We start from the raw sequence: 55,790 nt of genomic DNA, 5'->3' as shown, positions 1-55,790 counted from the left end.
AATAATGCCGTAACCGGAGAAATGAATATTAAATATCCGTTCCATATCTCAGAATATGCGCATTCTATGGGTAATGCCTGTGGTAACCTGATTGATTACTGGAATGCCATTGAGTCGACTAACTTCTTTTGTGGTGGCGCTATCTGGGACTGGATTGACCAGGCTGTCTATAATTATCGCGAAGATGGTACACGTTACCTGGCCTACGGTGGCGACTTTGGCGATAAACCCAACAGTGGTCAGTTTGTGATGAATGGTATTTTATTTGCTGAGCGCGATTTGAAGCCACAGTATTATGAGGTGAAGAAAGTTTACCAGCACATCGGTTTTAATGCATTCGATATTAAAGAAGGTGAAATTGAAATTTTCAATAAGTATTATTTCAAATCACTGGCTGATTATAATTTGAGCTGGTCTCTATGGGAAAATGGGACTGAGATTGAAAATGGTCAGCTGGCTTTTGAGCCAATCGCTGCAAGAACCAAAACTACAGTCAATTTGCCTTATGATTTTGACAAATTTAAAGCGGGTTCCGAATACTTTGTCAAACTGCAATTGACCTTGAAAAATAATGAGCCATGGGCCGATAAAGGCTTTGTAGAGGCCGAAGAGCAGTTCTTGTTAAAAGCAAAAACAGAAGTGCCTGCGATGGCTGCAGTAGCTAAAGCTGCAGGAGGTCAAGTAAAATTGACTGATGCGGCTAACAACATCAAAGAGGTAAGCGGTCAAAACTTTATCGCCAAATTCAACATGGCAGACGGTTCGTTATATGGCTTAGCTTACAATGGTCAACTCATCATTGCCGATGGTAACGGTCCAAAGTTGGATGCCTTCCGCGCCTTTGTTAATAACGATACCTGGGGTTACAAAAGTTGGTACGAAAAAGGTTTGCATAATTTGCAACATAAAGCTATTGACTCAAAAATAAGAAGCAATGCGGATGGAACAACTACCCTGGCTTTTACCGTGGTTTCGCAAGCGCCCAATGCAGCCAAACAGCATGGTGGCACAAGTGGTAATGTACTGTCGGTTGAAGAGCTGACTAATGAGAAATTTGGTGAAGATGACTTCCGTTTTGTGACCAACCAGATATGGACGGTATACCCAGATGGATCTGTGGAATTGCAGTCAAGCATTACGACGAATGATGAACAGTTTGTATTACCACGCCTGGGGTATTCCATGACTATTCCAAAGGTTTACGAAAACCTGACCTATTACGGCCGTGGACCAATTGGTAACTACAACGACCGTAAGACGGCTCAGAATATACAGAAATACACAACGACTGTAGCCGAAGAGCTTGTCAACTTCCCGAAACCACAGGATATGGCCAATCACGAGGAGACCCGCTGGTGTGCCTTAACCAATAATAGACATGTCGGAGCTCTATTTGTAGCAGCTGATGAAATGGTGGTTAGTGCCTTGCCTTACACCGCTCAGGACATGGGAACAGCAGCTCATATTTATGAATTGCCAGAACCGGGAGATATCACTCTTCATTTGGATATGAAAGTAACAGGATTGGGAGGAGCCAGCTGTGGACAGGGCGCACCTTTAAAGCACGATAGAGTATATGCCGGTCAAAACGATTTTGGTTTTATCATTCGTCCTGCGGGTGAAGATTTAGATCAAATTGCACATGTGACTCCATCAGGTGTAGTGCCAGTAACAATAACGCGTTCAGCTAATGGTAAAGTTAAAATCTCATCGACCAAAGAGGATGCCCAATACATTTATGCTGTTAATGGAGGAAAAGCAAAAGCTTACAGTGTGCCTTTCTCTATGCGCGAAGCAGGTACCATTAAAGCCTGGTTCAAAGGCAATAAATATTCTGAAGTGTCGATGACCTTCAATAAAATTGAAAAGATTGAAACAAGGGTTGTCTTTGTCAGTAGTGAAGAACCGGGTGCCGGTACCGCAGCCACCAATCTGGTGGATGGAGATCCGTCAACGACCTGGCATACCATGTACTCAGTCACGGTAGCACAATTTCCGCACTGGGTTGATTTTGACTGTGGTGAAGCTAAAACTATCAAAGGCTTCACTTACCAGCCGCGTCAGAGTGGAAGAAATGGTGATATCAAGGACTATACGATTCATGTGAGTATGGATGGTGAAAACTGGGGAGAACCAGTACATGAAGGTCAGTTCTCTAAGGATAAAAAAGAGAAGCGTGTGTTATTTAAAGAGCCCTTAAAGGCCCGTTATATGCGTTTTACTGGTGTTAGTTCACAAAACGGTCAGGACTTTGCCGGAGGTGCTGAATTTGGTATTCTGGCAGAATAAGTATGGATATAGGAAGAGGTATGATAATAGATCATACCTCTAATAATTACTTATTTTTAGGTTCGGTTCCTTTTCTCAACAACTACATTTGCAACTTCAGCACTCACGGTTGCAATTTTTCCGATTGGGATTTAAAAAAGTACTCCTTTGTTTTGAATTGGATAGCTTTGTTCATCCGTATAAAAATAAATCTTCAGTTGAAGTGCTCAGCACCCCATCTGAACTTCATCTCTTATTTTAACTTGAGTGTTGAGCACCTCAGTTGAAATAAGAGATGAAGTTCAATTCAAGTAATACAAAGACAGTATTTTTCAGGTTAGGGCCTCAGGCCTCTAACTAAATTTTCATAGATTCTTTTAACAGTTATAGTGCCGAGTACTACAACTGTAAATAAATGGATTAAATATCCAACTATGCCGCTGAGCGGCATAGTTAAAAACACATAAAGTAACATATATCGCAGTGGAGAAATACATTGAAGATGAACCGTTATTTAATACAAGTCTTTTATTTTCTCCATATTCTTCTTAATCAAAGCTTCGGTTGTTCTGGCATAACGTTGAGTCATTTTCGTACTGGAATGACCAAGCGTCTTTGATACAACTTCCAAGGGCATATTATTCTCTAGGGCAACCGTTGTTGCAAATGTATGCCTAGCGGTATGCGTTGATATGGGTTTATCAATACCACATATAATTCCTATTTCTTTCAAAAAAGCATTCATTTTTTGATTGCTTAAAACAGGAAGCGCCATACCTTTTTCAATGAGTTCCGGTTTGTATTCGTACTTTTCCATTAACTTTTTGGCGGCCTCAATCACAAAGATGGTGCTCATCTGATCCGTTTTCTTGCGTTTTTTATGAATCCATGTAATTCCGTTTGCATCTGTTGTAATGTGCTCACGTTTTAGAGACTTGGCATCAGAGAAGGCCAAGCCTGTAAAGCAGCAGAATACAAAAACATCACGAACCTGCCTTAAGCGTTCTATATCTATTTTTTTATTGATGACTGTATCCAGTTCCTCTTTGGTGAGATAGACGGCATCAACAGGTTTCAGTTTGAACTTAATGGTAGCAAACGGGTCTTTCTTCATCCAACCATTGGCCAAGGCAATGCGAACAATTTTTTTGAAGTTTTTCAAATACTTAATGGCAGTATTGTGCGCGCATTTGCGTTCTGTTTTTAAGTATAACTCATAATTACGTATAAACTGATGGTTTAGATCTTCCAAAGCCATGTCTTCACGTTGATACTGCCATCGAATAAAATCTTTTGTGTGCATATAGCTAGTTTCGTAGCGCTGAACAGTGTCTGGAGCAAAATCAATACCGATTAGCTTCTTGGCGTTGTCATTATGCTCCTGGAATACTCTCAGGATAGTCCGTCTGGTTTCTTTTTTACCAATTAGTTTTTCCTGAATGATTCGAGCTGTTACAGATTGATTATCCAAGATCATAAAATCAATATAGGATAGAATCTTTCGTTGATATTGATCAATGAACTCATTGAGTTCACCTATTTCAAGAGTTCGGCCTTTTGCTCTTTCTTTTTTGTCATCCCAATTTTTAGGGTTAATATGCTTTTTAAGTGAGAACTCTGTTCTTTCCTTGTTAATAGTAATTCTTACGAAGATTGTTGCATCTCCACTTTTGGTAAGTTTTGTTCTTTTAATGAAGAACAGGATTTTGACATTTTCAAGTCCGCTCATAATGATAAATTTTAGTGTTAAAATTATTTATATGAGTTCATTTTCGAACGATCCAAAACCGAGTAATAGAGCGCAATGTAGCGTGATTTAAAACTATCAATCGAGGACTTTTTTAGAGAAAATTAAGTCCTCGATAAGTCCGCTCAAAAACTGCGTTTTTTTGCATCTTTTTGCAAAATATTGCGCATTAAAAAACCCTGTAAGTGTTGACTTACAGGGTTTTGCTTAAAATTGCTTTCGCTATCAGCGGAGAGAGAGGCTTGTGAACCTTCTCTCTAATATCGCTATATATCAATATTTTATAATCTTGTCTTTTGGATGAGTCACGATTTAGCCACTACTTTTTAACTAAGCCAAAAACTCGTCAAGTCCTACAATATTTCAGGTTCGAATTTACATTTTTTTATTGAAATGCCAATATGATATTTTGTTAAGCTAATGGTGAAATGTTTCTTATAGACTTTCGTAATAAGTGTTTGCAAAAGCCATAATGATGGCTTGAAGTTTAACAATACTTATTAATAGAAATGGAGCAAGAAACAGAAAAATTTATTAGAAAGGTGGAACAGAAATTTAAGGGAGGGCAGGTCAGTATTACAGAATTCGAAAGATTAATAAAAGAATGGGGACAACTGATAGCTGTCAGCTGTTATGAGCAGCATAATATGAAACAAACATACCTAAATCTTAATCACTTAAAATTTACCGTGCAATGGTTCAAACAACAAAACGCTGATAAGAGCGGACATTTACAGTACTTCTTAGATAATATGATTCAATACATAGGTGTTGAATTAGAGAGCTTAACCATGTATCCAGAGATTGCCATAGAAACACCAGAGGTTAATGGCACACAATTTAATACAATGCGTTGGACAACCAACAAACGTTCTCTGATAGAACTTATTTGTGCATTGAAAGAAGCCGGATGCATCAATAAAGGAACCATTCCTCTACAAAAGTTAGTTGAGCATTTTGGGGCAATATTTGGTGTTGATTTGAAAAATTACCACCAAGAACTTTATAAAATAGCAGCTCGTAAACCACAGGATAACACCGATGACCGAGCTTATTTCTTGAATGCCTTAGCAGGTAAGTTTAATGAAAAGATGCTCGTTTTATAGTAAAAGTTGCGCCACTTGCTAGGTAAGTAGCCCTTTAAAAACTTTCCTTGTTGTCACATTTGCCCTGAACAAAAACAGTCAGAGCATGAACGTTATAACATTTGAATCCGAAGCCTATCAGGCTCTTGTTGACAAGATAGATTCTCTTTCTCAACTAATAGACATACATCAACAAAAGGTAAATCCAGATGAAGCATGGGTTAACAGTGATGATGTATGTACTTATCTGGGAATTAGTCAACGCACTTTGCAACGCTTACGAACCAATGGCGAAATCACCTATTCTCTTTTAGCAGGTAAAGCTTATTACACAATTTCTGAAGTAAAGCGATTGCTTGAAAACCGAATAGTGAGAAGTACAGCGCAATCGGTAGATGAGCTTTGTGACCAATACAAGAAGCGTATCAATAGTTTTCAAGGCAAAGGGAAATAATAACGCTAGTCCTTAATTTCTAAAACTTTTAATGAATGGTAGTTTACCTCTCCGGAATCAATTACGAAACTAACAAGCAAGAGTTAGAAAGATTAAAAGCCAACTTGTTTGATTTGGGCTGTACAATTATTACTCCAGAAGCCAAAGAACTGGATAAGCTTATCTGGTCTGAAAATGTACGTCTTCGATTGAGTTTTCTACAGAGCAGCAGTACAATTTACATGCTGCCTAATTGGAAAGAAAGCGCAATGGCCAGAATAGAGCTAACGGCAGCGATGAATGAGAAAATGCCACTTTGCTTTTCTCCCAACGATATTCGAGAATTAATAACCACCCTTGATAGATAGTATATGGTTACGGTGGAGTTGAACAAGGGCAGCTCCACCTTTTCTATACTTTTAAAAACGATTTATATGTCAGTAATATCATTACCTTCTAATACAGTCTCCAAGCTTTTTTACTTCGATAACAGAGTAAGAAGCTTTTACGAAAAACACGGTTTCAATTCTATTCCTTTTGATGGACAAAAGGTGCAGGAAATGATTGATGCCTCACAACAAGAGCTAACAGAATTATTTCTCAAAATATGGGGTTCATCTATGGGCTATCACCTTTTGGATAAGTTTTACAGTTACCGGGGTAATATCTATGAGTTCTTTATGTGTTTAGATAGTACGAATAGGGAAATGTTAACAGGTAAAGACTGGTAGATGATGGATGCAAATTATTTAATAGAACAGATTAATGGTGATGTTCATGGCGTTATCTCCAATTTCATTGAGTTGAAAAAAGCCGGAACCAGTTTTACTGCTTGTTGTCCCTTTCATAATGAAAAGACACCATCTTTTAGTGTGAATCCGGCAAAAGGCATCTTCAAATGTTTTGGGTGTGATAAAGGCGGTGATGCTATTGAGTTTATTAAGGAACATGAGGGAGTTGACTTTAAAGAAGCCGTTGAAATTGGTGCTAAGAAACTGAACTTGGATTTTGAATGGAAGAAAAGTTCCAACTTCGACCAAGCTAAATACAGACACATTGAAAGTATGCAGGTAGCTTGCAATTTAGTAGAGCGTTTCTTTACAGAAAACCTATCCAACCCGGAAGCAAAAAAGTACATTGAACAACGTAATCTGGTAACTCCGGACAATGATAGTTTAAGTATGGGTTATGCTCCAAATGGTAATGCACTACTAGCTTATGCCAGAAAGAATGGAGTAAAAACGGAAATACTGGAAGAGGTTGGTGTTTTAAAAAGTAACGACAAGGGTGTCTATGACTTCTTTCGTAATCGGCTGATATTTCCAATCTCCAATTCCAGAGGTCAAACCATCGCTTTTGCCGGACGTGATTTGAGTGAAAACTCAAAAGTAAAATACCTGAATACCCCGGAGAGCTGTATCTATGTAAAAGGAAATGAATTGTATGCTTTAAACGCTGCAAGATTTACCATAAAATCAGAAGGCCGGGCATATATAGTCGAGGGTTATCCGGACGTATTACGAATGCATTCCGTTGGTATTACTAACACAATAGCCACATGCGGAACAGCTCTAACTACAGCACAGGCAAAATTATTAAGGCGTTATACCAATAAAGTAACCCTGATTTATGATGGTGATAGTGCCGGATTACGTGCCACAGACCGGAATGCGGAAATACTGATTAAAAACCAGTTTCATGTATCGGTTATTATTCTACCGGAGAAACAAGACCCGGACACACTTTTTACCTCAAAAGAGATATTTCTTCAATACAACGAGAAGCAAACCGATTATGTCATTTTTAAAACGGCTCAATATGCTAAAAAGTCCACCTCCGACCCGGTATTTAAATCGGAAGCCATTAAACGTATATCGAAGCTCATTGCCAATTACGATAAAAGCAAGCAGGAGGTTTATGTGGAGTTTTGTACCGAACACATTAAACCAAAGAAAGCATGGCAGGATGCGCTCAAGGAACTCACCAAGGATGAACCACAAAACAACCAACGTTACACTATTCCAAAGCACGTTAGCTTAAATGATTTCAATCGTTGGGGCTTTTATGTGGAAGATAATTGTTACGTGTTCCGGAATAAGAAAGGCGATGACTTTGTTACGCATTCCAATTTCGTCATGTCTCCCCTGTTCCATATTGAGAGTATCATTAACGCCAAGCGATTATATGAGATAAAGAATAGACATAACCTGACTAAAATTGTAGAACTTCCGCAAAGGGATTTGGTGAGCATTACGAACTTTAAACTTCAAATTGAATCATTAGGTAATTTCCTATGGACTGGTGGAGAAAGCGAACTTAATAAGCTCAAAGCATGGCTGTATGAAAAGACAAAAAGCTGTAAGGAAATTACTCAATTAGGTTGGCAGCGTGAAGGTTTCTTTTGTTGGGGAAATGGAATTTTCAATGGCGATGAGTTTATAAAAGCAGACCGATACGGCATTGTAAAACACACAGACCGATACTATTACATTCCTGCCTGTTCTGAGATTTATTCTGATGATGATACCCTGTTTGAGTTTGAACGCCATTTTATTCATAACGAAGGTAATGTCACTCTATATGAATACGCTCAAAAATACACAGCTGTATTTGGTGAAAATGGAATAGTGACCTTGGCTTTTTACTTTGCCTGTTTATTTATGGATGTGGTTGCTAAACGCTTTGATAAGTTTCCCATCCTGAATATGTATGGCCAGAAAGGTTCAGGTAAAAATACCTGTGCAGAAAGCATCCTTTATATGTTCGGCAAGAAAGGTAAAGTACCCAACCTACATAACTCCAGTAAACCATCAATTGCTGACCATGTTGCTACAAGTGCCAATGCTGTTTGTGTTCTGGATGAATACAGGAATGACCTTGAAATGGAAAAACGTGAACTACTTAAAGGTTTCTGGGATAAAACCGGACGTACCCGGATGAACATGGACAAGGATAAGAAGAAAGAAACCTCTAAAGTGAATCAGGGTATTATTGTTTGTGGTCAGCAAATTGCTACAGCTGATATTGCTTTATTCAGTCGCTTTGTGGCATTGGGTTTCTCAAAAACAGTGTTCTTGCAGGAAGAAGAACAAGCCTTTCACAATCTGGAGCTTATTAACAAGCAGGGCTTAACGCAAATCACGCATCAATTACTCAAACACCGGGAAGCCTTCTCCAAACATTACAACCAAACGGTAAGTGCCATTAGTGAGAAGTTTCGTGAACTGCTTGGTGATACTTCCATTGAAACCCGGATTTTCAATAATTGGCTCACCATCGCTTCGGCTTATGCTACAGTTGCAAAAATTGTAGAGCTGCCGTTTAATTACGATGAAATCATTCGCTTGTTTGTAAAAATGATGACCACCCAGAATAAAGAGACGGCACGTAACGATGATTTGGGTGTATTCTGGAAAACCGTGCAATACCTTATTAGCTCCAATATGCTTTTTGAAGGTGGGGATTACAAGGTGATGTATATGGATAGAATTAACCGAACCTTTAAGCAAAATGGTGAATGGCAAAAAAGCGAAATTGTACTTCCTGAACCACAGGATATTTTATTATTATCCGTAAGCCGGGTGTTTGGATTATATAAATCACAGGCTTTACGAGAAGGTGATAAACCGCTTCCGGAAGCTACGGTTGAATATTATCTTAAAAACAGTCCATCTTTTATTTGTGATACCAAGAAGGTAAGCTTCAAAAAGATTGATGCTAAAAGCGGAATGCAGGAATACGATGAAAACGGCAACAAGAAATTTACCAGTACCACTGCATTTGTATTCTATCTCGACCAACTAAATCTTAATCTGGAAAGTGCAAAAAGGCAATAACAGTACATTCAATCTTATAGGCAAAACGAGGGTTTCATCTGGAGAAGCTCTCGTTTTTTTGTTGGATAAAAAAGAGAAGCAGTTGGAACATAAACTTAAAACACTAAATCTTCTTACAAATTTAGTTACTTAGGTAACTTATAATACTTAGAATAGGATTATATCTTAAATACTAAAGAGTTATAGCAACTTCATTCTCTTTATCGGTTACTTGAGATTACTTAGGGTTACTTAATGTCCATAACTTGTCCCAATTGGTTACTAAGTAAGTAGTTTGGTACTTGGAGTTTTGCACGACAATAACTCTGATAACAAACTCTTTTATAGCTATTTAAACATTACTAAGTAAGCTGAGTAACAAAAGTTCTTAAAAACTAGATTGATCTCTAAATGCTAACTTGTTTATATCTTTTTGCGACAAATTGATCTATTTTTCGCAAATAAAATTAAATTTGCTAAAATTAGGTCAAATCTATTAAAGGTTATATTATAAAATGACAACATTTGGCAGGTTTATAAAGTCAGAAAGAGAAAAAAAGGAATGGACCCAAACGGAGTTTGGTGCAAAAATAGGAATTAATTCGAGTGCTATAAGTAGAATCGAAAATGGCACACAAAAATTCAGTAAATCAAAATTGTCATTGTTGGCTGAATTATTTGAGGTTAGCCTCCAACATATTACGGATTTATTTTTTGCCGATAAGTTTGCAAATGAAGCATTTAAAAATAAATGCTCTAATGATATTTTTAATGTCGCAAAAGAAAACGTAGAATACCTTAGAAACAAAAACACATCACAAGGAAAACTTGAATTATGAAGAAACCATTAACATATATAAGTCTTTTTAGTAGTGCAGGAATTGGTTGTTATGGCTTTAAGAAAAATGGCTTTAAATGTATTGCTACCAATGAATTGTTGGAAAAAAGAATTAATATCCAAAAGAACAATAATAAATGTGACTATGATAGAGGGTATATTTCAGGAGATATATCAGTCCCAGCAGTCAAGGAAAAACTCTTTAATGAGCTAGACTTTTGGAAACAAAATCATAATGTAAAAGAATTGGATGTATTAGTTGCTACACCTCCTTGTCAAGGAATGTCAGTAGCAAATCATAAAAAGAAAAACGAAATTACAAGAAATTCTTTAGTTGTAGAATCAATTAAAATAACCTTAGAAGTAAAACCAAGATATTTTGTGTTTGAAAATGTAAGAGCTTTTTTAACTACAACATGCACTGATACAGATGGACTAGATAAAAAGATACAAGAAGCAATCGACACTAATTTAGGTGGGCAATATAATATTCTTCATAGAGTAGTTAATTTAAAAGAATATGGTGCAAACTCTAGTAGAACAAGAACACTCGTTATTGGAGTAAGAAAAGATATTTTAAATGTAACACCTTATGACATATTCCCTAATAAAAATAAGCCCAAAACACTTAGGAAATTAATATCTGATTTACCCGCATTGACTTCAATGGGTGAAATATCTGAAGATATTTACCATTCGTACCGGGAATTTGATAAAAGGATGATTCCATGGATTGAAAACTTAAAAGAGGGACAATCAGCATTTGAAAATAATGATAAAAAGAGAATTCCACATAGAGTTATTGATGGTCAAATTGTTTATAATAAAAGTGCTAATGGCGATAAGTATGCTAGGTGGTATTGGGATAAAGAGGGACCTTGTATTCACACAAGAAACGACATATTAGCCAGTCAAAATACTATTCATCCAAGAGATAACAGAGTGTTCTCTATAAGAGAACTTATGAGAATGATGTCAATTCCAAATAGTTTTGAATGGTATCACATAAAAGAAGAAGACCTGAATAAATTATCTCATTTGGAGAAGAAACAGTTCCTTAAAAAGGAAGAACTTAATATTAGACACTGTTTAGGAGAAGCGGTTCCTACTGGAGTATTTGATAGCATCGCAAGAAACATCAAACAAGTTGAGAAGAAAAAGAAACTTACTAACTCAGAAATTAAACAGTTAGTTGAGAATCATAAATTAGAAATCACCGAAAACCTAGTTAGGTTTATTGAAGAAGAAAAGAATAATTATGCAATTGAAAATCTTTTTTTAATTGCAGAATTGTCAAATTCAAAACGACTAGATACAGCTGCTTTTTTCACAAGGCAGGATATTGGTTATTCTGTCATAAAAGATTTACCTGAATTAAAAAAGAAAAAAAGAATAAAAATACTAGAACCATCAGTAGGAGTAGGCAATTTTATTCCTCTTATATTAAATAAGTATCTAGAAAAGGAGTTAGTTGAACTTCATTTGGTTGACATAGATGAAAATTCAATTCAAATACTGAAAGCTCTACTTAAACTTATGGATATTCCCAAGAACTTTTCAATTAGCATTATAAACACAGATTTTCTTCTTTGGTCAAAGAAGAATAGATATGATGTTGTTGTTGGTAATCCGCCCTATATGAAATTGACGAATGATAAAAGTCGACTAGAAAATTATAGAAAAGGGATGTTTAACACAAATACAAATAACTTGTTTTCCTTTTTCATTGAGAAAGCCTTAAAGATTGCTGATTATGTTTCTTTAGTAGTACCTAAAAGCCTTTTAAATGCACCAGAATTTAATAAAACACGTGAGATTCTTACCAAATACAATCTCGAAAAAATATGTGATTATGGAGAAAAGGGTTTTAAAGGAGTTAAAATTGAAACGGTTAGCTTTCTAGTTTCAACAAACTCAAAGGTTAATTCAGAGCAAATATTAATTGAGAGCTATATAAATAACTCCTACCTGTATAAATCTAAAAAGTATATTGTCTCAGAATCATTCCCATATTGGTTAATTTATAGAAATACCGAATTCGATAATGTGGTTGCTAGAATGGATTTGGATATTTTTCAAAGCTTTCGTGATAGGCAAATTACAAAGTCAATAGTACAAGAGAAAGGTAAAGTAAGAGTCCTGAAAGCGAGGAACATTAAAAGTAATATGATTGATGATAAAGACGGGTATGATGCTTTCATTGACAACCCAACAGACTTGGCTGTATATAAATTTATAAATCAGAAAGATGTTGTAATGGTTCCAAATTTGACATACTATCCTAGAGCTGCTTTTCTTCCAAAAAATGCCATAACTGATGGGTCGGTTGCATTACTGACATTAAAAAATGGTAGCAGAAAACCAACAGAACAAGATTTAGCTTATTATGGAACAAAAGAATTTGAAAACTACTATAGGGTTGCAAGAAATCATGGCACTCGTTCATTAAATATTGATAATAATTCTGTATTTTTCTTTGGTCTTTTAAAAGAATTATCAGATGAAAGTTAAAATCACCGAAGAAATGAGAACACAAGCTTCAATTGAAGCAAAAAAAAGAGATGCATTTATTCAACATCACTTCAACGTAAGTCATCTTTCCTATATGGAAAGAGATATCGTAGGCTTTATCGGAGAATTTGCTTGTTGTACGTTGCTAAATATAGATTGGAAAAATAATATTCGTGAAAATTATTACACTATTGATGATTATGATTTTAAAATCAAAGGTTTTAAGACGGATGTTAAAACAGAAACTATACCATATAGATATGCTCAAAAAATATTAAACAAGACTATTAAAGATGATGAATTATATGGAAGACGCCTTATTAACAAGGGGCAATTTAGCATTTTGAGCAAATATGATTTAGTAGTTTTCAGTTTCTTTATTAGAGATAGCTTGGATTACTGGTATCCAATAGGCTATCTTGAAACAAAGGAAATAATCAATAATTATCCACCAACAATTAATAGACCAGATGGAGGGAAATATCCTTTTCCAGGATCTCCTGTGCCAATTTCAATTTTAAAACCAATTGAGGAGCTTTTATGATTAATATAATAAATGAACACTTTTCTAAATTAGATTTTGATGTTAGAAAAACGAAAGATGCTCGTTTTATGGATCAGAAAGTTACACCAGATGTCTTATCAATTATTGCAGACTGTGTACTTAACTATGATGCAGATAGAGATATAGAATTTACAAAAGATGATATTTGGAATGATAGCTATTTCAACACAAATGTTAAAGCTATCTTTAATAAACCAGACGTTCAGAATGAAACGACTCGTCAAGAATATGATAAATTTACGTCACAACCATTGAGGACATTAGCATATGCAGGTATATTAAATATGAACAAAGATGGTAATCGAAACATATATAAAATAAACAATAAAGAGCTACTTGAGTTCATTGGGATGAAAGAGCGAAATGCTTTTATCTTTTTATACCAATATTTAATTAAAGTACTAAATGACAGTAATTTATTAAGGTACTTTGATGAATTTAAGACGAATTGCCTAAATGGTACTATTGACAATGGAAATTTTCAAGAACTAAAAACTAGATTTCAAAGGTTTATTATAGGTAATACTCCAATTAATGGAACTACTGAAGTAAATCGAATTTTCCCCAAAATACTAAACGTATATGCGTGTGAGAACAATATAGAAGGTACAATTAAAGGACGCCTATCTAAGAGGCAGATTTACTATACTGACTTAATGTACAATCGACCAAATTGGAGAGATATTGATAAAAATAAGAATATTTCCAGAACAGAAGCGATTGAAGAACATGAGAATTTAATGATTGAGCAAAATGAAGCATATTCTGATTATCAGGTACAAAAGGCTATGAACATGATTAGAAAAATGTATATTGAAAGTGAAATAAACGACCAGTGGGCGAATGGTGAAGCAACACAAATTCACCATATTTTTCCTAAAGGTGATTTTCCTCAATTAGCTCACTATCTGGAAAACTTAATTAAGTTAACACCTACTCAACACTACACGAAAGCACATCCTAACAATAAAACTCAACAAGTTAATAAAGACTATCAACTGGTTTGTTTATTAGCAAAAACAGATAATATTGAACGGTCTCTATTAAAAGGTGAATTTGTTTACAGGAAAGAATCATTGATTTATGTGATTAACACAGGACTAGATGAGTCACTTGAAATGGAATTAAATTTTAGAGAAATAAAAAGAGAATTAAGTCGAATTTATAATGCAGCATAATGTATAAAAGATTATTTGGAATTAGAAGAAAGATGAGATTTGACTCACCTGAAGAATATTATGAAACACTTGGCTTTTTAGCTAAATCTGATGGGTCAATATCGTTAGTTTGGGAACATAATGAAGAACAAGGGGCTTGGGGCAGTGAAGGTAGGATACATTGTCATTCAAACTTGGATAAATTCACCGCACCTCTTAAGAGAAAGTTCACAAAAGGAAGAGCCAAAAAAGTTAAGCACAGGATTAATTGCAATGAATTTGTTGAAGACATAACCACTAATCATGGTTTCCAAATGGGAGCAGTTCAAAATTCTGGTGTAATACGCAATACAATACCTAATCAATACAAGAGTGATTTTGATAAAGGTTTTAATTTATAAATATTCTATTAATGCCTCTATATAAAATAAATAAAGGAAAAATAGATCAAATAAAAGAAAGACCTTTTAAACTTGAAAGGGACATTCAGAATCTGTTTGAAAGTAACCTTAACACGATAATGGGCTTAGATTTAGTAAAATCTGAATTCTCAATTAAAAACAAAAGAATAGATTCATTAGCTTTTGATTCACAGAGCAAAGCATTTATTATTATTGAATATAAGCGAGAAAAAAACATCAGTGTTATTGACCAAGGATTTACGTATTTAAGCTTAATGCTTGAAAACAAAGCAGACTTCATTGTTGAGTATAATGAATCAATGAAAAATCAACTTAAACGTGATGATGTAGATTGGTCTCAAACTCGTGTGGTGTTTGTCTCTCCAAGTTTTACAGATAACCAAAAACTAGCCACAAACTTTAAGGACATTGCTATTGAACTTTGGGAAGTTAAAAGGTATGAAAATGAATCTATTTCTATTTCCCCTATTAAGAAAACAAAATCGGCTGAAAGTATAAAACCCATAACTCAGCAAAACAAAGGACTAAAAGCTGTTCAAGATGAAATCAAGGTTTATACTGAAGATGACCACCTATCCAGACCTATTGAAGAAATAAAAGAGTTATATGAAAATGTAAGAGATAAAATCCTTGCGTTAGCTGATAATTTAGAGATTCAGCCACAGAAGCTATATATAGCTATTAAAAGCGATAAAAGGAACTTTGTTTATATTCATCTTCAAAAAAAGAATTTAAGACTGTGGCTAAATACAAAATGGGGCGAGCTTAACGAACCTAAAGGTATTGCTCGGGATGTTTCAAATACCGGTCATTACGGATATGGTGATTACGAAATTGATATGAAAGATGATAGCCAGTTGGAATACATCTTGAGTTTGATTAAGGAGATTTTATTAAAAGAAAAATAGAATTACAGAATTATGTTTTATGTATGGAAACTGAAAAGCACAAATTAATAACTAGTCAGGAAGAATATTCTAAGATTTTTACCGAAAATATTCGAAAGGAATCTCTTAAAACGGCACTTGATACTCGAAAGTTTGAAATTGATTTATATTGGAAAAGAGCAACATATTTTTGGGCTTTTATTGCTGCAACTTTCGCAGCTTTTTTTGTTTTGTTAAATTCTGATAAAATTGATAATTATCGGTTTATTACAATTGCTGTTTCTGTAATTGGTTTATTTTTTTCAGTTGGTTGGTATTTTGTAAATCGCGGTTCAAAACATTGGCAAGAAAATTGGGAGGAACATGTTTCTTACCTTGAAAGATCAATACAAGGACCATTGTTTGGATTTGTTAAAACTCCAGTAGATAAGTTTTATCAACTTACCAAAGGTTATCCCTTATCAGTTTCAAAGGTTAATCAAATACTAAGCTTAATGATGATATTATTTTGGCTTGGAGGTTTTGTTTTCTCACTCAATTTCACTTTTAGCAAGATGTGGGAATCTAATAACAAATACGTTTTTTTACTTAGTAAAACAGCTGTTGGAATAGCTGTATCGTTAGTGATAGTTTTTATTTTAATATGGTTGTTTAAATTCTATTCGCATTCTTTTTTAGTGAAAGACAAAAGAAAATATACAAAGGAAGAATTAAACAAAGCCTCATTCATGTCTCGAATTAACGCTAACCAATTTGTAAATAAAACACCTCTTTCAAATGACAATTTTGTCAAAATGGGTAACGATGAGTTTATTCTTTATATCCGGAAAAAAGAAAAAAAATGCAGCTTAACTAATGACCAATTGGGCAAAATGATTTGGTTATGGCTGAAAGATCAAAACCGTAAGGGACAAAAGTTTTATGAAGAACCAGTGCGTTGTATGTGGGGAAGTACAGCAAAAAACATTGGGGAACTTGGATTGCCCAAAACAGCAACCCAATTTGAATTTGATAGAAACCTTTTGCCTGAGCTGTATTGCCATCTTGATGAATTAGCAAAGATGTAGTATCAATTAGGCTATTATTTAAATAAATACACATTATAGTTTAACTGTCTACCCATTATCTATTTCTTAGATATTTGAGCTTTAACCAATTTACTGAATCAAAATGTAAGAGTTAGCATTTTGATTTAGATAAAATTCGCATAAATATTATCTTAACAACACTATCTGTCAAGGGTATAATTGAATAAATTGAGCAAACTATCTATTGTATTCCATGACATTGGCTCGTCTAACACTTTCGAATGAATCGTGTATTTGAGTTACTTTTAAATTACCAGTAAAGAGTATCTCATACATAGTAAGATTAAGCGCTGAAAGCTCACTCCAATATTTTTCAAATTGAAACCATGTAGTATTATAATCCTGACAATGATACTCATCCCTTATTAAGAAAGAATTAGTATTAATAGCGCTTAGCTCGTATATAACTGGGTTACGGTGTCTATTTAAAAGGTTATACCAACGTTCAATATATTTTTTATTGCATAAGAAAATACACTTAAGCCGTGATATGAGTTTGATGTCTAATTCTCTTCGAATCATCTCATACATAATCTCTACTCTAATTGATTCGAAAATATTACCATTTATTTCTGATAGTTTCTGTTTTTTTATTCGCGTATATAAAGCATCAAATTCAGTTCTTGTAATATCTAAATCTTCGTTAATGAAACTAGACAGAAGTAATTTCTCATCTTTAGTTAGGTAAGGTGCTTCTTTTATATTATTGAGTGTCTTAATTCCATGACCACCTAACTCCACTCCTGTTATATATATAGTATCCCCAACTTCGATATTCTTATAATGTACTGATTCAATATGATATAGCTTATCTGGGAGTTCCTGAATAATTTTCTTACCTGGCATAATGTCTATTTAATAATTGTTCCTTCTGATAGGGGATTTATTCCTCAAGAAATATTCCACAATTTAATAAAGCCTGATTTACAAAAGTAAGAAATGAATCTATTCTCAGAATAAGTAGGAATGATATTTATTAGCGTTTATTTCCGCAGTTTTAAAGAATGATTTTCACCTTCTTCATTTACAGGAAAACATTCCTAACAAATTCATGTAAATTTTAAAAGTAAAAAGAACAGTGCTTTAACATAAATGGGACATGGAAGTGTAAGATGCCAGATAATGCATCCAATCAAATTGCTGAATGCGAACTCATTCTACCTGAAAATTTAGTATGAACTTAATCTTTATCAAGCATTTTGGTTATTCTCAAAAATCGTAACTTTTATTTTAAAAGAATACGATTATGGAAGAAGATAAACTTTATTCAGAAATCAAACACTTACGATATCTATTGGCAAAAGTTGTAGGTAGTCAAGATTATCCAAAGCGAGAGCAATTCTCGAAAGAAGCTATAAAAAAAGCTGCTTCTGAGTTTCGTAAGTTACAAACAGAAAGAGGTGAATGGATTCCTGAGTATGATATTTCTAAAATTATTCGCAAGGCAGGTTATCGCGCCGGAAGATTTATCATTGAAAAATTCAATTTCAAGAACTTCTATATCCGTGGGCAACAATACTTTTTTAGTAGAAAAGATTTGATTGAACTTAATAAGGAACTTAAAGCACGAAAAATCAATTTAGGAAAGTATATGGAGCTTGAAGATGACAAGGATAAGTTTCATAAATATCTTAACGATTTAAAACAAGGAAAAAAAAGACGTCCTCGTTATAAGATTCCTGATGAATTAAAGGAAATCAATAGTCAACCATATAATCATCCTCCCAAAGAAAAGATTTTAGCACACATTGATTTACTTATGGAAGAGTTTAACAATGATAAATTAGTTGAATACATTGACATTTTTAATGAAAACTATGCCATGTATAAACAGATTTATTACTTTGACCGTTATGTAGATCCAGATATCAAGAAAAAATGTAATCGATGGTGTTTCGAATTTAACTATGCACAAGATGCTTTGAAAGAAATTAGGAAAATTCGTAGTCAGGTAATTTATTAAGCAAAGACATTTTTTCTATCTTAGCAACACTATCTATCAAGGGTATAATTGAATAAATTATGCCCAATGTTTTTAAATATACCCTTCAAATAAGCCTTCATTATAGGCTTATTGTTGCTTGTACCTGTCACATTCGTCCGATTAGTTCAATAAGCACCCTACAAAATTGGGGATGCTTAAAAAAGTACGTAATATATCCTCGACATATACTTGAATTCAGTTCAATTATTCAAAAAAGCACTAAAAAGGAAGTCAAAGCAGTATTAAAGCGATTAAGCAACCTGCTTTTATCTACTTGGAGAATGTGTTCTGGTATTAATTTCAACCAAATTTCAAGACCATGAAGCTACGCAGAACATACCTAAAGCAAACTGTGGCTTCAAAATTATACCCGGATAGCATCAATGCCAATTCAGCCATGCAAGCCTTACGAAGAGAAATTAGAGCAACACCTCAATTAAATCAGCTATTACAGGCTGCATGCCGTAAAGAGAAGCTTCATTATTATACCAGAAAGCAATTTTTAATCCTTCTTGACCATTTCTGCATAACACAGGAAGAATTTGAGTTACTGTAGAGGTTTAACTTCAATAATGTAGCATAATCAAAATGCAGGTACGTTTACCTTCGTTCATCGACAATCACCCTTCCGGTAAGCCTACAATATGTTTGCTCCCACTATGGAAGCAAGCACGAAAAAAGTACTAGGCACATTAGCAGTTGCAGCAGCCGTTGGCGGTGGTTTTTACCTGATTAAAAAAGGCAAGAAACTCCTGTCCGGTGCAAAAATGAACTTTGCACTCCTTGGTTTTCGTATTCATAAACTGGACTTTCAAGAGGTTCAGTTTGCTGTAAAACTCCGCTGTTACAATCCTACCTTAGCTCCTATCAATATAGCTGTTAACCAAGTTGTAGCCAAATACAAAGGTTCAGCAATCGCTTATTCCACCCCCGATATTAAAGGTCTGACTATTCCGGCAGGCAAATCACAAGAACCGGAAATTTTATTTCAAGTGCCTTACCTGAATCTAATGGGTAAAGGCTTGACTATGGCTGCACTTCAAAATACGCAGCAGCTTAAAGCCGATATGACCTTTGCGCTAACCATCAGCGTGAATGGGGAAACGATTACCACTACGCAAAATTTAATAGACGATAATATGAGCGGATTAGCATTGGGAGAATTGGGTATTGTATCCGGCCCTCGTAATACAAAAGGCGGTCGCAAATACAACCACCTCATAAAAAAAGCATCCGGCAAAGATGTATTTGTAAAGAACGGTAATGTTCTGGAAACCGTTGAAAGTTGTATTGACTTGGTTGCCGAACACTACCTTGAAGTTGAAGACTTGGCTAAAATGTTGCAAGGCGATTCGCTAAAAAGTACCTGCCGGAACATCTTTGATTTTTCCTACTCCTACCTGCAATACCACAAAGATGAAAATGGAACAGAACAACTCCGTACTCCTGCCCGAAGCTGGCTCGATGGACAAATTAAGTTCAAACAACAGGGTAAAACATCATCCGGTATTGATTGCGATGATTACAGCATTTTTGTGGGTTCCATCCTTAAATGTTTGGGTATTCCATTTAAATTCAGAATTACCAAATACGATGGTAAAAGGAACTTTCAGCATATCTATGTTTTTGTTCCTGCCATTGGCGATAGTGAAGATGAGATTATCATAGACCCGGTACTTTCCAAATTCGATTACCAGAAACCATACAGCTTTGAAAAGTCTGACTTTAACATGTCACCACTCCAGATGGTTGCAGGTGTTCATGGTATTGATGGATTGACTGGTTCTACTTCATTGGGTTTACCCATCTATGCTTTATCGGGAATAGATTATGCCGGGGGAAGCATGGCAAATGATAATGATGCAGACCTAATGGCCGTTGTTTTCGGTATTGATTTTGAAGATACGGTCAACGGACTTGGTGACCCGGATGCAGCCACATTAAATTACCTGAAACGAACCAGAAACTTCTTGCTTAAAAACAAGGAGAATAAAGGTAAGATGGCTCACATACAAAACCCTGACCAGTTCATTAGTATGCTTGACCAAGCCATTAAGTTCTGGCACACTCCTCAGCGAGAAAAAGTACTGGATAAACTGGCTGAAATTGAAGAAGCTCTCGCAGAAAAAGGACTGATTAAATATGATATTGATGCCATTGAAGGGCTACTGGAGTTTGACGATTTAGAAAATGAAATGGATGGTTTGGGCAGAAGAAAGCGCAGAGGTCGCTTTTGGAGAGCCATTAAACGTGTAGGCAAGAAAATCGGTAAAGTAGCCAAGAAAGTGGTTAAAGCAGTTGTTCGTTTTAATCCTCTTTCAATAGCCATTCGTAATGGATTATTGGCAGCCTTACGCCTGAATATGTTTGGCATTGCCAAAAAACTACAATACGCCTATTTATCGAATAACCTTGCAGCTAAACACAATATTGATGCAAAGAAATTAAAGGATTTAAAGAAACGACACAATCGAGTTCGCAAGCTCTTTAAAGGATTACAGGGAAAGGAAAAGAACCTGAGAAAAGCCATTCTTAAAGGTGCAAAACAAAAGAGTTCCGACTTCTCATTAAAAGGCATGGATGGATTATTAGCCGATTTGCAAGGTCTGGAATCCATTGGTGAATTAGCAGAACTGGGACAAATGGGAGCAGTTGCTACCGCAGCATCGGTTGGTGCAGCTACCGGAGTTCTGGCAAAAATCAAAAGTTGGCTCAAACCAGTAAAGAACATCTTTACCAAAATCAAAAACAAGGTTGCTCCAAACAGACAAGCAGCTCCACAAACTACGGATACGCAATCATACAACACACAGGATATGGTGCAGCCATTGACACCAATGACACCCATCAGTCCTACGAATATTAGTGTTCCGCAAGTAACTACTCCAATTACCCCGGTTGTGCCAATGCAGAAATCAGCAAGTGTACCTGCCACAGTTAATCCGAAAAAAGGCATGAGCAAAGGGGCAAAAATTGGAATCGGTCTTGGTGTGGCAGCATTAATCGGAACCGGAGCTTATTTCATGTTCCGCAAGGATGATGAGCCAAAGAGTAAGTCAACTCCTAAGAAATCCACAGAGAAGAAATTATTGGGAAGCATCTCGCTTCAATAACAAATGCAATTCAATAAATAAAAATTAGAAACATGGCAGTTAAAAAAACTACGAGTCAAACTCGTGCAAGAACAAGGTCAACCGCCACAAAGATTGACTTTATGAAAGCCACCAACAACATAGGCAAGCCTATTGCTGCCGTAGCAGGGTTTGCTGTTGGTAAGTATGCACTTAAAAAGCTTGAAAAGAGTCCAACGGTAAGCGGACTACTAGGTTCGGACATGAAAACCTACATCGTTCCGGCAGCGGTTACTATGGGTAGTTTGGTTGTTACACAGTTCACCAAAAATGAATACATCAAAATTGGTCTGGTAGGTGCAGCAGGTGCAGGTGTGGAATCCATCGTGAAAAAAGCGACTGGTAAAACCATCCTTCAAGGACTGGAAGGTTTAATGGGTGACGAATACACCGATTACGAGGAAGTCGATGGACTACAAGCATTGAATCCGGTAACTCAAGCTCTTCCGGCAGCAGATATTGACATCGAAAGAGAAATCCAAGCTTCGGTTTCTGGTGCAGCAAGTGATTTTAGCATGAGCGATGAACCTATGGGTAGCGCAGCTAAAGACTTCTCCATGTCAGATGAGCCAATTGGTTCGGATGATGACGAGGAAGAAGCAGTTGGCAAAATTACCAACCTTGACCCGGACAGCATGGACTATGACATCTTTTCGGGCGATATGATGGAATCCTAGTTCCGTCAGCGTTTGATACAATTTGAATTAATCAATTTTTAATAACACAAAAGAGAGTAAAATCATGGCAGAAATTAATGAGCAAAATGATTTGTATCCTTCAATGGAAGAGGTTGAAGGTTTAGAAGAAGCGGTTCTTGACAAAGAAGAGGACGCATTAGAAAAAGAGGAAGACCAAGACGATGCCGTTGATGGTATTGGTGATTTAGGTCGTTCTCGCAGACGCAGCCGTAGAAGGGCTCGCAGAAGTCGAAGACGTAGCAGCCGAAGACGTTCTGTTCGCAGGTCGTACAATGCAGGTGCAAGAAGTACAGCCGTTAAAACCGGACTTACAAAGAACCTGACTTCTAAAGGTCAGTTTGAGCTTCGCAGACAACAATTGCCACCTGAGATTCAGAAGGCATTGAAAGATGCACGAATGCAAACTGTTGATGCAGCTATCTACACGGTAAAGAGCATCAAGGACAAGTCCGATATTGATTTGATGGAGGCATCAGACGATAAGAAATCAGGACGTACCAACCTGAATCGTGCGCAGTTGGATAGTGGTAAATACTTCCTTTTAACCGATGTGGTTCTGGAGTACGCTCACGGAGCTTCTGAGGAAGATATTGACCCGGCAGATTTTGCTTTTGGTCAGTTTGCGTTACCACCGCAAATCCTGAACGGTACGTTTGAAATGACCTTGGGAACTAAGGTAATCATGCCTGAAATCTCATGTGCAGTATTCGATGATACCGATACGACCAAGCGTAAGTTCCAGTACAAACTGGCGAATCCAAAATGGTTAAAACCATCAATGGACATCACGCCAAAGCTGAACATGCCTAAAGCAATCAATAACGGAGATAAGGTGTTTAATCCTGCCGTTAAGGTAACACTACTGGGTACTATCACAGAGAAAGCATAGTAACTGAGTTTGTTCATAATCGAAAAGGGGGCGGTATTACTGCCGTTCCCTTTCTTTCCTAATTAATTACGAATGGAAGCACAAGAGAATATTAAGAAACTACAAGTTGTAAAGTTTGAGGTCAAGAAAGGTCAGACTTTCGAGTTTAACGGCAATACCAAAACAGAGCATGACCGTATCAAGGGTATCTTTCTTCGTTTGTCGAACCAACAAGCTCTGCCGGGTTCAACTTTAAGGGTTTGGATTGATGATACGGAAATCATCCCGGATGATACCGAAGTGGCACTATTACACCACAACGATGATATGAGCATTCAGGATGTTGCCTTTCCGGTGGATGAGAAAGCCAAGAACAGCCCTGTACGAATTATCTACAAAGACAACAGCGAAAACCTTGCAGTTAGCGATAGCTATGATGTTCGTGTGTACCTGTTAACCGAAGTAAACAAGTAAAATTTATCACCCCCATCGAGATGAAACGATACTTTGTTATATCCCACCAATCGAAAGACAATAGTCACATTAACGTTCAGGACTTGCTACCTGCATCTTGTAAGTTAATTACCGGAATTGCTGTAAACGCTACGGCAAAGCAGGATGGTCAGTTAGAGGATGTAATCGAGTTGTTGTCATTCCCAAAGCACCTGATAACCGATTTACTGGAACAGGATAGCATTGTTGACCTGTTTTATTCCTACTTACGCACACGTTCAAGTGAGGAAGATAGCCGGGCTTATTTTGTTAGTGATATGCTACCTGAAATCACCCGGATATTAAGTCATAATATCAAGTACACTTGCTTGAAAGATTTAGAACAGGAAGAACTGGAGCAAAACATTACCGATACATTCAATAACGAATTTACAGATTACCTCTATGGTGAAGTTGGTCTTTATGAGAAGGGCAAATACTTAAACAATCTGGAATTCGCCGATTTGATTGCCCAACATACATTGATGTTTGCCTATAAAAAACGTGAAGATGTGTTTTTGCATATCAAACAGGAATACAAGCGTCCGGAACCTTATGAATGTGGCAATATCAGTCTGCTTGTAAACGGCAACAGCTTCTTACTTCGTGATTACATGGTGACAGCCAATCGCAAGGTACGTCACATGATAAAAGAGATTATCCCTTTCCATGAGCCATTGGAAGTGAATAGCAATATCCATACGGTTTTCAAGAGCAATAAGAACAGTGATAACAACACTTTAACCCTTAGAATTTACATTGAATATGAACACGAGTGAGTTATTACATACAATTGCTAAAGACCGTATTGCCGGAATGCGAACCATTGACAGTTACCAGTTAAAACCAACGGTCATTCGTGTTACAGAAGCCAACCAGACATTGGATTTAAAGAATGATATGTGGATTCTGAACACCAAAGGATTGCCCGGAAGCATCGAAGAAATGGAACTGGTAAGCTCCGACAATGTATTCACAGCAACACCTGAAGAATACGAGTTCATGGACGAATACCGCTATCAGGTTTTTACCGATTACATCGACATAAAAACCAATACAGAGAGCTTTAAGCCTTACCGCTTGGAGTTTGTAAAGATTATCCCACACCGAAATTAATAATGATATGTTGGACTTTAGAGAGCAAATACAAAGCATATACGATTTTATCAAGCGTTCAGAGGAACAGCAAAAATACCCTTACGCTTACGAGATTTACCTTTTAACCGGAGTTGATGAAACGGCATTGACATCAAGAACCTCCGGCACTTCATCCTTTAATCAGGATATTGAAAATGCCGTTGAGAAAGCAAAACAAGCACACGGCACATTGAAAGTTTATGTATTTGGTGGCAAAAGCCCCAATGCAAGAAGATTAAACACCTACACAGTTAACGTAAGTGGCTTAATGAACCCACCAAAACCACCCATTGAAAAAGCAGACATACAGATTCTTGTCAAAGAAGAAGTAAAGAAGATGAATGAGGAGAACAGTACTCCAAGCATAGGACTTGGCGGTTTATTGGGACTGGTAAAAGATGAAAATGCCAGAAATGATATTGAAGGTTTGTTTGGTTTGTTCAATGCATTATCCGGCAATAACAAGGAAGTTGAGCGAATAGGCTACCAAAAGCAGTTGGATGACTTCAAGTTTGAGACACGTTACAATATGCTTCAGGAGAAGTATGAGAAGCTAAGTAATGAGAATACCGAGCTTCGTGTTGAACGTGACCAATTCAATAATGAGAACCAAGAGTTGAAACGTGAGAAAACAGACTTGGAACAAAGACTGGCAGGTTATGCTCCCAACGAACTGATGAAACGTGTTGCCATAGGCGTGGTATCTGGTATCGGTACAAAAATATTAAGCAATAGTCCTAAAACAGCAGAGCTATTTGGCTTATCACCGGAGGAACTTAAAGGAGCTTTAGGTCTGGTAGAAGACCATTCAGAAGAACCACAATCCATCCCAGAAACCAATGTTGAGATTAGCGAAGTAGGCTCTCCACAAACACCGGAAGAAAAGCAAAAGGCAACCATCATTAAGAACCTTTCAGATGCCCTGTCAACTTGGGAACTGGAAGATGTAGCCAAGATTGCCAATATCGTTGGATTATGTCTTGACCGGGCTGAACTCATCAACAAAACACTCATGTTCCTGAATCAATCCATGCAAGGCGTTCAGGAAGAATCAACCGAATTAGACTCTCAGCGAGAGTAGCAATAGGATTTACATCATTAAAAAGCATACGATTATGAGACAATTTAAAATAGGAATCACCATCGAGGCTGAAAAGCCGGAGAAAGTAAAGGAAGTGGGCAACCTGATTCAAAATGCAGTCAACAAGGTTGAGCAGGAAGATATTATCAAGCTTCTGACCAAAGTAGCAAAGAACCCAAGCATAGTTAAAAAGGCACTAAGGTTTATCTAATGAATTTAAGTGCAACAAATAAAGCAGCATTAATCAGTTCGGGAATACGAATCGGCATTCCGGTATTGGCAATTGGTGTGGGTATTTACGCCATCCGCAAGATGTTTAAGCGTAACCCTGATGGAACATCATCAACGGTTGCCCCATCTTTAAAGGATATGGTACTCCAAAAGGAGAACCTGACCATCTCACCATCCGATGCTGCTTTATTTGCCAATACACTCTATGGTGCAATGCTTGATTTTGGTACGGATGAAAAGACTATTTACAGCACCATTGATAAAATCCAGACCAAGGATGATATGCTACTGGTGATAAAAGCCTTTGGTATGAAGATGTACCTCTGGGGTACTCGTGCAGCCTTCCTTGGTCAGAACTACAACCTGATTGGTTGGTTACGCTTTGAATTAGACGATAAAGAGATTGCTAAAATCAAGCCCAAATTCGATAGTTGGGGCATTCCTCTCTAAACACCAATACAACTATGGATAAGAAGCAAAAGAAGATATTATTTATTTCGGGAGGGGTGTTAACCACCGGGGCAATAGTTACAACCGTTTTACTAGTTCGCAGAAGAAACAGGCGTAAGCGTGATCTATTGCCCCCAAGTGGTTCTGATACACGTCCGGCAAATATTTTGACTACAAACAACAATACTTTGCCTCCGAACTTTCAAAACTGGAATGGGGGAAACACCTATCTGTCCAATGCACCAAGGGGAATCAGAAATAACAATCCGGGCAACCTGATTTACACCAAAATCAAGTGGAACGGAAAACTACCGAAAGAGCAGAATAAGGACAGGCGTTTTGAAATGTTTATTGCTCCGGTTTATGGTGTTCGTGCCATGATAAAAGACCTCAAGCATGATATTGAAAAGGGCAAGAACACGGTTCCGGCTCTTATCGAGGAGTATGCACCCAAATTCGAGAACAATACAGCAGCTTACATCAATACGGTTTGTAAGGATTTAAAGGTGAGCAAAACAGCTAAGCTTTTGCCAACTAAGAATACACTTCGCCTTCTGGTGTTATCCATCGCTAGGGTTGAAAACGGAGGTAATTACGTCAGCAACGAACTGTTTGACAGGGCTTATTCAATGATATAACCCTCAAGGAGGGAGCTAATAAAGATTTACAAAACAAGAAACGACTTTAAATATGGGAACAATCAAGATGTTTAGGGGAACAACCCCACCGTTATTGAAAAAGGGAGAATGGGCTTCGGATGGTCATTATGCTTATCTAGGAATGGAACACGGACAATATAAAGTGTTTCAGGGTGTATTTGACATGAGCAAAGACCAGGAGATTACCGGGTTTGAATACGACCTGGATGAAAAAGCAATTGTCATTCCTTCAGGTACTCCTTTCTCAAAGCTTCAACGCTTATTCGATACGCTACCAAAGGCTTTAAAATACCACACAAACGAGAAAGCAAGTATCGACATCATGTTTGAAGATGGTACTTTCATCAACGACTTAGGAACGTTCCTGGTACTTCGTGATTTCTCCTACCAAATAAACATTAAGTCACTTAGCAATAAAGTGGATGGTGTAGTTGGAACGTATGTAAAACCCGTCATTTTTCAAAGTGATAGAGCTATCGAAATATACAATAGTGCGGTAAACTTCTCTGATATTCGTTTTGAATATTCAGATGCTTCAAACGGTGCAATTGCTTACCTGAACAGTACTACCAACATTGATGATTGTTGTTTTGATGCCAAGGTCAACCAGTCATGCGTATTTGACCGGGGCTATAATAAGATTGTATTTTCCGATACTTATTTCAAGATGAACCGGGATGTGGAGGATTCCATTCTGGATAAAGCATCGGTTGGTTCGTTTATTAATATTGCAAGAAGTAAATCTGCACCGGATTTCAGACCCAAAACAATTGTAAGTTCATTAAGTGGTGGGATGATTATTGCTGGGAATGTTGAAGACTTACTTATCTCAGAGAAAAGTCCGGTTTATATGCCTAATGGAGGTGTAGAGATTCATGGTGGTTTTGTTACCCGACCTGATGGAAACATTGACATAGCCGTTCCAACCAAGTTTTCACAGTTGGAAAACGACATGAACCTGACTAGCGATTTTGAGCAGTTGGAGAACAAACCAACGACTATTACTCAGGAACAAGTAACAGCTATTGAAGCCAATAACCGCAAAAACTCTTATCCACAGGAAGATGCAGAGAAGTTAGCAGGTATTGAGGAAAACGCCACAGTTGGAGCGGACTGGGAATCGAATGTACAAAACAAGCCTGTTACCATTACACAGGAACAATCGGCAGCTATTGAAGCAAACAGTCTAAAAAGAAGCTATCCGCAAACCGATGAAGATAAACTGACAGGTATTGAGGAAAATGCTACTGTTGGTGCTGATTGGGAAAGCAATGTGCAGAATAAACCTGTAACTATTTCTCCGCAACAAGCAGCCGATATTGAAGCCAACAACAATAAACGCAGTTACCCACAGGTAGATGAAGATAAGCTTTCCGGAATTGAAGAAAATGCCACCGTTGGAGCTGATTGGGAAACAAATTTACAGAACAAGCCTGTAACGATTTCACCGGAACAGGCAGCAGCTATCGAAGCCAATACCCAAAAAGTAAGCTACCCACAAGTGGATGCCGATAAGTTAGCAAGTATAGAAGAAAATGCCACGGTTGGCGCAGACTGGGAAACGAATGTACAGAACAAACCTGTAACCATTTCTCCTGAACAAGCCGAAGCAATTGAAGCTAATACACAAAAGCGTAGCTATCCACAGGTAGATGAAGATAAGCTTACAGGGATTGAAGAAAACGCAACGGTTGGAGCAGATTGGGAAACCAATATTCAAAATAAGCCTGTAACGATTTCACCGGATCAAGCAGCAGCAATTGAAGCTAATACTCAAAAAGTAAGCTACCCACAAGCTGATGCCGATAAGTTAGCAGGGATTGAAGAGAATGCTACTGTTGGCGCAGACTGGGAAACGAACGTACAAAATAAACCTGTTACTATTTCACCGGAACAGGCAGCAGCTATTGAAACCAATAGCCAAAAGAATACCTACCCACAAGTGGATGCTGATAAGTTAGCAGGTATCGAGGAAAACGCCACAGTTGGTGCAGACTGGGAGACTAATTTACAGAACAAACCTGTAACCATTACCCCAGAACAATCGGCAGCCATTGAAGCTAATACTCAAAAGGTAAGCTATCCACAAGCCGATTCTGATAAGTTGGCAGGGATTGAGGAAAACGCAACGGTTGGCGCAGACTGGGAAACGAATGTGCAGAATAAACCAGTTACCATTTCACAGGAACAGACAGCAGCTATTGAAGCGAATACTCAAAAACGCAGCTATCCGCAGGTTGATGAAGATAAACTGGCAGGTATTGAAGAAAATGCCACCGTTGGTGCTGACTGGGATACAAACCTTCAAAACATACCGGACTTCCTTAAACAGTTCTTACAGGTATATGCTGATTCTGGGATTTTCTCTGGCGAGGATTGGGAAGCAAAACTGGCTGAGATACTGAACTTCCAAATCAACTTCATGAAAAACTTTGTGGATGCAGATGTGGAAAGCCTTTCGGTTGATGTGGCCGGGAATAACCTGAAGTTGAGATTTACAGATGAAACTGATAAAACCATTACACTCCAATAATTATGAAAGCATTAGTATTAGGAAGTTTATTCACGGCTTTTATTTCATTAGTGGTATATCTCACTTCAATAATCGCTGTTCACGGCATACGAAAGTCAATTTCTGACAGTAATTACTTTTTGCAAAAGCCCTACAAGCTTGTATTTGAAATAGTAATGTGGATATGTGGGCTAGCCATAATCATTACCGGAATCTTCATTAAGGAGAACCCTGATTGGATGGTAATTGCCGGAGGTTCTGGAATATTTATGGTTGGTGTATTTTCAGATTTTAAGCGAAGCATGATAATCCGATTAGCACACTACTTCTTTGCCATTGGCGGCTTTACGCTTCTTGGATTAAGTTACCATTTCAGTTTCGGGTATATCAACTATACTATCTTGATAGGCATATCTGCCCTTTTTGCAAGTGCCTTTGCGGATAAGCGTATTTGGTGCTTAGAACTCACTTTATCGTCAGAGATATTTATTGGTCTTTTCTATTTAGCTCATTCAATCATGTAAAAAATTAATGGATAAGAAAGGCTACATATCAAGGATTCGTGAGGATTTGCTAAATGGTCGTAAGCACTCTAAAACCACTATAGAAAGTATTGCTAAAGGCTTCGGCATAACCAATAAAAACTTGGTTAAGGAATACACCGAACTGGCAATAGTCCTGAATGCACGAGAGATAGCGCACGACCATTTGCTGACCACTTATGAGAAATACCTTGATATTGTAGCCCTTTACCAGTCTCAGGTTAATTTGTCCATGCGTACAAGTATGAGCGTATTGATGCAGCAGTATTCTACACCTGCACCCATATCGTTTTTAGCATCGAGTTATGTAAGAAATGCCAATCCAGATTCCTTGTATTTAGAGCCATCGGCAGGTAACGGATTATTGACCATCGCTTTGCCGTATCATCAAACTTACGTTAATGAACTGGATGATGTCAGGCTAGACAACCTTAAAGAGCAACCCTTTGCCAAAGTTAGCAGTTGGAATGCGGTAAAACCACCTTTTGCTTATGATAGAAAATTCGATGGTGTAATAACCAATCCTCCTTTCGGTTCACTTTCTCAACCTGAATTATTTGGAAAGTTTAAAATCAAGCGATTGGAACATGCAATGGCTTTAAATGCCTTGCGTTGCATGAAGGATGATGGAAAGGCAGCCATTATCATTGGTGGTCATACCTCATGGGATAAACATGACCGGGTATCAGCCGGACAAAACAGAATTTTCCTGAACTACCTGTATCACTTTTACAATGTGGAAGATATAATCCCCATCAATGGAAAGAAGCTTTATTCTCGTCAGGGTACATCATTCAACACCCGGTTAATACTGATTGATGGAGCAAAATTCAAACCGGAAGGTGCAGCTCCACTAAAGAATAAACTCCACAGCACAATGGTAAATAGCCATGAAGAACTCTGGGACAGAGTTTGGTTGGAGAACCCCCAAAACAATACGAATAATAAACAATTGAGCTTAGTTAAGTTGAGAGCTAAAGCCATCCTTCTAAAACAAAAGCAGCATGAAGTCCGAAATTAAATTCCAGAAAAAAAGCATAACAATAAAATTTTGTCGAAAACCACAGGAACATATTGTCTCCCGGTTAATCGAATTGGGCTTTTCAACCAAGGATAACAAGTGTTTTGTCCGCACTCAAAAACTGGCTCAAAACGAACATGAGTACCTGCAAGGAATGTTGGGTACGAAAGGTCTGGGAATGGCTTATATCCCGGCAGCCGAAAAAGGTTTTATTCTCGATACAACCGTTCCGGATTCTATGGGGCATGAAATGCACATTGCCATTCGCAAGGTCAAAAAAAGTATTGGAATGCCCTTGTTTGATTATGTTGCCGAAAAGCTCGATTACCAAAACGATGAATTGGTAAAAGCTTTATCAGCTGAACAGGTGGATGCGGTATCATTAGCCATCTACAACATTGAAAAACGTGGTCAGGGAATCATTGTTGGTGACCAGACTGGAATAGGAAAAGGACGAACGGCAGCCGCTTTAATCCGCTATGGTGTAAAACAAGGGATGCAACCTGTATTCCTGTCCGAGAAGCCCAACCTGTTTACAGACTTATACCGGGATTTATCAGATATTGGAAGCTCCGCACTTGTGCCGTTTATCGTAAACACCAAGGAGAGCAAAACACATATTAAGGATAAAAGTGGTGAGATTGTTTATACGGCTCCTGAAAAACCAACTCAGGAACGAATAATCAAAAGCCAACAAGTACCGGGTGATTACAACTTTGTTTGTGCTACCTATTCCCAATTCAATCAGCCAAAGAAACCTGCAAAACAATTATTTCTTAGTACTTCCAGTAATGGTAACATCATCATTATGGATGAAGCGCACAATGCTTCCGGTAGTTCCAATACCGGGGAGTTTATGCAAGGTGTACTTCGCCAAACCAAAGGTGTTTGTTTCTTGTCGGCAACATTTGCTAAGCGACCAGATAACATGCCCATCTATGCTCAAAAGACATCCATGAGTGATGCCAATATGAGCAAAGAAGATTTGGTAGAAGCCATTTCTAAAGGTGGTGTGGCATTGCAAGAGATTTTAGCAGCTCAATTGGTTTCCGAAGGGCAAATGATTAGGCGTGAACGTTCTTTTGAAGGTGTGGAAGTCAACTACATTGAGCTAAAAGAAAAAGCCAAAGAACAGGCTGATATTGCCGATAAGGTCACAGCCATTATCCGGGATATAATCGGCTTTCAGGAAAAGTACATCAACAAACAAGTTGAGCAACTTGATAAGGTAGCAGCAGCAGAAAGCAAAGAAGTTGAAACCCGGAAAGGAACAGAGAAAGCCGGGGTTGATAATATTCCTTACTTCTCCAAAGTTTTCAATGTCATTAACCAATTGCTCTTTAGTATTAATGCTTCTGATGTAGCTGAACATGCCATCCAGAGATTAAAGGATGGTAAGAAGCCAATCATTGCTTTTGCATCCACAATGGGAAGCTTTCTGGAAGGAATGGCAAAACCGGACGATGTAATTAATGCGGACTTCTCTACTGTTCTGGAGAGAGGTCTGGATTCAGTTCTTCGCTATACCGAAAAAGATATTGACGGACAATCGGAAGGGAAAGCTTTCAATATTGCAGATTTATCGGAAGAGGCTCAATTTGCTTATCGTGATATTATCAGACGAATTGAAAAGGCTTCCACCGGAATCACCATTAGCCCTTTGGATTTAATTATCCAGAAAATTAAAGAAGCAGGTTATACCGTTGGTGAAGTAACCGGACGTAAGCTTTGCGTTCAATACAACTCAACCAATGCCAAGAATACCACCGCTTTGGTGATGAGTAGAAAGAAGGAAAACACGGCAGACCTGTTTCGCAGATTCAACGACAATGAAATTGATTGCTTACTAATTAACCAGAGTGGTTCTACCGGAGCTTCGGCTCATGCGATTGTCACCGATAAAGTACCTGCCGAACAGGTAAAGCAGCGTGTGATGGTGATACTGCAACCAGAACTGAATATCAATACTGAAATTCAGAAGCGTGGTCGTATCAACCGTACCGGGCAAATAATGAAACCAATTTACGATTACATTATTTCGTCTATTCCGGCACAAAAGCGTTTTATGATGATGCTTAAAAAGAAGCTGAAATCATTGGATGCCAATACCACTTCCAACCAGAAAAGCAGCAAATCACAATTAGAATCGGATGACTTCCTGAATAAATACGGTGATAAAGTGGTTCGCCAGTACATGTTAGAGAATCCGGAACTAAACAAAGCTTTGGATAATCCTCTCAAATTTGAAGGCAAAGAAAGCGATGAAACACCATCGGAAGGTGATGCATCTAAAGTAACCGGACGTGTAGCAGTCTTGTCGGTTAAGGAACAGGAGAAGTTCTACAACGAGGTAATTGAGCGATACAACGATTACGTGGAATACCTGAAACAAGCCGATGAATACGACCTTGAAGTGGAAGTACTGAACCTGAAAGCAGAAACTCTGGATAAGCGAGTAGTGATTGCCGGGAAAGGTGGACGTTCTGTTTTTGGTAACGATACCTTCTTGGAAAAATGCGAATGCAATGTTTTGAAGAAACCCTACGGCAAATCGGAACTGGAGAAGCTGATTAAAAAGCACCTAAACGGTAAACACCCGGACAGTATTTCTGAAGATATTATTACAGCGCATGAAAAGCATGTGCAAAGCAAACTGGTAGACGATTTAAAGGAGGTTGAAACCAAATACAAAGAGCTGATTGCTGATATTCCAAACGAAAAAGCATTCCAGAAAATTCCGGTATTTGACAAGGCAGCTCAAAATGAGTACATGGCTGAACGAACCGAGGAACTGGAAGATGCCAAACAGGAAAAGATTACGCAGGTTAAAACCCAAAGTCAGAACAGAAAGAACTACCTAAATGCTTTTTTCAAGTTCTTTAAAATTGGGCATGGATATTTCTATCCGGCATTGAGTTTTGAGAATGAGAGCAGCGATAATTCATACTGTATCTTTCTTGGTTTTGATATTAATCCAAAACGAAACAATCCTTATGCGCCATCTGCTGTAAAGCTTCGTTTTGCCATTTCTGATAGTCGTAAGTATATCGTACTACCTGCATCAGGAGATACAGCCAAAGAAATTGAGCGTATTCAGGCACGTAGTTTTCAGTTAAGCACACCGCAAAAGGAAAGCCTGATTGGTAAGTGGGATGAAGCCATTAAAAACTTTACTCAGGACAGACAAGTCCGATACATAGTTACCGGAAATATCCTGCAAGGTTCAGCTGACTTCTCCGGTAAACTGGTAAGCTATACTACCAAAGGAAGAGGTGTTCAGAAAGGAATCCTTATGTCGGAAGCATGGTCACCGGATGAAGCAGAAAAGAACTCCAACAGCTATGTAGTTGCACCAATAGCCAAGCTGCAAAAGCACATCATGAGCTTACGTAGTGGAGCTACCATCAGTACAGAAAACAAGATTAGCATTGTTCGCCATTACGATGACACCTTTAAAGTTATCATGCCTAAAACCAAAAGCCATATTCCAATTTACACGGATAAGGAAGTGGTGAAACTATTGGAAAATAGCCGGGATGGTTTTGAAATGGTATCGGGTAATATGAAAGCTTCGGTATCGGAAAAGAAGATGCCCAAGTTATTGAATTTGCTTGGTGAGCGTTTCAGCTTATCAGTAAAAGTACCCCGGAATTATTTTGAAGAATATCTGGAGAAAGGGTCAAAACCGAATGATAACGCTGATAGTCTGACCAAAGAAGCGATGGAGATGTTTGAGCAGGATAAAAAACAGTTTCCTCAAAGGTTAGCGAAGCAGAAAAAGGCTACTACCAAAGCTAAGAACATTAATATCGACCATGGCAAAAAACTAAAACTGGTGAAGCTCCGGGCAAAAGCCATCCTGATAAAGCAGAAACAACTAAAAGCTGTAGCAGGTCTGTAAATCTATTCGACAACAATAAAATACAAATGATATGAAGCTTACAATAAAAAACTACAAGGAAGCAACCAAGGATATTGATTTTTCACAATTACCGGAAGCAGCCCGTGAAGCACACAAGGAGTTTGATGCTTTTGCTGACTTTTACAGTGATGATAAGGATATAAAAGAAATGCTTGATAATCATTTTAAGATTGTTGAGCCGTACATCAACGTAAAGCGTTTTCCTGAATTACCGTTCGACCATCCATTAAATATTCTGGATAAGGAATCCGGCCAATACAAGGAAGCTTTAAAGGAATACAGGGACAGCAAGAAAAAGCCAAAGGCAACTACTAAATCTAGTAACAAGAAACCAGTAGCAAAGCGGACTTCTTCTCCAAAGAAAGCGACCTCAAAAACGGTAAAACGAAAGCCCAATGAAGTGCCTTTAATGCCTTTGGAGGTAAAGATAATCAAGCGTTATCTGAATATGCATGGTAAGAAAGTAACCGAACGTCAAGTTTCCTTGCTCTATAAAGTGATTCAGAAAGCAGCCACAGAAAAGACCATTCGCCAATCCAGTAAGTATGCCGAAGAAATCAAAAAGATTGGTAACGACCTTGCCCGGACTTATAAGGAAATGGGTAGCTCATGTACCTTTGAAGTGCCGAATTCCATGTATTTCAAGCTGAAAAATATTGTAGATAGCTATGGTGTAACTCCTGCTGTATCCTTAATAAAACGTTTCATCAACCTATACGGTAATATCACCATTGATAAAGCAAAACGACTGCTTACAAGCATTAAGAACGCCAAAAAGAATGGTAAAGTTACCAGTTCAGACAGAGCTTACGACCGTATTAACCAAGTACAAAAGCATCTGGAAGATTATCTCGACAGTGATAAACTTCTTGTTACCAACATCCAATTAAACGGATTGAAAGGTGTTGCCGGATTGGGAAAGTAAATGCCACTACCTCAATGCCCAAAAGTAGTGGCTCTAAACCAAGGGCAACAAGAACTGTAAACGTAGCACCCAATCAGGTAGTGTCAGCTAACCAGTTGGCCAAAATGAAGTTTTCTACACTTTCTCTATCTGGGAAGTTCGGTAAACTGCTTGGTAAACCATACAAACCATTTTACCTGATGATTTACGGACAAAGGTTTCATGGCAAAAGCTCTGTTGCTTTATTGTTCGCTGATTTACTGGTCAAATGTGGCATGAATGTATTGTATGTTTCCAATGAGGAAGGTGTAAAAGGTTCTTTACAGGAAAAGCTCTTACGTTTAAGAATCGGTAATCCTATTGACTTCGTGGAGAATTACGATACAAACCAGTTTAAAGGCTATGATGCTGTGTTTTTAGACAGTACCCAAACCGTAGGCATGAAGCCTGATGAGTTTAAAGCTCTGAAAAAGCGATTCCCGAATACATCATTTATTCTGGTTTTTAAAGCTAACCGTGATGGAACATCCAAAGGTGGAACTGACTGGGAACATGATGTGGATGCCATTATGCACATAGAGAATCAGAGTGCCACAATGGAGAAAAACCGCTTTCCGGGTGGCAGTACTGAAACCATTAAAATCTTTTAGACATGGAGGAAATGACAATAAAATTCTATTGGGTAGTGATTGCCGGGTTAAGCTCATTAATGGTTGGAGTGGTTTCGTTTATCATCCGCAATGCTATTTCAAAGAATGCGACAAAGGAAACGGTGGAAGCCAAAACAGATTTACTGGAGAAAGACATTATGCACCTGACAAAAGAACTGGAAGGAGCTGAAAATAAGTTTGCCATACTGCATAAACGTGTTTCTGATTTAAGAGATAGCTCAAAGGAGATATATGTAAGTAAGGAACTGTTTCACCAGACTATCAAACAACTCAACGATAAGCTTGATACCATCTTAAAATTTGTGGAGCGATGAGAAAGATATTTGGAAAACTAACCAATGCCGGAGTAGCTGAAACGTTGAAGGCTGGCACAAAACTCATTGATGAGATATTCACTACACAGGAAGAAAAGCTTCAAGGCAAAATGGAGCTTTTTAAAATGGCTGTTGCAGACCGGGATTCTGCTCGTGACATGTATGCACAGGACAGTTGGCTGCAAAAAGTTTTTGCACTTTTCTTCTTACTGGCATGGTGTGCCTTAACTGTTTTAATGCTTAACTACTTCGTATTTCAGACCATTGAATTACAAGACTGGCAAATAGCATTTGTTAGCAGCATTAATGGCGGTATCTCTACCAAACTCAGTACCATTATCGACTTCCTTTTTGGTGGTGCAATTTCCGGGGTAAACAATGTAAAACTTAAAACCAAACGTAAGAATGAAGACATTTGACGACCTCTTTGATGGAGTAATAAAGCACGAAGGCTACTACGCCAATGTAAGCGGAGATAAAGGCGGTGAAACTTATATGGGTGTAGCCAGAAACCTGCATCCAAATTGGGAAGGTTGGCAAATTATTGATGGCTACAAACTGACATTTGGGGAGCTAAAACGAAACGCCAAGATTGATATTCCGCACCTAACCACAATGGTTAAAGAGTTCTACAAACAAACTTTCTACAATAAATACAAAATCGGAAGCATTAACTCCGGCTCGTTACAAGAAATCATTTTTGACTGGTGTGTAAATAGTGGCTATTGGGGTAGCTGTGGTGTACAAAAAGTATTAAATCGCTTCTTTGATAGTGACCTTAAACTCGATGGAATTATTGGAAAAAACACTATCAAGGCAATTAACTCCTGTCCGCCAGAGTTGCTGTTTAACGCCATTAAAACTGCCCGGATTCATTATTACAATACGATTGCTCAACGTGGCCAGAATCATAAATTCTTAAAAGGGTGGTTGAGAAGAATTGAAGGTATTAGGTATTGATTTTTACAAATTATTTTCTCTGGCATGGGATTTACCATTTTTCCATTTTTCTGTATGGCATTTTTAACTCTTTGTAAGCATTATTATAAGTGCCATATGATTCTCTAGCCCATTTTTTGAATTTTGATTTGAAGTCTTCTTCAATTTTCTGCCATGATTTTCCTTTTTCAAATTCAAAAATATTAGAAGTATCAGATTTCTGTGTTGGAAAGTGTGTAAAACTTTCAAAATCATTTTTGACCTTATAAAAAATTTTGCTTTCAATTTCAGCCTTAATTTTATTACCTAATCCATCATATTCAATTATTCTATATTGATGCCATAGGATTGCAATTTTATCCAAGTCTCTAAAATTTCCTGCAAAATTCTGGCAATTATCCTGTAACCACAATTTTAGATCAATTTGATTAGGTAGAGCATTATGATTTTTGAATTCAAACTTATTCCATACTAAGGTAAAATCCTCAAAAATAGTTGATATAGTATCTTTAAAGGAAGGAATTTTCACTACTAACTGTGATATTCTATCCCAAAACATATCAAGTAAATATTCTTTTTCATCTCTAAGGTGTTCAATACTAAAGGACGATGTGAAAATTATTCTTCGAAATTCTCTGCTTTCTCCAAAACCTATTTTACCATCTGCTGTAGATAGAAATCTAAAAATTTTTCTCTGTTGTCCTTCTGTTAATTGTTCAACATTTTTTATGATAATATATTCTGAATTAAAAATTGAAGATATGGTATCATCAGTATCACCAATTTCATCAGGATAAAAAATGCTTATGTCATTATCTTCCAAAATCTCTTTAAGAATAAATTCTTTACCTACTCCATTATCCCCAAGTACTAATATTGAAAAATAGCCAGGGTTCTTTAAAAAGTAGTTAAGTTTCCTTTTAGCATCTTCTCTTAAATTATCTGTGATAAAATGTACCATTTAACTGCATTATTAGTGTGTAAAAATAAGCATATTACAAATATACAGTGTAATATCATGCATTTTTATTCTTTAGGATTATTTTTACAATAATTACTTTGATGCATTAAGGGAGTAAAGTCTGAACTTGCCGAAAAACGACTATAAATAGAAGTAGGATTTTTTAAAAAAGATAAAGTTATGAGTAAGAAAAAGATAAAAAATCACGAAGCAGACATTAAAAACTCTAATCCGGGAACATCAGGTACAAACATAACCTACGACAAAAATCAGGGAGACAGAGGAAAACTATTGAATCCAAACCAAAAAAAGAAATAATCATGGGCAAAACAGGACAAAAAGGACAAGGGAATGCAGGTGGTTGGCCTGCAACAACAGGAAATAAATCTGGTGGTGGTAGAAGTAATAATACAACTGGAGGAGGAAAATCCTCTGGAAGTTCTAAAGGAGGGAAAAAGTAATTTGTTAATTGGAGTACTCTTGATTCAGTCAATAAAGAGTACTCCATTGTTTATATATTTATTCAATGCACATATTAAAAATAATTCACGGATACCCACCAAATTACAATGCGGGTTCAGAGGTATATAGCCAATCCATAGTAGATGAACTAAAGAAGACTAATAAGATTACTGTTTTAACCAGAGAGGAAAATGAGTACATACCTGACTTTAACTTTAGAAAAGAGTCAGGGGATGGTGCTGATTTTGTTTTTGTCAATATGGCTAGAGGGAAAGATGGTTATAATCATGCAGCAATCAATAAAAGGTTTGCAGAGCTAATTAAAGAAATAAAACCGGACGTAGCTCATATCGGTCATTTGAATCATTTGTCAACCGGAATAGTTGATGAATTGAATAAACAGAACATTCCTATTTTGTTCACTCTTCATGACTTTTGGCTTATGTGTCCAAGAGGACAATTTTTGCAAAGGAATTTTGATGGTGAAAATTTATACAAGCTATGTGACCGTCAAGAGGATTCTAAATGTGCTGAGTCTTGCTACAGAATGTATCAATCCGGTATTGAGTCCAGCAATGATAGTAAGCATTGGGCAGAATGGGTGAATCAAAGGATGAAAATTACAAAGGAAGTCATTGACAAAGTTGATTGTTTTCATGCTCCTTCTAAATACCTTATGAATCGTTTTATTGATGACTTTAATGTGCCAAAAGAGAAGATTTTCTATCTTGACTATGGTTTTCCTACTCATTACCTTAAGCCTGAAATACATTCCGAATCTGACACATTTACATTTGGTTATATTGGAACCCATATTGCTGCCAAAGGAGTAAATTTATTAATTGAAGCATTTAAAGGAATAAAAGGAAAAGCAAAGCTCAAGATATTTGGTAGAGAACTCGGCCAAAGTACAAAGGCATTAAAAAAACTTGCAGCGGAATGCTCAAATCCGGTTGAATTTTGTGGCGAATATATCAACCATAATTTGGCAAAAGATGTATTCAGTAAGGTTCACGCAATTGTAGTGCCATCAATATGGGGCGAAAATTCACCATTGGTCATACATGAGGCACAATCATGTCACATACCTGTAATTACAGCTGATTTTGGGGGTATGAAAGAATATGTGCAGAACAATGTAAACGGCTTACTCTTTCAACATCGGAATGTTAATTCATTACGAGAAAAGCTTCAGTTTGCCGTCAATCATCCAGCAAAAATGAAATTACTAGGAGAAAAAGGATATTTGCACTCTGAGAATGGTGAGATACCGAATATCATTGAGCATTGCCAAGAGCTATATCAAAAGTATAATTACTTACTAGAATCAAAGAATGCAAAGCCTATTTAGATTAACATTAGATACAAATCCTGAAGATTGCAATCTTAAATGTATAATGTGTGAGGAACACAGTAGATATAGCAATTTCAAAAATGAATTATTTGCTTCTACTGGAGTTAAAGCCAGAAGGATGTCTTCTACATGGATAGATAAAATATTTCAAGAAGCGAATGAACTTGGGGTTAAAGAGATTATTCCTTCGACAATGGGTGAGCCTCTATTATATAAAGATATTGATACGTTCTTTCAACTCGCTAGTAAATATGATATTAAAATAAACCTCACGACAAATGGTACTTTTCCCAAAAGAGAAGTTAAGGAATGGGCTAAATTGATTATTCCGGTAACTAGTGACACAAAAATATCTCTAAATGGAGTTACGAAAGATATAGCCGAAAGTATCATGCATGGGCTTTCATTTGAAGAGCATGTATCGAATCTAAAAACCTTTATCGAATATAGGAACTTACACCATAAGAAATCAGGTTTTTATAGCAGAGTAACTTTGCAATTGACTTTCATGCAAAATAATATGCATCAACTACCTGAAATAATAAAGTTTGGGGCAAGCATGGGAGTTGACCGGATAAAGGGACATCATTTATGGACGCATTTTGCTGAAATTAGAGACCTTTCCTTTAAAAAGAATCAGGAATCAATCGCAGAATGGAACTTAATAGTTGACAAGGCTAATGATGCAGTTGATGCTTTTAGGAAACCAAGTGGTGAAAAGATTTTACTGGAACAAATAGACTATTTAAATGAAAAGGAAACGTCCTTAATTCCCGAAAGTTATACATGCCCATTTTTAGGTAAGGAATTGTGGGTTTCCGCAACTGGAAAAATATCCCCATGCTGTGCTCCAGATAAAGAAAGAGATTCGTTGGGTGACTTTGGAAACTACCAAAATAAAACATTTACAGAGGTGTTGAATAGCGAAGTTTATAAAGATTTGATTACTAATTACAAACAAAAGCCTTTATGTCAAACATGTGTAATGAGAAAGCCATTGTAGATAGTGCAAATTGCCCGAATATTTATTTAGAACAACCTATAATTCTCAATTTTAGGGATGCTTCAAAATGCGTATCAACAATAAAACCCAAATTCATATTTAGGACATCATCATTAACCAAATATCAGAATGACAATTCAGCTTTAAGTATTTTAAGAAATAATAAAATCAAAACTGTTATTGATTTAAGAGCGGAAAGGGAAGTAAATACAGATTCATATTCAGAACCATTTGTGCATGAGTTTCATTGCATAAATTTTCCTCTTGACCCATGGAATCAACCGGAATGGTTTGTTGAAGAGACAAAAACTACCTATTCAGACTTATCAAATGCTGAAAAGGCATATTACTTTTTTATTAAGTGTTGTCAGCAACAAATTAGAGCTGTTCTTGAAACTATTTCTGTATCTGAATATCCGGTTGCAATTCATTGCGTTGCAGGAAAAGACAGAACCGGATTGATTGCCATTTTAATTGGAATGCTATTAGGTTCTGGCTATGAGGAATTATTGGTTGATTATTTACAAAGCGAACAGGATACGGATGAGTGCAAATTCAGGATTTTCTATGATTATATTATGGGTGTCGGAGGAATAGAGGAGTATCTATCTCATTGTGGTATGAATAAAGATGATATCACGACTTTAAAACTAAAGTTACGAAAATGATTGAGCACAGAAATGAGCTAAAAGGATTATTTACTCAATACTGGGATTACTTAGCTGTTTATGCTGCATGTAAACAGAATATTTTTGATTGTATTCAGAATACTGCTGTGTCAATTAATTCCCTTGCTGATAATGAAGGATTTGATTTAGAAGTTTTAAAAGAATTAGTTTCAGTTCTTAAACAGCAAAAGCTAATTCATGCAGATGGTGAGACGCTAAAGTTGACAATCAAAGGAGAACTCTTAACAGAATCTCATCCTTACTCTTTAAAATATGCATGTTTAAATTGGGGTGCAGAGCATTTAACAGCATGGCAAAATTTAGATTATACATTAAAATCAGGCAAACAGGCTTTTAATCATCTATATGGAAAGCCATTTTTCGAATATATATCAAATGACAAGGAAAAGTTATTGAGTTACCATAGGGCAATGTATGAATATGCTCGTGATGACTATGAGAATATCTATCAAGTTCATGACTTTTCAAAACACCATTCTATAATAGATGTAGGTGGAGGCTTGGGCGCATTAATTAATACTATTAAAGCCCATAATCCACAAGTTAACAGTTATTTATTTGATAAGCCTGAAGTGATTGACTTGTATAAAGGAGATATTCCTGTAATAGGTGGAGATTTCTTTCAATCCATTCCTAAAGTTGCAGATGTGGTTATAATGAGTAGAGTTTTGCATGACTGGAGTGATGATAAATCAACATTAATTCTTAATAATGCCTTTGAATCTTTACCAAAAGGTGGGGTTTTATATTTAGTAGAGAACTTAACAGATAAAATTGATGATGGGGCAGCAATTCTATCTTTAAATATGCATGCTTTAACAGGAGGTTTTGAAAGAAGCTTACCTGAATACAAAAAACTCATAAAATCAACAGGGTTTAAATATATAGAGAGTAAGAAAGTAAATGACCTTCAATCCTTAATTATAGCAGAAAAATGAATTGGAAAGATATAGAAGTTTCAGAATGCTCTACATTCTTTAAATACAATGGTCAAAAAATTTTTAATAAAAACTTCAAAGAAGTCTTGAAGTTTCATTCAGAAGGATTAGCTCCTGTATGTGATGAAACAGGATGGTATCATATTGACATTTATGGCAAGCCACTTTATGAAGATAGATATGATAGAGTGTTTGGATATTACTTCTCTAAAGCAGCAGTTATTCTTGATGGGGTCTGGTTTCATATTGATGTCAAAGGGAACAGGTGCTACCATGAAAAATATGCTTGGGTAGGTAATTTTCAAGAAAATGTTTGTACTGTCCGAAGTTCTAATAAAGAATACTTTCATATTGATGCAAATGGTAAAACATTGTATTCGGATAGATACAGGTACTCAGGTGATTTTAAGGATGGTTTTGCAGTTGTGAAGCTTCAAAACGGTTTATGTAAGCATATAAATAAATCTGGAGATGATTTAAATGGAAAGTTATTTTTAAATCTAGGGGTATATCATAAGTCATTTGCAACAGCCAAAGATGAAAATGGATGGTTTCACATTGATAAAAATGGAAATCAACTTTATACCGAAAGGTATCTTGCAATAGAACCATTTTATAATGGCTTTTCTTTGGTCGAAACTATTGATAATAATCAAATCGTTATTAATGAGAAAGGTGAGGTTGTCGTTAATATTTGATTCAATATATAGCTTAAAATTAAAACTCCCGGCTGAAACATTATCAACCAGGAGTTTTTTGAGTCTGTGATGCCTAAGCCGATAACGTTTTTGCATCCAATCCACATTCCTTTAGTTTTTCTGACAACACTCGCATATCCGAACTAACTTTCTCATTCGTAATTCTGGCATAGATTTGTGTGGTTTTAATATTCGTATGGCCAAGCATTTTGCTCACCGTCTCAATAGGTACGCCATTGGAGAGGGTTATGGTAGTGGCGAAAGTGTGCCGGGCAAGGTGAAACGTCAGGTTTTTATTTATGCCACACAGGTCACCAATTTCCTTGAGATACGCATTGGTTTTTTGGTTCGTTGGTACTGGCAACAATACATCCTTGGGCAGCCCTTTATATTTTTCCAGTATCTCTTGAGCAACATCCAACAAAGGAACTACGGTTTGCACATCGGTTTTTTGCCTTTTGGTCATTATCCAAGGATTGCCATCAAAACCTTGGATAATGTGTTCTTTCTTTAGATTTTTAATGTCGATATATGCTAACCCGGTGTAGCAGGAGAAAACAAAAATATCACGTATGCGCTCCAGTCGTTCATTTTTAATTTCTTTGTCCATTATTTTATTTAGCTCGTCTTTGGTCAGATAGCCCCGGTCAACCTTCTTTAAAGATATTTTGTAGTTGGCAAAGGGGTCATTATGGAGTTGACCGTTTTTCTGAGCTGTAATAATGATGCTCTTAAATTTCTGAATGAATTTAGCTGTTGTATTGTAATTGCATTTGCAATGAGTATTAAGGTAGGTTTCAAAGCCAACAATAAAGGAGTGGTTGATTTCTCTTAAATCAATATCGGATAGCTTATATTCCTCTTTTATGTATTCGGATACATGCCGTTTGCAAACTTCGGCTTTTTGGTAGGTTGCTTTTGATTTGGTGATACCAACCTGTTTTTTCAAAATGCTGTTGCATTCCTCAAATAACTCAATCAACAAGAATTTTTCCTGACCAATACCTAAGAATGTATTCTTGACTTTTTCGGCAGTTACAATTATTTCTTTTCGGGTAAGGTCATTATAAGCGTTCCGGAGACATGATTTAATTTCATCCAATACGCTATTCATTTTTTTGGCTTCTGCACTTCTGCCTTTAACCCGGTTTAACTCTACGTTCCAGTCATTTTTGTTTACGAACTGTTTGGTGTTGAACTGGCTACTTTTTCCATTAATGGTAATTCTGGCCACGATAGGTGCTGTTCCATCCTTCTTTTCTGCATTCTTTTTTAGGAAAAAAAGAACATTAAATGTACTTCTCATAATCATCATTTTTCAATTTGTAAAATTACATTATCAATCTCAAAATGAAATGATTATAGGACTGCCAAGCTTGGACAAAGCACTGCCAATTTTGGACAAATCGTGACCTTTTTTTGCCTGAAAATTTTTGGTCACGATTTAGTCACGATTTCGTGTCTTTTACAGGCATTTTAAGTAAGTCAGACAAAACATGAAGACATAAAAAAAGTCCTACAACTTATTGAAAGTGTAGGACTTGTCTTTTTTCTGTCTTCTATTGACATTTTATTCAGCGGAGAGAGAGGGATTCGAACCCCCGGTACCTCGCGGTACAATGGTTTTCAAGACCACCGCATTCGACCACTCTGCCATCTCTCCAATACTCTGTAAAGCCTATGGTCATTGGCTTTATTAATGTCAACACTTATTGTTAACGGATGCAAAAGTAGGGTTTATTTTTAAACTGCAAAATAAATTTCACCTAAATATTACGACCGATTTAAAGTGCGTATTCTATCTTTTTAATTACTAGAATTATAAGGTGGGCATTATTTTCTGTTTTTTATTCTTATTAAGTACATATCAAATCCAAGCTAATATGAAGATGTGCAGAACAGGCTTTAACTATTGCCAGAAATAGATCATAGTTCTCAATAAAAATGCTCACAGGATTTTGTAGATAATTTGTACGACAAAATATTAACACTTGTAGGTAGCATCCTTTAAAAGCAAAAATGGGACTCACCAAATTGGAGAATCCCATTTCCATATAATCTACTGATATGTTAGTTTTCTACTTGTCCTATCTTCAATAATTCTACTTCAAAAATAAGTGCAGCATATGGTGGAATAACTTGTCCAGCTCCACGTTCGCCATAAGCCAACTCATAAGGGATATAAAATATTGTTTTTCCACCTTCTTTCATTAATTGCAGACCTTCAGTCCAACCCGGAATAACTCTGTTTAATGGAAAAGAAATAGGTTGACCGCCCTGAGAGCTATCAAATACCTCTCCATTGATTAAAGTACCTTTGTAATGAACGGTTACTTCATCAGTCGCAACAGGCGAGTTCCCAGTTCCTTCTTCAATAACTTTATATTGCAAACCACTTGCTGTTATCTGCACACCTTCTTTTTTTGCATTTTCAGCTAAAAACTCAATTCCCACTCGTGCTTTTCCTAAGGAAATACTTGCGCTTGCTTCTTCAAGTGAAATCTGTGCTGTTTCAGTCATTGCTTCTCTTATACCAGCAGCAACAAGCTCTGCATTTAAACCATTTTCATTAGCTAATTCACGTGCCATCATTACCCCATAGCTGTAACTTAAGCTATCAGTTTGTGTTGTAAGAGTGGCCGGAGAGTTGGAATTAGTGCAAGATTGAGCTGATATAAGTAGTGCGGCAACGAAGCTCACACTAAGCATTTTTTTAAATAAATTTTTCATTCAGTTTCTAACTTTATTATTATACGTTTTGTATTTAATCTCTTAAAGATATCCAAATCCTTGAATAATCAAGTTTTTCGCCTTATCCCAGTATAAGAAAAATGGCAGGTCGCTTGTTAATATCTGGCATTTGCTTTTTCCATTGTGCTACAGTTTTAGTTTGAATAAACTCTGTTTCAAGCGTTATATCACATGCTATGCACAATTGAGTTTGAGGTCGACAGGCCAAAAGTAGTTCTTGTAATAATTTAATGTTTCTATAGGGAGCCTCAATAAATAATTGTGTTTGGTTTTCCCGTATTGAACGTTCTTCAAGGTGCTTAATGTGTTTTCCAACTTCGCCTTTTTTCAGAGGTAAATAGCCATTAAAGGCAAAGCTTTGACCATTCAGTCCCGATGCCATAACAGATAATAGGATAGAAGAGGGGCCAATAAGTGGCACAATCTGTATCTTTTTCTGATGAGCTAGCTTAACAACATCAGCTCCAGGATCAGCTACTCCCGGGCAACCTGCTTCTGATAACAAACCCATGTTAATACCATTTAATAATGGATTTAGATACCCTGGAATATCATTTGGATTCGTGTGTTTATCCAATACATAAAACGTGAGATCATCAATATCAATTGTTTTATCAACCTTTTTTAAAAACCGTCGTGCTGAACGAATATTCTCAACCACAAAGTGTTTGATCGATTTCGTTATATCAATGGTGTCTTTCGGTAGATTTCGCTCAATAGGACTCTCACCTAATGTATTGGGTATTAAATATAGTTGACCTTTCATTGTATGGTATTGAATTATATGCGATTCAATTATAACCTAATTGATTGGGTGCAAAAGTAATGAAATGCTCTATGCTTTACCAAGTGGGATATATCATGTTTTTAATGTAGACCGATTCTAAATAAAAATTGTAAGTTTGCTGCATCACTGATTTAATGGTATATACAAATAGTTAGAATGGGATATTTAATTGCATTGGTTCGAAATCGTAATTTTGTTTTGATTTTGGCCGTTGTTTTGGGTTTGGTTTTTGGCGACTATGCTGCTAATATAAAGGATTATACAATTTATGTGTTAGCCATGGTCATGACTTTTTCGATGACCAATATTCGTTCATCAAGCTTTTATCCAGTAAAATCGTTAGTAAAACCTATGTTGGTGGGTATGTTTTTGAATTACCTTGTGTATGCGTTTGTAATGATAGGTCTGGCTTACGTATTTATCGATGATAAGGATCTGTTTTATGGTTTTGTTGTTATTGCAACAACGCCACCAGGTGTTGCCATTATACCATTTTCATATATTTTAAAAGGGGATGTAGAATATGCCATAAAAGGAGTGCTTGGGGCATTCTTATGCACTGTATTTGTTACTCCTTTTGCAGTTGGTTGGTTAACAGGTAACGATGGCGTTAATTCATTAGATCTGTTTGTGCTTATGCTTAAAACAATTGTTCTACCATTGGCGATATCGCGTGTTTTACTTTTCTCAAAAGTATCTCCCATGGTCAATGTAGTAAGAGGAAAAATTGTGGATTGGGGTTTTGCTTTATTGATTTTTATCGCAGTAGGTTTAAATCGTCAAGTGTTTTTTAGTGAGCCTCTAATATTACTGCAAATTGCAGTTGTTTTGTTTGTTAGTCATTTTGTATTAGGCTTAGTGTTTGAAAAAGTTGCTAAGGTTTTTAAGCGGGATAAGGTAAAGATGATGTCGGAAAATTTGCTACTAACCATTAAGAGTTCTGGTTTTGCCGTAGTAACAGCAATTACTTTGTTCGGACAAAAGGCGGCTATTCCAACTGCTGGACTGGCCATATTTGTACTTTTATATTTGTTGTTTTTATCGTTTAGGAAAGATTTGACTGATAAAAAATCAAACACTTAGTTTAATGAAAATATAACCCATGTTTCATACCCAGACTTGCATATAGGTTGTGAAACAAACACACATGGCTTTGTTAATGTTTAGGATCAAATTCATGCCAAAAAATACTGCTATTAACTTATTAAGCTAACCTTATCGTGAGTTGATAAGTATTTTAAACTTATTGTAACAGAAATGTAACAGTTTCTTAACACTCACGTAATAAAACAACTTTAGGTTTGCACCCGGAAAATAATAACAAATCACCAGGAAATATTGGGGAATGATTTTTCTGGAAATTTAAGAATTCTACACAGGAATAACATGAAACGTTTTTTACTATTGAGTGCGTTAATGGTGCTGGTATGCACTGTGAGTATTAAAGCACAGACGATTAAGGATTTATCTGCACAGGTTGGAAAAGGTATTCAATTTAAAACTGAAGACGATCTTTTTTACCTAAAGTTCAGGACCAGAATACAGACTAGGTGGGACTTTGAAAATACTTTAAGTAATTCATTAGGTCCTGCTGAATTTGAGAATAAGGCATGGGTTAAACGTGCACGCTTAAAGTTCGATGGTTATTTTATTAATAAAAGCCTGGTTTATAAAATCGAATATGATTTGGCAGGTGGATATGTAAGAGATGCCATATTTAAATACAAGAAAAACAATATTGAATTGTGGTTTGGTCAAGGTAAATTGCCTGGTAACCGCGAGCGTGTTGTGTCATCGGGAAACCTACAATTGGTCGATCGATCAATATTTAATAAGAACTATACCTTAGACAGGGATGCAGGTATTCAATTTCACCATAAATTTAATATTGGCAAAGCTGTAATTTACGACCGTTGGGCTGTTACGTCGGGTAACGGAATTAAGGATAATTCAATGGCGCCAGGAATGAGTTTTACAGGTAAGTTTGAAATGATGCCCTTAGGTGAATTTAGTTCGAAAGGAGCCTATAAATCGGCCGATTTAACACGTGAAGAGAAGCCCAAGATTGCAGTTGCTGCTTACGCAAACTTTAATAAAGACGCCTATAAAGAAAGAGGTCAAATTGGTGATGTAATTGGTGGAGAGGCCGACCTTTTAAACATAGGCGGTGACCTCTTGCTAAAATATCGAGGATACTCATTAATGGTTGAAGCGGCCAATAGATCGGTCACTGATGACAATGAATTTGTATACGACGAAAATGGTGATATTGAAACGGCCTATTATACAGGGTATGGTGCTAATGTTCAAACGGGTTATCTTTTTAAAAGTAACTGGGAGTTATCTGGACGATATGCTTTTACCAAACCTAATGAAGCAGCTTTCCACACTGAGATTACCGACTATACGATTTGTGTAAGTAAATACATCATTGGGCATAAGTTTAAGTTCCAGGGCGATGTAACTTTCCGCGATAAAGTATCAAAGCAAGATCAAATCATTACGAGGTTTCAGATGGAATTCCAATTCTAAGCCATTGTAACAGAAATATTTAAAACCTAAGTTTCAAACGGAGCTTAGGTTTTTTTGTGTTTAATTAGGTAGACAGTCTATTTCATGTCAATTGTCATTATATTTTGATTGCTCCTAGGTTGAAGCATCTTGATAAGATCTGTTCATGCCCAATTGAAGCGATATATCGCACTAAATAGACTATTTGCTTAATTACCTATGGAATTTGCCTTATTTTAGTAAAAACTACAATTTACATGGGCGAGGATATTAAAAGGATTTTAATTGTTGATGACGAAGAAGACCTTTGTGAAATATTACAATTTAATCTTGAGAGCGAAGGTTATCAAACAGAAGTCGCTTACTCTGCAGAAGAGGCATTACAAAAAGATTTAAGGAGATTTAATTTATTGCTGTTAGATGTAATGATGGGAGGAATGTCCGGTTTCAAACTGATTGACATTATTAGAAATGATCGTAAGGTTGATGTACCTGTTATATTTCTGACTGCTAAGAGTGCTGAAGATGACCTGTTAACTGGGTTTGACCTGGGTGCCGACGATTACATTACAAAACCTTATTCGCTTAAAGAACTAATTGCCCGTGTAAAAGTTGCCCTTAAGCGTTCTATTGCTGTATCAAATAATGATCAAAACGAATTGCAGTTTAAACAGATGATTTTAAATCTTGAAACTAAGCGCTTGGTAATTGATGGACAAATGGTAGAATTGACTCTAAAAGAGTTTCAAATTTTGCGTTTACTTTTTGAAAACAAAAATAAAATTTACTCTAGAGATGAGATTTTAGAGATTATTTGGGGAGATAGTGTTGTTGTTACGAACCGCACTGTAGATGTGAATATTACGCGACTAAGAAAAAAGTTAAAGCAATATGGAGAGTGCCTGAAAAACCGTGCTGGCATTGGTTATTATTTTGAAACATTACAATAAAAATTGGGTTTTATGGCCTTTAATATAAACTTTAAACGAAAGCTGTTTTTTTATTACTTCTCTATTTTTTTTATTGTAACGATCGCTTTTATAGCCTTCCAATATAATAGAGAACGACAATTCAAAATAGCACAGCTTGAGAACTCCTTAAATTCCATAACTGAACTAAGCAATAACTTTATAAGTAGTAATGATTTAATTGCTAAAAACAAGATCCATTTGTTGGATTCTTTGCTGCAAATTATGCCCACTGGTGATACAAGGCTTACTCTTATAGATGTCGAAGGTGTTGTGTTATTCGATAATTTTGTTGACGATTACACCCAAATGGAAAACCATCTGAATCGTCCAGAAATAAACAAGGCCAAATTAGCGGATAATCGTGCAGGTTCTTTTATTAGGGAATCGCTTACTACAGGGCAGGCATTTTATTATTACGCCCATTATTACAACGACTATTATATAAGGGCAGCCGTAGTATATGACATTGAAGTGAAGAAGTTTTTGAAAGCTGAGAAGCTATTTTTCGTTTTCATTGCTTTTTGGTTTGTGATAACCTGGTTAATTCTTTCTTACGTCACTGGAAAAATGAGTGAGAGTATTACTAAACTTAAGGATTTTGCTGTGCAATTACGTCAAAATAAACCCCTTGTTGAGGATTATCAATTCCCGAAGAATGAACTAGGGGTAATCGGAAAGCAAATTGTTTCGATGTACAAAAAAATGATGGAAACAAAAGATGCCTTGAGCTTAGAAAAGGAAAAGTTGATTAGGCATTTGTATGTGTTAAACGAAGGTATTGGGTTCTTTTCAAGTGAAAAAGACACCTTATTGACCAATACACATTTTGTGCAGTACCTTAATTTGATAGGCGAAAAATCATCACTAAACCCACAACAGGTATTCGAAATAAAAGAATTTAAGACTTTACATGAGTTTCTTCATAAATATTTAGCTCAAAACAATTTTCCCCACCAAAATTCGGACCTTCCTCAAATTGAGTTTACCATTAAAAAGAGTAGTTATTATTTTGAAATTAAGTGTATTTTATTCCAAGATAAGAGCTTTGAGATATACATAAACGATACGACAAAGTTAGAGAAGCGAAAACTACTAAAGCAGCAAATGACTTCGAATATTGCTCATGAATTAAAAACACCTGTTACTTCTGTTAGTGGTTATCTTGAAACCATACTTAATAACAAAGATATTGAGGAGGAGAAAAAAGATTACTTTATAAAAAAAGCAACCAAACAATGTAATCGGCTTAGCGCATTAATTGAAGACATTGTTCTACTCAACAGAATTGAAGAAGCAGGCGATTATTACGAACGGAGTACCTTGGCGATTGCTCCCTTAGTTCAGGAGTTTATAGAGGATCGTGAGAAAATAATTAAACAACAACACGCAACAATTACTCTTAAAGTAGATGATACAGTTCAAGTAAAGGGCAATAAATCATTGCTTAGTTCTGTTTTTCAAAATTTACTAGATAATGCTCTGGCCTATGCAGGCGAAAATGTAAAGGTAACCGTGGAAATGTACCATGAGGATGATGCGTATTATTATTTTTCTGTAAGAGATAATGGTCTTGGAATTCCTAAAGAACACATGTCACGCGTGTTTGAACGGTTTTATAGAGTTGATGCAGGTCGTTCACGAAAAATGGGGGGGACCGGCCTAGGCTTAGCCATAGTTAAACATGCGGTTAATATGCATAGAGGAGAAGTATCTGTGAAAAATGGAGTTGACGGTGGTGCAGAATTTTATTTCAATTTACCCAAATAAGTGGTAGTCATTTTGTGTATTTGTAGTGCTTAATGGGAGTCTAAAAGTCCGATAGCTTCATTTGTATAATCAGCATAGTATGTGTGCCTAAAAGCATCGAATGTAACACCGACAGACGCGTATGTAAGCTCGAAAGTATTGTATGCTTGAACGACAGTGTGGAATGTAAGACCGACATCTCTGTATGTAAGCCTGACAGTACAATATGAAAGGTGGTTAGCATCGAATGATTGAATGTCAGGATGGAGTGCAGCATCAACAGATCGTTATGTAGAACTCACAGCATTGAATGCAACATCGACAGGAACGTTTGTAACACTGCCAGCGTCGTATGTAAGCCCGAAAGTATTGTATGCTTGAACGGCAGTATGGAATGTAAGAGCGACATCTCGGTACGTAAGCCTGACAGTCCTATATGAATGGTTAGCATCGTTTGATTGACTGGCAACTTTGAATGCAATACAAACAGCTTAATGTGTTAGCTTAACAGCCTTGTATGTTATAGCAATAACAACGAAATATTCACTTATAATTCACCAACAGGAGTACATAAAAAAGCCGCAAGAATAATAACTCCTGCGGCTTTACTTATTTATAAAATGCTCTTATTTTGATTGAAAATCAATAAAATCACGTTGTGCTTTTACTAGGTTAACCAAGTGAAGCATCAAGTTTTGAGTTTCGTGCAACACATTTAAGTAAAGAAGACTAACCTTAGTGCCAGCTTTTTCGTTTTTAATACGTTTAAGCTGCTTTTTGCGGTTATCTCGCATAACACTAAAAATGCTTTGCTGTTGCTCAATTAACTCATCTAAGGCTGCATAATCGCCTTGCGTGATAATTCGAATTGCTTTGGCCATAAAGTCCTGAACATCATTACGCGTTTGAACCAATTCTTCAAATTGCTCAGCTGTAAACACCTTGTGATTATTATCAATGTGTTCAAAAGTTGGCTCAGTAACATACGATAGACAATGAGCTACTTCACGTAAGTAGTCAACAACTTGAATGTAGTATAAGCTTGAATCAATTGATTGCTCCTGAAGTTTTTTAACTGTAGGGTAAACATTGCCCTTAAGCTTTTTAGCTTTCTTGTTAATCAGCTTAACTTCTTTATTTATCTCTTTTAAGCTTCTTCGATCTTCAGCTTCAAAGTCATTAATGGCCTGAGCATATAATTGTGATACTTTCTTTAAAATGTCAGTAACACTATACTTACATTTTTCAAGTACTTTCTCTACCAAAATTTCACCATTAACTTCTTCAATTTCAAACTCATCTATTTCATCTTCAGTCTTAGTGTTTTTCTTATGGATGATGTGAGTTCTGAAAACGACATAAACAGCTAGTGCAACTAATACAGCTACAAACCAAAGTCCTATCGTACTAATAAGCATTGCCATGATAAAGGCAACTGTAAAGGCTGATAAGGCAGTGAAAAACCAACCGCCAATAACTGATAGTACACCAGTGATACGGTAAACGGCACTTTCTCGACCCCATGCTCTATCCGCCAATGAACTACCCATTGCAACCATAAACGTAACATAAGTGGTCGATAAAGGTAATTTCATGTTGGTGGCAATCGAAATTAGAATACTCGCTACAACCAGGTTTACCGAGGCACGCAACATATCAAATACTGGCGCTTCAGCTCCCAATTCTTTTCGTCTTTCATCGTAATTACTCGAGTCAAACTGACGATTGATAGCATTTGTAACTGAAGTTGGCAATGCCGATGAAACTGTTTTGGAAGCGTTGATTGAAACGCGTACAAGAGAACGAGCAAAGTAAGATGAACCAAATCGTTCGTCGCCTTCGTGCTGACGACTAAGGTCTAAGGATGTTTTTACAACCGCTTTTGCCTTTTTAGAGGTCCAAAGGGTAATAACCATTATGGCACCAGCAATAATCAGCATATAGGTTGGCGTGCTTACTTTTCCAGCAAGAGCCTCCATGCTTGTATTGATACTTCCCGATTGAGCAAATATTTTAAATGACTCAAATCCAGCTAAGGGTACACCAATGAAGTTAACCAAGTCATTTCCTGCAAAGGCCATGGCTAATGAAAATGTACCAGCCAAAACAATAATCTTCAAAATATCAACCTTAAATACCAATTTAAGTATTTGCAATAGTATCGTCCAGCCAACTAAGCTGATAGCTATAATTGTTAAGCCATTGTTTTTTATCCAGTCTTTGGTCGACGCATCCATAAATGAAGCCCCTTTTGCACCTTTAACCAAAATAAAGTATGTAATGGCTGTAATTGCTATACCACCCCAAATTGCACCAAAGTAATTCAGGCGTTTATCGTAATCAAATGAGAATATTAATCTGGTAATGTATTGAACCAAAGCACCAACACTAAACGATATCACAACCGACAGCAATATACCTGAGATAATGGCCAAAGCTTTAGCTGTATTGATGTACTCGCTAATGCCCATTTCTGGGTTGTTTGATACTTTAATAATGGCTACAGCAACAGCTGCTCCCAATACTTCAAATACAATCGACACCGTT

At 36.7% G+C, this 55,790-nt stretch carries 52 protein-coding genes and 1 tRNA gene (1 of these 53 only partly in view); 45 read left to right on the top strand and 8 right to left on the bottom strand.

All coding sequences use genetic code 11. The features are described 5' to 3' along the window. Positions 1–2,289 (top strand): discoidin domain-containing protein (locus FNN09_RS10690; protein ID WP_143302304.1); only part of this gene is annotated, 2,289 nt, incomplete at its 5' end. A gap of 493 nt (positions 2,290–2,782) precedes the next feature. Here the strand turns inward: FNN09_RS10690 and FNN09_RS10685 are convergent. Next, positions 2,783–3,997 (bottom strand): site-specific integrase, encoded by a 1,215-nt coding sequence (locus FNN09_RS10685; protein ID WP_143302302.1) that lies wholly within the window; start codon positions 3,995–3,997, stop codon positions 2,783–2,785. A gap of 527 nt (positions 3,998–4,524) precedes the next feature. Here FNN09_RS10685 and FNN09_RS10680 point away from each other — a divergent pair. The 12 genes from FNN09_RS10680 to FNN09_RS10625 all read left to right on the top strand — a co-directional run bounded on the left by FNN09_RS10680 (position 4,525) and on the right by FNN09_RS10625 (position 16,795). Beyond that, entirely contained in the window at positions 4,525–5,121 is a 597-nt protein-coding gene (locus FNN09_RS10680) for an RteC domain-containing protein (RefSeq protein ID WP_143302300.1), read from the top strand. Positions 5,122–5,206: 85 nt separating this feature from the next. Further along, a complete protein-coding gene (locus FNN09_RS10675) occupies positions 5,207–5,554 on the top strand; it encodes a helix-turn-helix domain-containing protein (protein WP_143302298.1) in 348 nt (115 codons plus the stop codon). Positions 5,555–5,589: 35 nt separating this feature from the next. Continuing rightward, positions 5,590–5,901: a DUF4406 domain-containing protein gene (locus FNN09_RS10670; RefSeq protein WP_143302296.1), complete on the top strand. Its 312-nt coding sequence runs from the start codon at positions 5,590–5,592 to the stop codon at positions 5,899–5,901. A gap of 66 nt (positions 5,902–5,967) precedes the next feature. Then, positions 5,968–6,264, top strand: a complete 297-nt coding sequence (locus tag FNN09_RS10665) for a hypothetical protein (RefSeq protein WP_143302294.1) — start codon at positions 5,968–5,970, stop codon at positions 6,262–6,264. After that, positions 6,265–9,369, top strand: coding sequence for a DNA primase (gene dnaG, locus FNN09_RS10660; protein ID WP_143302292.1), 3,105 nt, complete (start codon positions 6,265–6,267; stop codon positions 9,367–9,369). Positions 9,370–9,863: 494 nt separating this feature from the next. Then, complete coding sequence (locus FNN09_RS10655; protein ID WP_143302290.1) at positions 9,864–10,187, top strand: helix-turn-helix transcriptional regulator; 324 nt, start codon at positions 9,864–9,866, stop codon at positions 10,185–10,187. After that, positions 10,184–12,697, top strand: a complete 2,514-nt coding sequence (locus FNN09_RS10650; protein WP_143302288.1) for a DNA cytosine methyltransferase — start codon at positions 10,184–10,186, stop codon at positions 12,695–12,697. The genes FNN09_RS10655 and FNN09_RS10650 overlap by 4 nt, the downstream gene beginning before the upstream one ends. Continuing rightward, complete coding sequence (locus tag FNN09_RS10645; protein WP_143302286.1) at positions 12,687–13,241, top strand: hypothetical protein; 555 nt, start codon at positions 12,687–12,689, stop codon at positions 13,239–13,241. Before FNN09_RS10650 ends, FNN09_RS10645 begins: the two co-directional genes overlap by 11 nt. After that, the gene (locus FNN09_RS10640; RefSeq protein WP_143302284.1) at positions 13,238–14,440 is read left to right on the top strand and encodes a hypothetical protein; all 1,203 of its coding nucleotides are present in this window, start codon (positions 13,238–13,240) and stop codon (positions 14,438–14,440) included. Before FNN09_RS10645 ends, FNN09_RS10640 begins: the two co-directional genes overlap by 4 nt. Continuing rightward, positions 14,440–14,820: a hypothetical protein gene (locus FNN09_RS10635; RefSeq protein WP_143302283.1), complete on the top strand. Its 381-nt coding sequence runs from the start codon at positions 14,440–14,442 to the stop codon at positions 14,818–14,820. Before FNN09_RS10640 ends, FNN09_RS10635 begins: the two co-directional genes overlap by 1 nt. 11 nt (positions 14,821–14,831) lie before the next feature. After that, the gene (locus FNN09_RS10630) at positions 14,832–15,749 is read left to right on the top strand and encodes a DUF5655 domain-containing protein (RefSeq protein ID WP_143302281.1); all 918 of its coding nucleotides are present in this window, start codon (positions 14,832–14,834) and stop codon (positions 15,747–15,749) included. Positions 15,750–15,772: 23 nt separating this feature from the next. Then, a complete protein-coding gene (locus tag FNN09_RS10625) occupies positions 15,773–16,795 on the top strand; it encodes a hypothetical protein (protein WP_143302279.1) in 1,023 nt (340 codons plus the stop codon). Between the two features lie 198 nt (positions 16,796–16,993). Here the strand turns inward: FNN09_RS10625 and FNN09_RS10620 are convergent, their stop codons facing one another. Beyond that, the gene (locus FNN09_RS10620; protein WP_143302277.1) at positions 16,994–17,662 is read right to left on the bottom strand and encodes a hypothetical protein; all 669 of its coding nucleotides are present in this window, start codon (positions 17,660–17,662) and stop codon (positions 16,994–16,996) included. A gap of 400 nt (positions 17,663–18,062) precedes the next feature. Between FNN09_RS10620 and FNN09_RS10615 the strand changes: the two genes are divergently transcribed. The 21 genes from FNN09_RS10615 to FNN09_RS10520 all read left to right on the top strand — a co-directional run bounded on the left by FNN09_RS10615 (position 18,063) and on the right by FNN09_RS10520 (position 38,393). Then, on the top strand, positions 18,063–18,779 hold the full coding sequence (locus FNN09_RS10615) for a hypothetical protein (protein WP_143302275.1): 717 nt from the start codon (positions 18,063–18,065) through the stop codon (positions 18,777–18,779). Positions 18,780–19,119: 340 nt separating this feature from the next. After that, complete coding sequence (locus FNN09_RS10610; protein ID WP_143302273.1) at positions 19,120–19,356, top strand: DUF4248 domain-containing protein; 237 nt, start codon at positions 19,120–19,122, stop codon at positions 19,354–19,356. A 103-nt stretch (positions 19,357–19,459) separates the two neighbouring features. Next, positions 19,460–21,913, top strand: a complete 2,454-nt coding sequence (locus FNN09_RS10605) for a hypothetical protein (RefSeq protein ID WP_143302271.1) — start codon at positions 19,460–19,462, stop codon at positions 21,911–21,913. Positions 21,914–21,945: 32 nt separating this feature from the next. Further along, positions 21,946–22,608, top strand: a complete 663-nt coding sequence (locus FNN09_RS10600; protein ID WP_143302269.1) for a hypothetical protein — start codon at positions 21,946–21,948, stop codon at positions 22,606–22,608. Between the two features lie 64 nt (positions 22,609–22,672). After that, positions 22,673–23,518, top strand: coding sequence for a hypothetical protein (locus tag FNN09_RS10595; protein WP_143302267.1), 846 nt, complete (start codon positions 22,673–22,675; stop codon positions 23,516–23,518). Between the two features lie 72 nt (positions 23,519–23,590). Beyond that, entirely contained in the window at positions 23,591–23,971 is a 381-nt protein-coding gene (locus tag FNN09_RS10590) for a hypothetical protein (RefSeq protein WP_143302265.1), read from the top strand. 20 nt (positions 23,972–23,991) lie between these two features. Continuing rightward, the gene (locus FNN09_RS10585) at positions 23,992–24,768 is read left to right on the top strand and encodes a hypothetical protein (RefSeq protein WP_143302263.1); all 777 of its coding nucleotides are present in this window, start codon (positions 23,992–23,994) and stop codon (positions 24,766–24,768) included. Continuing rightward, positions 24,755–25,105 (top strand): hypothetical protein, encoded by a 351-nt coding sequence (locus tag FNN09_RS10580; protein ID WP_143302261.1) that lies wholly within the window; start codon positions 24,755–24,757, stop codon positions 25,103–25,105. Before FNN09_RS10585 ends, FNN09_RS10580 begins: the two co-directional genes overlap by 14 nt. Positions 25,106–25,112: 7 nt before the next feature. Continuing rightward, a complete protein-coding gene (locus FNN09_RS10575) occupies positions 25,113–26,207 on the top strand; it encodes a hypothetical protein (RefSeq protein ID WP_143302260.1) in 1,095 nt (364 codons plus the stop codon). Positions 26,208–26,241: 34 nt separating this feature from the next. After that, a complete protein-coding gene (locus FNN09_RS21140) occupies positions 26,242–26,418 on the top strand; it encodes a hypothetical protein (protein ID WP_185968963.1) in 177 nt (58 codons plus the stop codon). Continuing rightward, the gene (locus FNN09_RS10570) at positions 26,418–26,888 is read left to right on the top strand and encodes a hypothetical protein (protein WP_143302258.1); all 471 of its coding nucleotides are present in this window, start codon (positions 26,418–26,420) and stop codon (positions 26,886–26,888) included. Before FNN09_RS21140 ends, FNN09_RS10570 begins: the two co-directional genes overlap by 1 nt. 14 nt (positions 26,889–26,902) lie before the next feature. Beyond that, a complete protein-coding gene (locus tag FNN09_RS10565; RefSeq protein WP_143302256.1) occupies positions 26,903–27,526 on the top strand; it encodes a hypothetical protein in 624 nt (207 codons plus the stop codon). Between the two features lie 52 nt (positions 27,527–27,578). Continuing rightward, positions 27,579–30,080, top strand: coding sequence for a hypothetical protein (locus FNN09_RS10560; RefSeq protein ID WP_143302254.1), 2,502 nt, complete (start codon positions 27,579–27,581; stop codon positions 30,078–30,080). A 2-nt stretch (positions 30,081–30,082) separates the two neighbouring features. After that, entirely contained in the window at positions 30,083–30,583 is a 501-nt protein-coding gene (locus FNN09_RS10555) for a hypothetical protein (protein ID WP_143302252.1), read from the top strand. A 7-nt stretch (positions 30,584–30,590) separates the two neighbouring features. Further along, positions 30,591–31,622 (top strand): hypothetical protein, encoded by a 1,032-nt coding sequence (locus FNN09_RS10550; protein WP_143302250.1) that lies wholly within the window; start codon positions 30,591–30,593, stop codon positions 31,620–31,622. Beyond that, positions 31,606–35,523, top strand: a complete 3,918-nt coding sequence (locus FNN09_RS10545) for a strawberry notch-like NTP hydrolase domain-containing protein (protein WP_143302249.1) — start codon at positions 31,606–31,608, stop codon at positions 35,521–35,523. Before FNN09_RS10550 ends, FNN09_RS10545 begins: the two co-directional genes overlap by 17 nt. 31 nt (positions 35,524–35,554) lie before the next feature. Then, positions 35,555–36,469: a hypothetical protein gene (locus tag FNN09_RS10540; protein ID WP_143302247.1), complete on the top strand. Its 915-nt coding sequence runs from the start codon at positions 35,555–35,557 to the stop codon at positions 36,467–36,469. 14 nt (positions 36,470–36,483) lie between these two features. Then, on the top strand, positions 36,484–37,098 hold the full coding sequence (locus FNN09_RS10535; RefSeq protein WP_143302245.1) for a hypothetical protein: 615 nt from the start codon (positions 36,484–36,486) through the stop codon (positions 37,096–37,098). A 2-nt stretch (positions 37,099–37,100) separates the two neighbouring features. Next, positions 37,101–37,433: a hypothetical protein gene (locus FNN09_RS10530; protein ID WP_221932480.1), complete on the top strand. Its 333-nt coding sequence runs from the start codon at positions 37,101–37,103 to the stop codon at positions 37,431–37,433. Further along, on the top strand, positions 37,430–37,852 hold the full coding sequence (locus FNN09_RS10525) for a hypothetical protein (protein ID WP_143302241.1): 423 nt from the start codon (positions 37,430–37,432) through the stop codon (positions 37,850–37,852). The genes FNN09_RS10530 and FNN09_RS10525 overlap by 4 nt, the downstream gene beginning before the upstream one ends. Beyond that, entirely contained in the window at positions 37,839–38,393 is a 555-nt protein-coding gene (locus FNN09_RS10520) for a glycoside hydrolase family 108 protein (RefSeq protein ID WP_143302239.1), read from the top strand. Before FNN09_RS10525 ends, FNN09_RS10520 begins: the two co-directional genes overlap by 14 nt. A 31-nt stretch (positions 38,394–38,424) precedes the next feature. Here the strand turns inward: FNN09_RS10520 and FNN09_RS10515 are convergent, their stop codons facing one another. Beyond that, positions 38,425–39,333: an ATP-binding protein gene (locus tag FNN09_RS10515; RefSeq protein WP_143302237.1), complete on the bottom strand. Its 909-nt coding sequence runs from the start codon at positions 39,331–39,333 to the stop codon at positions 38,425–38,427. A gap of 180 nt (positions 39,334–39,513) precedes the next feature. On the opposite strand from FNN09_RS10515, the gene FNN09_RS21135 reads away from it, so the two are divergent. The 7 genes from FNN09_RS21135 to FNN09_RS10490 all read left to right on the top strand — a co-directional run bounded on the left by FNN09_RS21135 (position 39,514) and on the right by FNN09_RS10490 (position 44,477). Then, positions 39,514–39,651 (top strand): hypothetical protein, encoded by a 138-nt coding sequence (locus FNN09_RS21135; protein WP_185968962.1) that lies wholly within the window; start codon positions 39,514–39,516, stop codon positions 39,649–39,651. Positions 39,652–39,653: 2 nt separating this feature from the next. Continuing rightward, the gene (locus tag FNN09_RS21130; RefSeq protein ID WP_185968961.1) at positions 39,654–39,794 is read left to right on the top strand and encodes a hypothetical protein; all 141 of its coding nucleotides are present in this window, start codon (positions 39,654–39,656) and stop codon (positions 39,792–39,794) included. A gap of 65 nt (positions 39,795–39,859) precedes the next feature. Continuing rightward, on the top strand, positions 39,860–41,146 hold the full coding sequence (locus FNN09_RS10510; protein WP_143302235.1) for a glycosyltransferase: 1,287 nt from the start codon (positions 39,860–39,862) through the stop codon (positions 41,144–41,146). Further along, positions 41,130–42,152, top strand: coding sequence for a radical SAM protein (locus FNN09_RS10505; protein ID WP_143302233.1), 1,023 nt, complete (start codon positions 41,130–41,132; stop codon positions 42,150–42,152). Before FNN09_RS10510 ends, FNN09_RS10505 begins: the two co-directional genes overlap by 17 nt. Next, positions 42,119–42,820, top strand: coding sequence for a tyrosine-protein phosphatase (locus FNN09_RS10500; RefSeq protein WP_143302231.1), 702 nt, complete (start codon positions 42,119–42,121; stop codon positions 42,818–42,820). Before FNN09_RS10505 ends, FNN09_RS10500 begins: the two co-directional genes overlap by 34 nt. Further along, positions 42,817–43,779, top strand: coding sequence for a methyltransferase (locus FNN09_RS10495; RefSeq protein ID WP_143302229.1), 963 nt, complete (start codon positions 42,817–42,819; stop codon positions 43,777–43,779). Before FNN09_RS10500 ends, FNN09_RS10495 begins: the two co-directional genes overlap by 4 nt. Next, positions 43,776–44,477, top strand: coding sequence for a WG repeat-containing protein (locus tag FNN09_RS10490; protein WP_143302227.1), 702 nt, complete (start codon positions 43,776–43,778; stop codon positions 44,475–44,477). Before FNN09_RS10495 ends, FNN09_RS10490 begins: the two co-directional genes overlap by 4 nt. A gap of 73 nt (positions 44,478–44,550) precedes the next feature. On the opposite strand, the gene FNN09_RS10485 is transcribed toward FNN09_RS10490, so the two are convergent. The 4 genes from FNN09_RS10485 to FNN09_RS10470 form a co-directional block, all read right to left on the bottom strand. Further along, on the bottom strand, positions 44,551–45,783 hold the full coding sequence (locus tag FNN09_RS10485) for a site-specific integrase (RefSeq protein ID WP_143302225.1): 1,233 nt from the start codon (positions 45,781–45,783) through the stop codon (positions 44,551–44,553). A 272-nt stretch (positions 45,784–46,055) separates the two neighbouring features. Then, a tRNA-Ser gene (locus FNN09_RS10480) sits at positions 46,056–46,140 on the bottom strand. A 407-nt stretch (positions 46,141–46,547) separates the two neighbouring features. Next, a complete protein-coding gene (locus FNN09_RS10475; RefSeq protein ID WP_143302223.1) occupies positions 46,548–47,207 on the bottom strand; it encodes an FKBP-type peptidyl-prolyl cis-trans isomerase in 660 nt (219 codons plus the stop codon). Positions 47,208–47,289: 82 nt separating this feature from the next. After that, complete coding sequence (locus FNN09_RS10470) at positions 47,290–47,994, bottom strand: SAM-dependent methyltransferase (RefSeq protein ID WP_143302221.1); 705 nt, start codon at positions 47,992–47,994, stop codon at positions 47,290–47,292. A gap of 177 nt (positions 47,995–48,171) precedes the next feature. Between FNN09_RS10470 and FNN09_RS10465 the strand changes: the two genes are divergently transcribed. From FNN09_RS10465 to FNN09_RS10450, 4 genes are all read left to right on the top strand, one after another. After that, on the top strand, positions 48,172–49,098 hold the full coding sequence (locus tag FNN09_RS10465; protein ID WP_143302219.1) for a bile acid:sodium symporter family protein: 927 nt from the start codon (positions 48,172–48,174) through the stop codon (positions 49,096–49,098). 303 nt (positions 49,099–49,401) lie between these two features. Then, positions 49,402–50,547: a hypothetical protein gene (locus tag FNN09_RS10460; RefSeq protein WP_143302217.1), complete on the top strand. Its 1,146-nt coding sequence runs from the start codon at positions 49,402–49,404 to the stop codon at positions 50,545–50,547. 236 nt (positions 50,548–50,783) lie between these two features. Then, complete coding sequence (locus FNN09_RS10455; RefSeq protein ID WP_143302215.1) at positions 50,784–51,476, top strand: response regulator transcription factor; 693 nt, start codon at positions 50,784–50,786, stop codon at positions 51,474–51,476. A 12-nt stretch (positions 51,477–51,488) separates the two neighbouring features. Beyond that, a complete protein-coding gene (locus FNN09_RS10450; RefSeq protein WP_143302213.1) occupies positions 51,489–53,264 on the top strand; it encodes a cell wall metabolism sensor histidine kinase WalK in 1,776 nt (591 codons plus the stop codon). A 605-nt stretch (positions 53,265–53,869) separates the two neighbouring features. Here FNN09_RS10450 and FNN09_RS10445 read toward each other — a convergent pair. Beyond that, positions 53,870–55,790, bottom strand: the 3' portion of a protein-coding gene (locus FNN09_RS10445; protein WP_143302211.1) for an inorganic phosphate transporter. 329 nt of this gene lie beyond the right edge of the window; the window shows 1,921 of its 2,250 coding nt (coding positions 330–2,250); its start codon lies beyond the right edge, outside the window; its stop codon occupies positions 53,870–53,872.

The sequence above is a fragment of the Carboxylicivirga sp. M1479 genome (assembly GCF_007097485.1).
In the GTDB taxonomy this organism is placed as follows: domain Bacteria; phylum Bacteroidota; class Bacteroidia; order Bacteroidales; family Marinilabiliaceae; genus Carboxylicivirga.
This window is presented reverse-complemented; position numbering and strand designations above follow the sequence as displayed.

Excerpts from the sequence above, each read along its gene's own strand:
- FNN09_RS10585 (WP_143302263.1), top strand. The coding sequence starts at position 23,992 with ATGAAACGATACTTTGTTATATCCCACCAATCGAAAGACAATAGTCAC.
- FNN09_RS21140 (WP_185968963.1), top strand. The coding sequence starts at position 26,242 with ATGAGACAATTTAAAATAGGAATCACCATCGAGGCTGAAAAGCCGGAG.
- FNN09_RS10655 (WP_143302290.1), top strand. The coding sequence starts at position 9,864 with ATGACAACATTTGGCAGGTTTATAAAGTCAGAAAGAGAAAAAAAGGAA.
- FNN09_RS10670 (WP_143302296.1), top strand. The coding sequence starts at position 5,590 with ATGGTAGTTTACCTCTCCGGAATCAATTACGAAACTAACAAGCAAGAG.
- FNN09_RS10490 (WP_143302227.1), top strand. The coding sequence starts at position 43,776 with ATGAATTGGAAAGATATAGAAGTTTCAGAATGCTCTACATTCTTTAAA.
- FNN09_RS10635 (WP_143302283.1), top strand. The coding sequence starts at position 14,440 with ATGTATAAAAGATTATTTGGAATTAGAAGAAAGATGAGATTTGACTCA.
- FNN09_RS10580 (WP_143302261.1), top strand. The coding sequence starts at position 24,755 with ATGAACACGAGTGAGTTATTACATACAATTGCTAAAGACCGTATTGCC.
- FNN09_RS10505 (WP_143302233.1), top strand. The coding sequence starts at position 41,130 with ATGCAAAGCCTATTTAGATTAACATTAGATACAAATCCTGAAGATTGC.
- FNN09_RS10675 (WP_143302298.1), top strand. The coding sequence starts at position 5,207 with ATGAACGTTATAACATTTGAATCCGAAGCCTATCAGGCTCTTGTTGAC.
- FNN09_RS10555 (WP_143302252.1), top strand. The coding sequence starts at position 30,083 with ATGAAAGCATTAGTATTAGGAAGTTTATTCACGGCTTTTATTTCATTA.
- FNN09_RS10535 (WP_143302245.1), top strand. The coding sequence starts at position 36,484 with ATGCCCAAAAGTAGTGGCTCTAAACCAAGGGCAACAAGAACTGTAAAC.
- FNN09_RS10630 (WP_143302281.1), top strand. The coding sequence starts at position 14,832 with ATGCCTCTATATAAAATAAATAAAGGAAAAATAGATCAAATAAAAGAA.
- dnaG (WP_143302292.1), top strand. The coding sequence starts at position 6,265 with ATGATGGATGCAAATTATTTAATAGAACAGATTAATGGTGATGTTCAT.
- FNN09_RS10685 (WP_143302302.1), bottom strand. The coding sequence starts at position 3,997 with ATGAGCGGACTTGAAAATGTCAAAATCCTGTTCTTCATTAAAAGAACA.
- FNN09_RS10540 (WP_143302247.1), top strand. The coding sequence starts at position 35,555 with ATGAAGCTTACAATAAAAAACTACAAGGAAGCAACCAAGGATATTGAT.
- FNN09_RS10510 (WP_143302235.1), top strand. The coding sequence starts at position 39,860 with ATGCACATATTAAAAATAATTCACGGATACCCACCAAATTACAATGCG.
- FNN09_RS10665 (WP_143302294.1), top strand. The coding sequence starts at position 5,968 with ATGTCAGTAATATCATTACCTTCTAATACAGTCTCCAAGCTTTTTTAC.
- FNN09_RS10450 (WP_143302213.1), top strand. The coding sequence starts at position 51,489 with ATGGCCTTTAATATAAACTTTAAACGAAAGCTGTTTTTTTATTACTTC.
- FNN09_RS10495 (WP_143302229.1), top strand. The coding sequence starts at position 42,817 with ATGATTGAGCACAGAAATGAGCTAAAAGGATTATTTACTCAATACTGG.
- FNN09_RS10680 (WP_143302300.1), top strand. The coding sequence starts at position 4,525 with ATGGAGCAAGAAACAGAAAAATTTATTAGAAAGGTGGAACAGAAATTT.
- FNN09_RS10485 (WP_143302225.1), bottom strand. The coding sequence starts at position 45,783 with ATGAGAAGTACATTTAATGTTCTTTTTTTCCTAAAAAAGAATGCAGAA.
- FNN09_RS21135 (WP_185968962.1), top strand. The coding sequence starts at position 39,514 with ATGAGTAAGAAAAAGATAAAAAATCACGAAGCAGACATTAAAAACTCT.
- FNN09_RS10460 (WP_143302217.1), top strand. The coding sequence starts at position 49,402 with ATGAAACGTTTTTTACTATTGAGTGCGTTAATGGTGCTGGTATGCACT.
- FNN09_RS21130 (WP_185968961.1), top strand. The coding sequence starts at position 39,654 with ATGGGCAAAACAGGACAAAAAGGACAAGGGAATGCAGGTGGTTGGCCT.
- FNN09_RS10615 (WP_143302275.1), top strand. The coding sequence starts at position 18,063 with ATGGAAGAAGATAAACTTTATTCAGAAATCAAACACTTACGATATCTA.
- FNN09_RS10595 (WP_143302267.1), top strand. The coding sequence starts at position 22,673 with ATGGCAGAAATTAATGAGCAAAATGATTTGTATCCTTCAATGGAAGAG.
- FNN09_RS10515 (WP_143302237.1), bottom strand. The coding sequence starts at position 39,333 with ATGGTACATTTTATCACAGATAATTTAAGAGAAGATGCTAAAAGGAAA.
- FNN09_RS10565 (WP_143302256.1), top strand. The coding sequence starts at position 26,903 with ATGGATAAGAAGCAAAAGAAGATATTATTTATTTCGGGAGGGGTGTTA.
- FNN09_RS10545 (WP_143302249.1), top strand. The coding sequence starts at position 31,606 with ATGAAGTCCGAAATTAAATTCCAGAAAAAAAGCATAACAATAAAATTT.
- FNN09_RS10550 (WP_143302250.1), top strand. The coding sequence starts at position 30,591 with ATGGATAAGAAAGGCTACATATCAAGGATTCGTGAGGATTTGCTAAAT.
- FNN09_RS10650 (WP_143302288.1), top strand. The coding sequence starts at position 10,184 with ATGAAGAAACCATTAACATATATAAGTCTTTTTAGTAGTGCAGGAATT.
- FNN09_RS10475 (WP_143302223.1), bottom strand. The coding sequence starts at position 47,207 with ATGAAAAATTTATTTAAAAAAATGCTTAGTGTGAGCTTCGTTGCCGCA.
- FNN09_RS10640 (WP_143302284.1), top strand. The coding sequence starts at position 13,238 with ATGATTAATATAATAAATGAACACTTTTCTAAATTAGATTTTGATGTT.
- FNN09_RS10470 (WP_143302221.1), bottom strand. The coding sequence starts at position 47,994 with ATGAAAGGTCAACTATATTTAATACCCAATACATTAGGTGAGAGTCCT.
- FNN09_RS10560 (WP_143302254.1), top strand. The coding sequence starts at position 27,579 with ATGGGAACAATCAAGATGTTTAGGGGAACAACCCCACCGTTATTGAAA.
- FNN09_RS10530 (WP_221932480.1), top strand. The coding sequence starts at position 37,101 with ATGGAGGAAATGACAATAAAATTCTATTGGGTAGTGATTGCCGGGTTA.
- FNN09_RS10455 (WP_143302215.1), top strand. The coding sequence starts at position 50,784 with ATGGGCGAGGATATTAAAAGGATTTTAATTGTTGATGACGAAGAAGAC.
- FNN09_RS10645 (WP_143302286.1), top strand. The coding sequence starts at position 12,687 with ATGAAAGTTAAAATCACCGAAGAAATGAGAACACAAGCTTCAATTGAA.
- FNN09_RS10520 (WP_143302239.1), top strand. The coding sequence starts at position 37,839 with ATGAAGACATTTGACGACCTCTTTGATGGAGTAATAAAGCACGAAGGC.
- FNN09_RS10500 (WP_143302231.1), top strand. The coding sequence starts at position 42,119 with ATGTCAAACATGTGTAATGAGAAAGCCATTGTAGATAGTGCAAATTGC.
- FNN09_RS10590 (WP_143302265.1), top strand. The coding sequence starts at position 23,591 with ATGGAAGCACAAGAGAATATTAAGAAACTACAAGTTGTAAAGTTTGAG.
- FNN09_RS10600 (WP_143302269.1), top strand. The coding sequence starts at position 21,946 with ATGGCAGTTAAAAAAACTACGAGTCAAACTCGTGCAAGAACAAGGTCA.
- FNN09_RS10575 (WP_143302260.1), top strand. The coding sequence starts at position 25,113 with ATGTTGGACTTTAGAGAGCAAATACAAAGCATATACGATTTTATCAAG.
- FNN09_RS10610 (WP_143302273.1), top strand. The coding sequence starts at position 19,120 with ATGAAGCTACGCAGAACATACCTAAAGCAAACTGTGGCTTCAAAATTA.
- FNN09_RS10605 (WP_143302271.1), top strand. The coding sequence starts at position 19,460 with ATGGAAGCAAGCACGAAAAAAGTACTAGGCACATTAGCAGTTGCAGCA.
- FNN09_RS10465 (WP_143302219.1), top strand. The coding sequence starts at position 48,172 with ATGGGATATTTAATTGCATTGGTTCGAAATCGTAATTTTGTTTTGATT.
- FNN09_RS10525 (WP_143302241.1), top strand. The coding sequence starts at position 37,430 with ATGAGAAAGATATTTGGAAAACTAACCAATGCCGGAGTAGCTGAAACG.
- FNN09_RS10625 (WP_143302279.1), top strand. The coding sequence starts at position 15,773 with ATGGAAACTGAAAAGCACAAATTAATAACTAGTCAGGAAGAATATTCT.
- FNN09_RS10570 (WP_143302258.1), top strand. The coding sequence starts at position 26,418 with ATGAATTTAAGTGCAACAAATAAAGCAGCATTAATCAGTTCGGGAATA.
- FNN09_RS10620 (WP_143302277.1), bottom strand. The coding sequence starts at position 17,662 with ATGCCAGGTAAGAAAATTATTCAGGAACTCCCAGATAAGCTATATCAT.